This is a genomic window from Dactylosporangium sp. NPDC049525 (assembly GCF_040676755.1).
In the GTDB taxonomy this organism is placed as follows: domain Bacteria; phylum Actinomycetota; class Actinomycetes; order Mycobacteriales; family Micromonosporaceae; genus Dactylosporangium.
In genome coordinates this window covers 57,796-115,466 of sequence record NZ_JBFAPO010000009.1, presented here as the reverse complement: position 1 = coordinate 115,466, position 57,671 = coordinate 57,796, and the positions used below count along the sequence as shown (strand labels likewise).

Here is a 57,671-nt window from a genome sequence, read left to right as displayed (position 1 = left end):
GCGAGATCAAGTTCCTGTGGGAGCGCGGGCTGCTGCAGAACCGGCGGTGCAGCTGCGGCACGCCGCTGCGCTCGTGCGAGTTCTGGGTCGAGGTGCTGCGTGAGGCGTTCGGGCGCATCCCGGACGACGACGAGCTGCGCGAGCTCGACGAGGCGTCCCGCCGGTTCCGCACCAGGCACCTGCCGGGGCTGCTGGTGGGCTCGTCCCGGCCGGCCGCGGCCGAGCTGCGCTGGTATTACGACGCGCTGGCGGTGCTGTACCGGGCGGTGGCGAAGGTCAGCGGCGCAGACGTCGTCGTGGACTCCTCGAAGTTCCCGTCCTACCTGACGGCGCTGCTGCAGGCGCCCGGGCTGGACGTGCGGGTCGCGCACATCGTGCGGGATCCGCGGGCCGTCGCGTACTCGTGGCAGCGGCACAAGGAGGACCCGGACGCCCCGAACGGCGAGCAGATGCCCCGCATGCATCCGGCCTGCACGGCGCTGTACTGGTCGGCGTGGAACCTCGCCACCGAGCGGATCACGCGCCGGGCGGGGCTGCCCTACCTGCGGTTCCGCTACGAGGACCTGATCGCCGAGCCGGACGCGACGCTGCGCGCGGTGACGGAGCTCAGCGGCGTGCCGGCCGCGGCGGTGCGGGTCGGCGACCGGGGTGAGCTGTTCGTCCGCGGCACCCATCAGGTGTCCGGCAACCCGGTCCGGTTCCGCTCCGGCGCGGTCCGGCTGCGCCTGGACGACGAGTGGACGACGGGGATGGCACCCCGCCACCGGCGGCTGACCGGTGCTGTGACGGTCCCGCTGCGCCACCGGTACGGCTACCGCGACTCCTAAGCTGCGCCCCCGCGCCGCCGATCAGGACGGTGGAGACCGGTGACAGGGAGGTGGCGTGGTGTGGCGCGGGCTGCTGGTCACCGTCGTCACCGCGGCGGTGCTCGCCGGCGGCGGCACCGTCGCCTGGCGGCACTACGAGGGCACCGTCGACCAGATGGACCTGCTCGGCGAGGCGGCCCGGGACAGCCCGCCACGGGAGATCACCATCGAGTCCGCGCCGCGGATGTCGCGCGGCCCCGTCGCGCGGCAGGCGGAGGACCCGGCCGCGGAGTCCCAGCCGGGGCGCAACATCCTGCTGGTCGGGATCGACGCGCGGCCCGGCGAGGACCAGGCCGGCGCCCGGGCCGACTCGATCATCGTCGTGCACGTGTCGGCGGGTGGGGACCGGGCGTGGCTGGTGTCCCTGCCGCGGGACACGAAGGTGGAGATCCCCGGGTACGGCACCGACAAGCTCAACGCCGCGTTCTCGGCCGGCTCGAAGGACGGCGGGCGGGCCGGCGGGTTCGCGCTGCTGGCCACGACCGTGCGGCGGCTGACCGGGCTGGTCTTCGACGCCGGTGCGATCATCGACTTCACCGGGCTGAAGCGGGTCGTGGACGCGGTCGGCGGGGTCGACCTGTGCGTGGACGTGGAGACCGTGTCCGTGCACATCGGGTGGGACGCGAAGGGCCGGCAGACCCCGCCGTTCCGGCTGATCCCGCCGACGTTCCGCCCGGAGCGCATCGCGGGTGTCCGGCCGCAGGTGTACCCGGTCGGCTGCCGGCACTTCGCGGGCTGGGAGGCCCTGGACTACGTGCGGCAGCGGGAGCTGCTGCCCGACGGCGACTACGGCCGGCAGCGCCACCAGCAGCAGCTGATCACCGCGCTCGGCGAACGGTTCACCTCGGCGGGGGTGCTGAGCAATCCCCTGGCGCTGAACCGGGCGCTGACCGCGGTCGGCGAGTCGCTCACGTTCGACGGCAACGGCCGGTCCGTCACCGACTGGTTGCTGCTGCTGCGGGGGCTGCGCCCGGACGCGGTGACGATGCTGCGCACCAACGGCGGGAAGTTCAACGCCGCCGTGCGCAACGGCACGGCCTTCGAGCAGTTGGACCCGACGACGTTCGCGCTGTTCGAGTCGGCCCGCGCGGATCGCCTGGACGCTTTCGCCGAGGAGCACCCGGACTGGGTCATCCAACCGTCCTGACTGCAACATTCCTGCAAACGCGAAGCATTGACTCCCGTGTGCGCCGAGTGGCACGTTGACGCTCAGGAATGCGCTTTCCTGCCTTTCTTTGGAGCCGTCAATGCGCAGAACAACCGTCGTGGTCGCCGCTCTCGCCGGCGCGACCCTGCTCGCGGGCGCCGCCGTCAGCGCCTCCGCGGCCGGCACACCCCCGGCCGCCCTCGCCTTAGCCCGCCAGACCCTGCCCGCCGGTGACGGCTGGGCGTCGGACACCACCGGCACCAGCGGCGGTTCCGCCGCCGACGCCGAGCACGTCTTCACCGTCCGTACCCGCGACGAGCTGGCCGCCGCGGTCACCGGCGACACCCCGAAGATCGTCTTCGTGTCCGGCGGCATCGACGCGAACGCGGGGAAGACCTGCGCCGACTACGCCGATCCCGAGTACAGCCTCGAGGCGTTCCTCGCCGCGTACGACCCGGCGGTCTGGGGCCGCGCCACGAAGCCCACGGGGCCGCTCGAGGACGCCCGGGTCCGCTCGGCGAAGAACCAGGGCCTGCGGGTCAACATCAAGGTCGGTGGCAACACCACGATCGTCGGCCTCGGCGGTTCGAAGATCAGCGGCGCCAACCTGCTCATCGACAAGGTCGACAACGTCATCCTGCGCAACCTGCGCTTCGAGGATGCCCACGACTGCTTCCCCGCCTGGGACCCGACCGACGGCGCGCTGGGCAACTGGAACTCCCTCTACGACACCGTGACCGTCACCGGCGCCACGCACGTCTGGGCCGATCACAACAACTTCAGCGACGGCAACAACACCGACGACACGCAGCCGCTGTACTTCGGCCGGCCCTACCAGGTGCACGACGGCGCCCTCGACGTCATCCGGGCCGCGGACCTCGTCACGATCTCCTGGAACAACTTCTTCGACCACGACAAGACGATGCTCATCGGCTCGTCGAACACCGTCGGCGCCGACGTCGGCAAGCTGCGGGTCACGATCCACCACAACCGGTTCGCCAACGTCGGCCAGCGCGTGCCGCGGGTCCGCTTCGGCCAGGTCGACGTGTACGACAACTACTTCTACGCCACCGACGAGGACAGCTACAGCTACTCGTGGGGCGTCGGCGTCTACGCGTCCGTTTACGCCGAGAACAACTTCCTGCTGCGCAGCGCCGACGTCACGCTGGACGCCGTGGTGTATGACTGGCGCGGCACCGCGCCGGGCGCCATCACCGAGGTCGGCTCGGCGACCCGGGTCGGCACCGGCCCGGTGTCGGCGGTGAACTTCGTCGCCGAGTACAACGCCACGCACGAGCCGGACCTGCCGGCCACGACGTGGGTGCCGGCCCTGCGCGCCGCCACCCCCGACCCGGCCACGGCGGTCCCGGCCCTGGTCACCGCGAAGGCCGGAGCCGGCAAGCTCGGCTTCTGACCCGGCTACGGCAGACGCACCACGCCGGGGTCGTCGGCGATGCCGACGGCCCCGGCTACGGAAGATGCACGACGCCGTGGCCGTCGTCGATCGGGAGATCGCCGGTGGTCACGGCCCGCACCTCCATGAACGTGAGCTCCGCGTCGCCGGTCAGGACGCTGGCGAACGCGGTCTCCGCGGCGTCGGCGCCGGTCGCGATGCGGATCAGGCTCTGCCGCGGCGCGAGCCCGGTCGCGTCGACGACCCGCCACTCATCGTCGACGGCGACCTCGACGACGGCGTGGAAGTCCATCGGTGACAGGCCCGGCGCGTAGACCGCGGCGGTGCGCGCCGGGATGTTGAGGGACCTGGCGAGGGCCGCGACCAGGTGGGCGAAGTCACGGCACACGCCGGCGCCGGACAGCAGCGTCTCGGTCGCGTCGGTGGTGCCGGTCGAGGTGCCCGCCTCGTATCGGGTGTGCCGGTGCACGTAGTCGACGATCCCCGCGACGGTGTCGGCGTGCGACGGCGCGAACCGCTGGAACTCCCGCGCCGCGAACCCGGCGAGCCGGTCGGACGGGCAGTACCGGCTGGGGCGGGTCGTGGCGATGCGCTGGCCCAGGTCGAGCCGCTCCGGCGCGCCGCGCCGCACCGTGACCGCGGCGGTGTAGTCGATGTGCAGCAGGCCGGGCGCCGCCGTCAGGTAGTGCCCGCCCGCGGCCGGCCGGACCTCGACCGGGACGCCGTCGAGCCGCACGTCGAACGTCTCGTCGACCGTCACGCCCGGGCGCGGGCAGACGGCGACCATCAGCTGCACCTCAGCCGCTTCCCGGACCTGGAACTCCAGAGTGCTGCCCACACGCGCGTCCACCATGCCACCGTTCATACCCATCGGGGAGCCAGAGCGCATCAGTAGAGCACGCGACTCACGACACATGTGTTCTGCAACGTTCGACGTAGAACTCGGCGCGGAACCGTGCGCATGATGACGCCTGCCATCAATGTCGATGCGGCGGGACGGTCCCATCCTCCAAGACCGAACCGTCCCGCTGCTCCCCGTGAGGAGCCCCTCCATCATGTCCTATGACACGCTGACCCGGTCTGTCGTTTTCGTCGTCGTCCTCGCGGTCCTGCTCGTCGGGCATTCCCTCGGTGATCACGTGGCGCAGACGGACCGGCAGGCCACCGAGAAGGCCGGGCCTGGCGCGGCCGGCTGGCGCGCCCTCGCCGCGCACCTGCTCTCCTACCACGTGACGATCACCGCGGCGCTGCTGCTGACCTGCGCGGTGCTGCGGCTGCCGCTGTCGCTGGCCGGCGTGCTCGCCGGGGTGGCGTTCTCCGCGGTGACGCACGGGCTGCTGGACCGCCGGTGGCCGGTGCGGGCGGTGCTGCGGGCGACCGGCTCGCCGCAGTTCGCCGACACGACCAGCCCGGTCTGCGGCATGTATGTCGCCGACCAGGCCCTGCATCAGGCGTCGCTGCTGATCTCGGCGCTGCTCATCGCAGGGCTGTAGCGGCGGTGCAACACTCCGGCGGGGCTGCGCGTGATACCGGCATGCCAGCCCCACCGGATGACTTCGCGGAGCTGTACCGGACCCGGTTCGCCAGGGTCGCGGTGCAGCTCTACGCGTACCTCGGCGACCACGCCGAGGCGCAGGACCTGACGCAGGAGGCGTTCTGCCGCGCCCTGGAACGATGGCCGGCGGTGTCGCGGTACGCCGACCCGGCCGCGTGGGTGCGGCACGTGGCGTGGAACCTCGCCACCAGCCGGCTGCGCCGGTTGCGCAGCGCGACGCGGTTCCTGCAACGGCAGCGGACCCCGGACCCGGTGCAGGGCCCGACCCCGGACCGTGTCGTGCTGCTGGACGCCCTGGCGAAGCTGCCGGCGGCGCACCGGCGCGCGCTGGTCCTGCGCCATCTCGGGCAGCTGACCGCGGTCGAGATCGCCGAACAGGAGGGCGTCGCCGAGGGCACCGTGCGCTCCTGGCTGAGCCGTGGCCGGGCGGCGCTCGCCGCCGAACTGGACCGGGAGGTGTGGCATGCGTGAATCGCGGGTCGAGGAGGAGTTCGCCCGGTTCGCCGAGCACGCCGCCGGCACGTTCCGGCCGCTGCCGGTGGACGCGCTGCCACGGCGGTCCCGGCGCGGGCGGCTGCGGGTGTGGCTGGCCGGGATCGTGGTCGCGGTGCTCGCCGCCGGCGGCGGCGTGGCCCTGCGCCCCGCCGGGCCGGACGAGCCGGAGGGGTTCCGGGTGACCGAGCGGCCGGTGGTGCTCGCCGGCGTCACGGGCCCGCACCAGGTGCGCTTCGCCGACCGGCGGCACGGCTGGGTGTTCTTCCGCAACTGCGGCGGCGGGAGTCCCTGCGTGCCGTGGCTGGGCCGCACCACCGACGGCGGCCGCACGTGGCAGCGGGTCACGGTGCCGGAGGTGCGCGACGACGACCCCGTCTCCGTCTGGTATCTGGAGGCGCTCGACGCGCGGCACGTCTCCCTGCTCCTGGCGGGGATGCAGAAGGCGTCTTGGACATCCGCCGACGCCGGCGACACCTGGATCCGCCAGGACGAGCCGACCTACGAGGAGGCTTACGCGGATCTTGCGCTCCGGTCACCGGACACGGACCGGTTCAGCGTCGCCGGTGACCGGCTGGTGATCGACGGCGTCGGAGACGTCGGGACCGTGCCGGTGCGCACCGGCATGGTCGTCCGGGACGTCGTGCGACTACCGGACGGGGCGCTGTGGGCGAAGCTGGACATGGCACAGCGCGCGGACGAGACCCTGCTGGTGTTCTCCGCGGACGGCGCGACCTGGCAGGACGTACGACACGCATCGACGTTGGCGCGGCTGTACCCGTCGCCGGCGCGCGACGACGTGTGGTACCGCCCGTTGACGGGCGCCGATACGCCGCTGGAGCTGCTGCTGCCGCCGGGGCGGGGTGGCGCCGCACCGACACAGCCACGCGACACGGACATTGACGGGTCAGTGGTGGCCGTCGGCCGCGGCCGGCTGCTGGTCGCGTCCCCGCGGCGCGGGCTGTACATCTGGTCCCCCACCGGGATCACGCTGCTCCCGGTGCCGATGGGGGGCGCGCCCAGGCTGAAACAGCTGACCGACGGATCGGTGCAGCTGTACCTCCCGAACGACCTCGAGCATCCGGTGGCCGTCGGGACCGCCGACGGCGCCTGGATCGTCTATGTCTGAGACCGGGCACACAATTGAACGCGTTCAAGAACAGGTCTAGCGTGGACCGTAGTTGAACACGTTCAAGAAGGGCCGGTCATGGACCTCAAGCTCGGCACGTACCTGATCTACCTGGCGGTGAGCATCGTGCTCACCATCTGGGTGGCGCGGACGCTGCTCAAGAACGGCCAGGTGTTCCTCGACGACGCGTTCGCCGACGAGCGCCTGGCCAAGTCCGTCAACCACCTGCTCGTCGTCGGCTTCTACCTGCTCAACCTCGGCTACGTCGCGGTCGCGCTGAAGATCAGCCAGCCACTGCTGGACGGCAGCGGCGCGATGGAGGCCCTGGCGTGGAAGCTCGGCCTGGTGCTGCTCGTCCTCGGCGGGGTGCACTTCTTCAACCTGTTCGTGCTGAGCCGGTTCCGGCGCCGGCGGCTGCTCGACCAGCTGCCGCCGCCGGTGCCGCCCGCCCGGATGATCCCCGCCGGCTACCCGCCGTATCCGATGCCGCCGATGCCGCCGCGCGGATATCCGAAGCCGGCCGCCCCCGCCCCGCCGGCCGCCGCGCCACGACCGGCGGACGACGACGAACCCCAGCCGCCGCTGTGATCACCCGGCTCACCGTGCTCTACGACGCGGGCTGCGGACTGTGCCGGACGGCACGGGCGTGGCTCGCGTCGCGGGCACAGCTCGTGCCGCTGGAGTTCGTGGCGGCGGGGTCGGACGAGGCGCGCCGCCGGTATCCGGCGCTCGACGCGGCCGAGACCCTCGCGGACATCACCGTGGTCGCCGACGACGGCGGCGTCTACACCGGTGACAGCGCGTGGATCATCTGCCTGTGGGCGCTGGACGGCTATCGGGGGCTGGCGGCGCGCCTGTCCCGCCCGGACCTGCGCCCGACGGCGCGGCGGGTGGTCGAGGCCGCCGCGGCGCTGCGTCGCGGCCGCCTGGACGCCTACGACCGGATGCGCGAGCAGGGATATGGTTCGGACTGTGGTGGAACCTGCGACGCCTGAGGCCGCGACCGGCGAGTCGACCGCGAAGGGCGAGCAGACCAGGCGGCTGATCGTGGACACCGCGGTCAGGCTCTTCGGGGAGCAGGGCTACGACAAGACCACGATGCGGGCGATCGCCGCCGCGGCCGGGGTGTCGGTCGGCAACGCGTACTACTACTTCCCGTCGAAGAACCACCTGGTCCAGGCGTTCTACACCACCGTGCAGGACGCCCACGCCGAGGCCAGCCGGCCGCTGCTGGCGACACCCGGGCCGTTCGTGGACCGGCTCCGCGCCGCCATGCTCACCGGGGTGGAGACGATGGCGCCCTACCACCACTTCGCCGGGTCGTTCTTCAAGACGGCCGCCGAGCCGGGCTCGCCACTGAGCCCGTTCAGCGCCGACTCCGCACCCGCGCGGGAGCGGTCGGTGCGCATGTTCAGCGCGGTCGTGGACGGCGCCACCACGAAGATCGACCCGGAGCTGCGGGCCGAGCTGCCGGAGCTGCTGTGGCTCGCGCAGATGGGCATCACGCTGTACTGGGTGCACGACACCTCACCCGGTCAGGCGAAGACCCGGCTGCTGGTCGAGCGGTCCGCCCCACTCATCGACCGGCTCGTCGGGATGTCCCGCTTCCGGGTCTTCAAGCCCGTCGTGCGGGAGATGCTCACCCTGTACCGGCTGCTGCGCTGAAAAACAGCAGGTGTGGACGTTCACCCGGCCGGGTATTTCGAAGACTCGTGGCCAGGCAGAGTTCGCCCAGTTCGAACGGGTGTTCGTAATGGATCGGTAATCGTTTGTTCACTGTGAACATTCGCCGACCGCCGGATCCTCAGGTAGCGTCGGCTCGCATGGCGACCTTGCGCATCGACCGCACGGCCGCCGATCCCGATGCGGTGATCTGCGCGATTGAGCAGGCCGAGGGCTATATTGCATCGATCTGCTTCAAAACCGGACCACCGGAAACGGTCGGCGTCGAGCTTGAGTACACCGTCCATGCCAGCGCTGATCCAACGACATACATCGATGCAGATCGGATGTGTCAGGCGCTCGGCGATCACGCACCGCCCACCCTGCGAGCCGGCTCGGCGAACCTGCCGCTGCGGCACGGGTCGGCCGTCACCCTCGAGCCGGGTGGCCAGGTGGAGTTGTCCACCGTCCCGCAGCGGTCCCTGACGGACCTCCATGAGGCCGTCGGCGCGGACCTGGCGGAGCTCACCGAGCGGCTCGCCCGCGTCGGGCTCGAGCTCGGCGGCACCGGCATCGACCCGCACCGCCCACCGCGGCGGATGCTCTCCACTCCCCGCTATGACGCGATGGCGACTGCGTTCGCCCGGCGCAACGACGCCGGGCGCACCATGATGTGCAGCACCGCCGGCCTGCAGGTGTGCCTGGACGCGGGGCCGCCGTCGCGCTGGGCGGCGGTGCACGACCTCGGGCCGCCGCTCATCGCCCTGTTCGCCAACTCCGGCCGGCACGCCGGGCACGACACCGGCTGGGCGTCCGCACGGATGCGCACCTGGCTGGCGATGGACCCGTCCCGGACCCGGCCGGTGCCGCTCGGCGACGACCCGGCGCTCGAGTGGGCCCGGTACGCGCTGGACGCGCAGCTGCTGTGCGTGCGGCGCGGCGACGGCCCGTGGACCGCGCCGGCGGGGGTCACGTTCGCGGACTGGATCGGCGGCGCCCTCGGGCATCAGCCGACGTACGCGGACCTCGACTACCACGTGAGCACCCTGTTCCCGCCGGTACGCCCGCGCGGCTACCTCGAGGTGCGCTACCTCGACACGTTGCTCGGCCCGGACTGGTTCGCCCCGGCGGCGATCCTCACCGCGCTGCTCGCCGACGAGCCGACCATCGACCTGGTGCGTGAGCTGTGCGCGCCGGTCGCCGGGCAGTGGGCCCTCGCCGCCCGGCTCGGCATGGCCGACCCGTCCCTGGCCCGGGCCGCGACCGCGGTCCGCGACCTGGCCCTGAGCCGCCTCGATCTGCCCGCCGCCCTCCTGCAGGAGGTTATCGAAGGGAGCACCCGTCATGAGTTTGAGGGAGCACGTCGCAGCTGAGCTCGAGCGGACCCGCCTGCGCTCCGCCGTCCTCACCGACGCCGTCGACGACACCGACCTCGTGCGGCAGCACTCCCCGCTGATGTCGCCCCTCGTGTGGGACCTGGCGCACATCGGCAACCAGGAGGAGCTGTGGCTGGTCCGGGACGTCGGCGGCCGTGACCCGGTCCGCCAGGACATCGATCACCTCTACGACGCGTTCAAGCACGCCCGCCGGGACCGCCCGCAGCTGCCGCTGCTCGGCCCGGCGGAGGCCCGCGCATACGTGGCGACGGTCCGGGACAAGGCCCTGGACGTCCTGGACCGGCTCGACCCGGCCGGCACGCCCACGTTCACCGCGGGTGGCGCCGGCTCGTCCGGGGTCTCCGCCGACTCGGCCCGCCGGCTCGTCCAGGACGGGTTCGCGTTCGGGATGATCGTGCAGCACGAGCAGCAGCACGACGAGACGATGCTGGCCACCCACCAGCTGCGGGGCGGGCCGCCGGTGCTGTCCGCCGGCCCGCCACCGCCGGCGCGGGTGACGGTCGGCGGCGAGGTCCTCGTCCCGGCCGGCGCGTTCGACATGGGCACCTCGACCGAGCCGTGGGCCCTGGACAACGAACGCCCCGCGCACCGCGTCGACGTCCCCGCGTACTTCATCGACGCCGCACCGGTCACCAACGCCCAGTACGCCGCGTTCATCGACGCCGGCGGCTACGACGACCCCCGCTGGTGGACCGCCGAGGGCTGGCGGCACCGCACCGAGGCGTCCCTGGAGGCGCCGCTGCACTGGATCCGCGACGGCGGCGGGTGGCACGCGAGGACGTTCGGGCGCACCGCGCCGGTCGTGCCGGACGCGCCGGTCGTGCATGTCTGCTTCCACGAGGCGAAGGCCTACGCCACCTGGGCGGGCCGGCGGCTGCCGACCGAGGCGGAGTGGGAGAAGGCGGCGAGGCATGACCCCGCGACGGGCCGTTCCCGCCGGTACCCCTGGGGCGATGACGACCCGACGTCGCTGCGCGCCAACCTCGGCCAGGTGCACCTGTCGCCGGCGCCCGTCGGCGCCTATCCGGACGGCGCGTCGCCGCTCGGCGTCCACCAGCTCATCGGCGACGTCTGGGAGTGGGTGGACAGCGACTTCCTGCCCTACCCCGGGTTCAGTGCGTTCCCCTACCAGGAGTACTCCGAGGTGTTCTTCGGCGGCGACTACAAGATGCTGCGCGGCGGGTCGTTCGGCACCGACCGGGCCGCGTGCCGGGGTACGTTCCGCAACTGGGACCACCCGATCCGCCGGCAGATCTTCAGCGGGTTCCGCACCGCCCGCTCCGCCACCGTCGAAGAGTCCGCCTAGTGTGCCGTCACCTGGCGTACCTGGGTCCGCCGGTCCCGCTGTCGCGGCTGCTGTTCGACCCGCCGCACGGCCTGGCCCACCAGTCGTGGGCGCCCCGTGACATGCGGGGCGGCGGCACCATCAACGCCGACGGCTTCGGCCTGGGCTGGTTCCCTCCGGTGCTTTCGGAGCGCCTGCCCGTGGTGTACCGCTCGGCGCGTCCACTGTGGAGCGACCCGGCCCTGCCCGGGCTGGCGGCGGCGACGTCGTCCGGTGCGGTCCTGGCCGCGGTCCGCTCCGCCACGGTCGGCATGCCCGTCACCGAGTCCGCGGCCGCGCCGTTCCACGACGGGCCCTGGCTGTTCAGCCACAACGGCCGGATCACCGGCTGGCCCGACAGCGTCGTGGACGTCGCCGCCGGCCTGCCGGTCCGCGACCTGATCACCCTGGACGCGCCGACCGACAGCGCGCTGCTGTGGGCACTCGTGCGGGCGCGGCTGCGCGCCGGCGCCACGCTCGGCGACGCGCTGTCCTCGGTCGTCACCTCGGTGGCCGCTGCGGCACCCGGGTCCCGGCTCAACCTGCTGCTCACCGACGGCCAGTCCATCGCCGCTGTCGTGTACGGCCATGCGCTGTCCGTGCTCGCTTCGGAGGGCAGCGTCCTGGTCGCGTCCGAACCCGTCGACGACGACCCGGGCTGGCGGGCCGTCCCTTCACTTTCGCTGCTCGTCGCGGACCCGTCCGCGGTACACATATCGGAAGGTGCCTTCGCATGACACTGCCGGATCCCGACCTCGACGTGTACCTGCTCGACACCGACCTCACCGCCGCGCTGCGGGCCGACGCCCGGGCCGGCCTCACCGCCACCCCGAAGACGCTGCCGCCGAAGTACTTCTACGACGCCCGCGGCAGCGAACTGTTCGAGGAGATCACCCGCCTGCCCGAGTATTACCCGACCCGCGCCGAACGGGAGATCCTCACCGACCAGGCCCCGGTGATCGCGCACATCACCGGCGCGAAGACCCTCGTCGAGCTCGGCTCCGGGTCCTCGGAGAAGACCCGGCTGCTGCTGACCGCGCTGCGCGACGCCGGCACGCTCGGCTCCTTCGCCCCCCTCGACGTGTCCGCCTCCGCCCTGCGCGACGCCGTCGCCACCCTCCGCCTCGACTACCCCGACCTGCACGTGCGCGGCATCGTCGCCGACTTCGTCAACCACCTGGAGGTCCTGCCCGACAACGGCGACCGGCTCGTCGCGTTCCTCGGCGGCACGATCGGCAACTTCACCCCCGCCGAGCGGGCTCCGTTCCTCGCCGCGCTGCGCGACCGCCTCAACCGCGGCGAATGGTTCCTGCTCGGCGCCGACCTGGTGAAGTCACCGGCGGTGCTGGTCCCCGCGTACGACGACGCCGCCGGCGTCACCGCCGAGTTCAACCGCAACGTCCTGCACGTGCTCAACCGCACCCTGTCCGCCGACTTCGACGTGTCCGCGTTCGAGCACGTCGCCCTGTGGGACCCGGCCAACGAGTGGATCGAGATGCGGCTGCGGGCGCTCGGCGCCCAGCGGGTCCACGTCGGCGACCTGGACCTCACCGTCGACTTCGCCGACGGCGAGGAACTACGCACCGAGGTGTCCGCCAAGTTCCGCCAGGACGGGCTGACGGCGGAGCTGTCGGCGGCCGGCTTCGCGCTGCGCCACTGGTGGACGGACCGGGCGGGGCGGTTCGCCCTCGCCCTGGCTGTCGCCGTGTGAGCTGAGCCTCGCGGGGTGCGGTGTCAGTGGCGCGTCAGCGTCAGTGGCGCGTCAGCGTCAGCGTCAGTGGCGCGTCAGCGTCAGTGGCGCGTCAGCGTCGTTTCAGGCTGCCACCGCACCCTGTCGGGCATGACCTCCTCACGGACCGTCTTCGTCGGCACGCCGGCGTTCCTCGGCCGGATCGACGGCGTGACCCGCTGCGCGTTCTGGACCGGCGAACCCGTCGAGCACGGCTTCGACCCGGCCAGGCTGGTCAGCGTCGACCTGGCCCGCACCCCGTCGGCGGCCGCGGCGAAGGAGATCAGCTGGGCGGACGTCGAGGTCGACGACTGCTTCAGCGGCCCGGACGGCGACACCGGCGGCTCGACCCTCGGCCCCGCCTGGCCCGAACTGCACCTCACCGGCGCGGTCTACCTGGCCACTGGGTTCATCGCCGGCCTCCCACCCGCGCTGCGCCCTTCACCCGGCGTCATCGGCTCACCCGGTGTCAACGGCTCAGTCGGTGTCATCGGCGAGGCGTACGAATTCCAGTCCGTCGTCTACTGGCCGGACACCGACGACCCACGCGCCGGCAACCGGTACGCCGGGCACTGCGCCGAGGTCCTCGAGCAGCGGGGCACCCTCGCCCGGGTGGGCGTGTACCCACCGGGGCGCTCCACCGACCCGGCGACGTCGCCGGTCACGATGTGGCTGGACCTCGCCTCACCGGAGCACTGCGACGCCGGCCCGGACAGCCTCACCACGGTCGGCGGGGACGTCACCCGCGGCGCCCTGTTCCTGATCGCCGGCCGCCTCCCCGCTTCCACCTCCTGACAGGAGCCCTGTATGAACATCCACCGTCCGCTGCGGACGACCGTCCCGGTCGGCGCCCTCACCCCGAAGATCCCGCCGTGGGCCGGCCCGGCCCGCGTCACCACGCCCGCCTCTGTACTCACGACGTCGGCATGGTCAGGTTCGCCGACGGGCATCAAGTGGCCGGATGCGCTGGGCGATTGACGATCCCCTCGCTGAACGTCGCCTCCCCCGACTGCGCGGAGACGTTCTTCGCCGGCCGGGTCCCGCGGTGCGTGCCGCTGCACCGCGCGTCCTCCCTGTCCGACCTGCGCGCCGTCCTGACCACGGCCGCCTGGCCGACCGGCCCGGTGTACCTGGACCTGATCGGCCACTCGACCCGCGGCCACCACCTGCTACGGATCGGCCACACCCCGATCGACATGCTCGACCGCCGCGTGGCCGTGTTCTTCGCCGGCCTCGCCACGGACGGAGTCCTGGACCGCCGCGACGTGGTCGCGGTCCGGCTCCTCGGCTGCCAGACCGCAGTGACCGACCCGGCCCGCCGCACGCTGCGGATGCTGTCCAGGACGCTGGGCCTGCCCACGTACGGCACCCTCGTCCCCCTCCTGAAGAGCCACTCCGACGCGTCGGGGCTGTCACCCCGCTTCGCCCACGTGCTCGCCTCAGGCTGACCCACCACCCATGCCGACACGCCTACCTCTTACCGACGGGGAACACCCATGAGCCCACCTCACGCACTGCGCACAACGGCGCTGTTCGCCACCTCAACCCACCTGACTCCCGCCCGCGGCAGCTCTCCCCGATCTGCCCGGCACACCGCACCCTCGTTCCCGCAACCACCTTCACCCGCCACCGCCGCCGCTGACCTGGCGTGCACCGCCGGCTTGGCGGGCGCTGCGGGCCTAGCGGGCAATGCGAGCCTGGCGGGCGCTGCTGGCCTGGCGGGCGCTGCTGGCGCCGCTGGTCTGACGGGCACCGCTGGCCCGGCGGGCAATGCGAGCCTGGCGGGCATCGGCGTGGTAGGGCCGGTGGCGTGCCCGATCAAGTGGCCTGACGCGTTGGGCGACTAATGATCCAGCCGTCATGCCACCCGCGGCGCCCCGGTCTGCACCGCCGCACCTGGTGCCTCCGCGCCCAACTCCACCGCACCTGGCGCCCCCGGACCTGGCTCCGCCGCCCCTGACCGTCGCGGCCTTCACCAGCACCCCGCACTTTCCCAACAACCCGAATGATCCGCGGTGCCCGAACCCCGCCGATCTTTCGGGTTGTTCCATTTTCGCGAGCCGCCGCTCGACGGCCAGACGGGCCGGGGCCGGGGCCTGTCGTACCTTCGCGGTCCGCCGAATCGGCGCGGTCTGCACCTTGCCGAACGCTGTCGCGACTGGCATCCCCTGGCGACCCACTACGCCCTCTCTGCCCGTCGCACTCTTGCGACCCGTCGGACTCCCGCATCCCGCGGGCTCATGAGGATCGCCGTTCGAGTGGCCCGCGGGAAGGCCATGCGCCCATCCCTGCACAGTCGGGGTTACGTCGTCGCCATGCTGGGCGTTCCGGCAGCGGGAGAACCTCCGGCGATCGGTCACCCCACATGCCGATCGTCGGTTAGCCGGCCGTTGTCGCGGTCGCATTGGTTGGTGGTGGGGCGGTGTAGACCAGCCGGATCTCGGTGACGTGATAGCCGGCCCTGGTGAACGCCGCTGCCATCGGCACGTTGGCCGCGTCCGTGGTCGCGGTGATCACCTGCGCCCCGTCGGCGGCGTGGATACGGGTGATCTCGGCGAGGATGGCATCGACGTATCCGCGCCCGCGCATCTCTGGCACGACGCCGAGATAGCCCACATTGCGGTGATACGGCGTCGCTGACGGGACTGCCAGCCCCACGACCGCACCGTCCGGCGTCGTCGCGATCCGCCACCACGAACGCTCCCCCGGGCACCCGAGGTAGAAGTCCATCTCGGCTCGGGCGGTGGCGTCGAGACCCTCCGCGGACAGGCTCCGCCGCGTCTGCGCGTCGAGGCTGCCGACCGCAACCCGGCGGAACACATCGAGGAACTCCTCGTCGCCCGCCTCCTTGAACACCAGGGGCCCGTCCGTGCCGAGCGTCGCCCCGGGCGGCACGACCGACTCCCCCGGCATCGCCGGCGGGGTTGACGCCGCCGGCCCGGTCGGGGCGGGCGTCCACTCGAACCGCAGGCGCTCCACCTCGTCGGTCAGCCCGGCGGCGCGGGCAGCCGCACGCCTCCACCCGACGGCGGCGACCGTCGCGGGATCGTCGCGCCAGCCTCCGGTCACCGACACGTTGAACTGCGGGGCGACCGGCGCGCCGAGCGCCGGCAGGCCCGCGGCGAGCAGCTCGGCCGCGAGTGCCGCGCGGTCCGGCACGGACGGGTCGACGGTGAGGCAGTCGAGCGCGACCGGATACGTGCCGTCGGCCAGGCCCCACCACAAGGCCCGGGCGACGATCCGGCCGCGCTGCTCGGCTATCCACGTCCACTCTGGCCGGTACATCCGCTGGGCGAGGTCGGCACGGAAGCGCTCGGCGTCGATCCAGCCGATCGGCTCGTCGACGACGACCGCCGCCACCCGGTCGACGTCGGCGGGTGTCGCCGCGCGGATCATGCCGTCACCGGTCGTCGATAGGTCATGATCGAGACACCGGTGTCGAACGTTCGTGTATCCGTCAGCCGGAACGGCGTCGGGCGGAGGGGGCCGGCGAACAGCGGTACACCAGAACCGATCGCCATCGGGTTGACCTTGAGGATCAGCTCGTCGATCTCCCCGACCAGCTGCGCGGCGAGCCTGCCGCCGCCGCACAGCCAGATGTCGAGGCCGCCGCGCTGCTTGAGGTCACGGACGAACGCGGCAGGGTCGGAGTCGCCGCCGACGAACCTGACCGTCGGGTCGAGGTCTGCGAGCGTCCTAGAGAAGACAAACTGCTCCATATGTCGATATGGGCTGGTGATTCCCGCGGCGAGCGCCGGCTCATAGGTGCCGCGACCCATCACGACCGTGTCGAACCGGCGGTTGGCGACGCCCTCCAGCCCGAGTGGGTCGCGCAGGTGCGTGGGCAGGGTTTCCGGCCAGCCGGCGACGATCGCCGCCGCCGAGTCGCCTTCGAACCCGAAGAAGTCGACCTGCCCGTCGGGGCCCGCGATGAAGCCGTCCAGCGTGACGGCCACGAGGTAGACCAGGTTTCGCGTTGCCACTCCAGATGATGTACTGTGGATGAAGTGGTTCAAACTTAGTGCTGTGATTGCAGTGGTGTCAACCGAGGCCGCCGGGAAGGAGTGCCATGCGACAGAACCCCACCAGACGGACCGCCCTGCTCGACGCCGCGATCGAGGTCCTCGCCGACGAGGGGTCCCGGGGGTTGACGCTGCGCGCGGTGGACCAGCAGGCAGGAGTGCCGACCGGCACGACGTCCAACTACTTCAGCAACCGCGCCGACCTGCTGGAGCAGCTCATGCTCCGGGTCCGCGAGCGGCTCACGCCCGACCCGTCGGAGCTGGCCGAGACGATGCGCGCCACACCGTCCCGCGACCTGGTCAAGTCCCTCATGCACCAGTTGCTCGACCGGACCCGCCGGGAGCGCAGCAGTCACCTGGCGCTGCTGGAGCTGCGGCTGGAGGCGACCCGCCGGCCCGAGCTCGACACCAGGCTCACCAGCTTCTTCACCGCGGACCTGGACGAGAATGTGGCGTTCCACGTCAACGCGGGCCTGCCCGGCGACCGCGGGTCGGTGCTGCTGCTCTACCTGGGCATGCTCGGGCTGATCGTCGACGACCTCACCGTCCCCGAGGTGCTGCGGCCGCACGGGGTGGACGCGCTCGTCGACAGCCTGGTCGACCGGGTGTTCCCGCCGTCCGGCGAGGGGGTGGTCGACCAGGGGTGAGCAATCACGGAGCAGGTGTCGAGCTCAGCCGGCCGACCCGGCCGCGCGGTGACGGGCGCGGACCGCTGACGGCTGCAACGGGGAAGGATCAGTCGCTGGGGCGAGCGCCATCCGAATCGGGCCCGCGCCGGCACCCGAAGGTGTCCTCGTTGTGTCCTGTTGCGGCGGTACGGACTCCCGCTGCCCCCTGCCCGAACCCTCCGACCACGACGGCTCCAGTGGACGCATCGGAGCCGGCTGCCACGTCGGGGTTTGGGCCCGCTCCGGACCCTGCGGCCCAGGCGTTGAGTGCGACGCAAGGTTCGACGACGAAGGCTGGAGGTGGTGCGCGGGGTACTGCGCGTGCACGGTGACATAGCCGTCCGGCGCGGTGCGCTGCGACGGGACGTTGTGCAGCGGCTGCGGCGCGAATCGCGGCGGTGTCGGGAACGCGGCCGGCGGCGCGATCGCGTGCCCGTGGAACCGCGGCTGCGTGGCGTCCCTCGACGGAGACTGCGTCGGCGTTGCGGCGAAGGCCGCGCCCGGGGCGCCGTGGGTCGCGCTCGGAGCAGTGCGGGCATTGTGGGTCACGCTCGCGGCAGTGCGGGCACTGTGGGTCGCGCTCGGAGCGCTGCGGGCGCCGTAGGTCGTGCTCGGCGCAGTGCGGGCATCGTGGGTCGTGCTCGGCGCGCTGTGGACGCTGCGGGCCGCGCCGGGAGCACTGCGGGTCGCGGCTGGTCCGGTATGGGCTGCCACCGGATCGGTGTGAGCTGCCACCGGCATGGCATAGGCAGATGCCCGCGCGGAGAACGCAGGGCGCGCAGAGGGTGCGGCGTGCGCAGAGGGTGCGGCGTGCGCAGAGGGTGCGGCGTGCGCAGAGGGTGCGGCGTGCGCAGAGGGTGCGGCGTGCGCAGCCACCGGCATAGCGGCGGCGAAGGCCGGGGAGCCATGCGCAAAGGCCGGAGCGGGATGCGCGTGGGCCGGAGCGGCATGCACCGGTGCCGGGGCGGCATGCGCATAGGCCGGGGCGCCATGCGCATAGGTCGGGGCAGCGGCATGGGCTGGCGCGGGACCGGTGGCGAACGCCGGGGCGGGTGGGAACGCCGGCGGTTCGGTGTAGGGCCGGGCGGCGGGGTGAGGGCGGAGCGGGGCAAGGCGTGCGTTCGGGCGCTGCGAACGGTACGCCCGATACGTGCCGATGATCGCGCCCACCGTCAACGTCACGGGCAGCAGCAGGACGGCCGGGCTCAGGATGATCACGCCGCCGACGAGAAGGACCTTTGCCGCCCAGGCGGACAGGCCGAGGCCGAGCACGACGCACAGGATGCGGAACCTCGGTGCGTTGCCGGGCAGGCAGCCGGCGGCGGCAGCGACGAGGCCGCCGATCACGTAGCAGGCGAGGATCAGGGTCCCTGCCGTGCCGTCGAGGTGCAGAACGTTCTGGTGCACAAATTCCTCCGAGCCGTACAAACCCGCCGTCCTTTCACGGTAGGTGATCGGGTGCAGTCCGGTTGTCAGCAGTTCAGCCGGGTGGTGCGGCTGCGGGGGCGACAGGTTGCACGGGTGGGACGGTGGTGATCCTCGCGACGGTAGGGCGGCGGCCCGGTGTGCCGATTGCGTGCTTGGGTGATCGATCGGGTACACCTTTGTGCATGACCGCCGCGCCCGCCCTCGTCGCCGACCGATATCGCCTTTTTGAACCACTTGGGGCGGGCGGGATGGGCAGGGTGTGGCGTGCCCGGGACGAGACGCTCGGGCGTGACGTCGCCGTGAAGCAGATCATCCTGCCGCAGGAGTTGCTCGACAGCGCCCGTGACGTCGCGATGGAGCGGACGTTGCGGGAGGCACGGGCGGCCGCGCGGCTGACCCACCCGAACGTGGTCCGAGTGTATGACGTGCTGGCGTTCGACGGGCAGCCGTGGCTCGTCATGGAGTACGTGCCGTCCCGGTCCCTCGACCAGACCCTGCGCGCCGACGGGCCGCTGCCGCCGCGGCGGGTCGCCGAGATCGGTCTTGCCGTGCTCGCCGCGCTGCAGGCCGCGCACCGGGTCGGGGTCCACCACCGCGACATCAAGCCCGGCAACGTCCTGCTCGGCGACGACGGGCGGGTCGTGCTCACCGACTTCGGCATCGCCCGGATCGAGGGCGACGGTCACGTGACGCGCACCGGCCTCGTCCTCGGCTCCCCGGAGTACATCGCCCCCGAGCGCGCCCGGGACGGCACCGCCGGCGCCGCCGGGGACCTGTGGTCGCTGGGCGCCACGCTGTACGCCGCCGTGGAGGGTCGCTCGCCGTACGGCCGCGGGTCCGCCATGGAGACCCTCATGGCCCTCGCGTCCGACGAGCTTGACACGCCGCAGCGCGCCGGGCCGCTCACGCCGGCGCTGCGCGGGCTGCTGCGCAAGGACCCGCGGGCCCGGGCCGGGTTCGCCGAGACCGAGGAGCGCCTCCGCGCGGTCGTCACCGCACCGCCCGAGCGCCGCCGCCGGTCATGGCTGAGCGGCTGGGGCCGTTCGACCCCGGCACCCGCCGAGGCGACCCCGGCGGCCCCGGCCACGCCGAAAGCCCCGGTCGCGTCGAAACCCCCCGCGCCCCCGGTCGTCCCGGCGCAGCGCCCGGCACCGGCGGAGCCGCCGACGGTCGTGCAGCCCCGCCCACGCCAGGACCCGCCGACGGTGGTCCAGCAACAACTCCCGGTGCCGCCGGTTCTCGCGGTTGAGCCGGCCGCCACGGTACGTCCAGCGCCCACCACCCCACCAGCCGACCTGGACGCGGCAGCGGAAGAGACACCGGCGTTCGAGCAGCCCCCACCGGCCGCCGAAATCGTCGACGCCCCGACCGCGATCACGGAGCCGGAGCCCGAACCCGAGCCGGAGCCGGAACCCGAGCCCGAGCCCGAGCCCGAACCGGAGCCGGAGCCGGAGCCGGAGCCGGAACCCGAGCCCGAGCCCGAGCCCGAGCCCGAGCCGGAACCTGAGCCCGAGCCCGAGCCCGAGCCGGAACCTGAGCCCGAGCCCGAGCCGGAGCCTGAGCCCGAGCCGGAGCCGGAGCCCGAATTCGAGCCCGAGCTGGTTCCTGTTCCGGCGATGGCGGAGGCGTCGGCGTTCGAGCAGGCCGCAACGCCCAAGACCGAGGTCGTCGACCAGCCCGCCCCGGTCACCGAGCCCGAGCCAGTCCCGGTGCCGGACTCCGAGCCCCAACCGGCCCCGGTCCCGGCACGCTCGCCCGCACCCGCGGCGGTGCTGGAGTTCGGGGCGGGTGAGCGTACGCCAGGACGGCCCCAGGCGAAGATCCTCGTCGGCGCCATCGGCGTGCTCGTCGTGGTCGCCGTCATCGCGGTGCTGGCGCTGCGGTCGGGCGGGGACGAGAACAAGACCGCTGCGCCGGCCGTTTCCGCGCAGACGACGACGGCCGCGGCGACCAGCGCGCCGGCCACGTCACCGAGCGCGGCGCCGTCCAGTGAGCCGGCCGGTCCGGGGCCGTCGCCGTCGGTGCAGGCGAGCGCGACGGATCAGCGGCCGCCGCTGCCCGCGGGCTGGATCGACTACCAGGACCCGACCGGGTTCTCGGTGTACGTCCCGGCCGGTTGGCGGCGCTCGAAAGAGGGCTCGATCGTGTACTTCCGCGGCGACGGCCGGGTCCTCGGCATCGACCAGACCGACCAGCCGAAGATGGACCCGGTGAAGGACTGGCAGACGCAGCGCGACGCGCGGCGGGCCAGCGGCGACTTCCCCAACTACGTCGAGATCCACATCCAGCCGGTGCCGTACTTCGTCACGGCCGCAGACTGGGAGTTCACGTTCGGGCGGGGCAACCGCCAGCACGTCAACAACCGTGGGGTGGTCACGTCGCCGAAGCAGGCGTACGGCTTCTACTGGCAGACCACCGACGCCGACTGGGCCGCGGCCCGGCCGGACCTGGACCTGGTGTTCGCCAGTTTCCGCCCGAGGGTCTGAGCCAGTTTCCGCCCGAGGGTCTGAGGAGGGACATGTCGCAGCTGTGGCCGGTCGGCACGCCAGGTCTGCTGACGTTGCCGTCGGGACGCGCGGTCCGCGGGCGGCCGCTGTCCAGGCCGGTGCCGGACGGGGCCACGCCCACCCTCGGCGTCTACCTGCTCGGCCGCGAACCGGCGGCGACGCCGTGGCCGGCGCGCTGGGTACGGTGGCCCGACTTCGGCCTGCCGAAGGACCCGGCGGCGCTGCGGCTCGCGCTCGAGGCGGCGCTGCTGGAGGCGGAGACGGGCCGGGTCGAGTTCGGGTGCGGCGGCGGACGGGGCAGGACCGGGACCGCCCTCGCGTGCCTGGCGGTCCTCGACGGCGTGCCGGCCGGTGCGGCCGTCGCGTACGTCCGGCAGCACTACTCCCGGCACGCCGTCGAGACCCCGTGGCAACGTGGCTTCGTCAAACGCTTCGCCTGACCGTGGGACCACGGTCAGGCGACGGCGCTGATCAGTTGACGGAGGCCGACAGCTTCTCGATGGCGGCGGGGCCGAACGCCTCACCGGCGAACACGGACAGCCGCGACAGCGGCAGGCTGCCCATGAGCGTCAGCATCTCCGGGCTGCTGGCGGTGCGGGCCATCGTGCCCGCCTCGCCGTCGGCGGCCAGGGACGCGAACACCTCGCCGAGCGCCTGGGCGCCCTTCGGGTCGCTGAGCCACTCCGCGATCGTCGACTCGCCGGTCAGCGGCACCCGGACCTCGTCACCGTCGACCGCGGCCGTGGCGGTGACCCGCAGGTCACGTGAGGAGGCGCCGACCTCCACCTGGTACGTGCCGCCCTCGACGACCCAGCGGGACACGCGGGTGTCCCAGTAGGCGAGGTCGTCGCGGGCGATCGGCAGCTCCACCTCGACGGTCGCGCCGGCGGCGATCGCCACGTTCGCGAACGCCTTGAGCTCCCGCGGCGCGCGGCGGACCGCGGAGCCGGGCAGCGACACGTACGCCTGGACGACCTCGCGGCCGTCGCGGTCGCCGGTGTTGGTGACGCTGAGCCGCACGCTGAGGCCGTCGCCGGTGGCGGTGACCGTCGCGGGTCCGTAGGCGAACGTCGTGTAGGACAGGCCGTGGCCGAACGGGTACGCGACCTGCTGGGCGCGGGCGTCGAAGCCGCGGTACCCGACGAAGACGCCCTCGCCGTAGCGCACGTGGCCCGCCTCGCCGGGGAAGTCCAGGTAGGACGGGTGGTCGGCGAGGTGCAGCGGGATCGTCTCGGTGAGCCGGCCCGACGGGTTGACCCGGCCGAAGATGACGTCGGCGAGGGCGCCGCCGCCGGCCTGGCCGAGCAGCCAGCCCTCGACGACCGCGGGCACCGCCGCGTCCCACGGGCCGGTGCGCAGGACGGCGCCGTTGGACAGCACGACGACGGTGCGCGGGTTGACGGCCGCGACCCGTTCGATGAGCTCGACGTGCGCCGCGGGCAGGTCGAGCGACTCGCGGTCGGCGCCCTCGGTCTCGCGGTCGGTGCCGACGAACACGAGCGCGACGGCGGCGTCCCGGGCAAGGGCGACGGCGTCGTCGATGTCGTCGTACCCAGGTGCGAACGTCACGGGTCCGTCGGCCAGTGCGGTGATCTGGTCGAGGGCGTTGTCCAGCCTGGTCGGGTTGATCTGGGAGCTGCCGCCGCCCTGGTAGCGGGGCGTCCGCGCGTACTCCCCCAGCACCGCGACCGGTCCGCAACCGGCTTGCAGCGGCAGCGTGCCGCCCTCGTTCTTGAGCAGGACGATGCCCCGGCCCGCCACCTCACGGGCAAGCGCATGGTGCGCGTCAGCGTCGAAGGTGGCGTCGGTACGGGCGGCGAGCGCTGCCTGTACCAACGCGGCCACCCGGGAAACCGCGGTGTCCAAAGTGGACTCGTCGAGGGTGCCGTCGCGGACCGCCTCGACCAGCCTGCGGTCGCCGTCCGGGTCGGGACCGGGCATGGTGAGGTCGAGCCCGGCACGGACCGCTTCGACCCGGTCGGCGACGGCGCCCCAGTCGGACACGACGAGCCCCTCGTAGCCCCACTCACCGCGCAGCACCTCGGTGAGCAGCCAGTGGTGCTGGGAGGCGAGGACTCCGTTGACGCGGTTGTAGGCGCACATGACCGTCCACGGCTTCGCCTGCGTGACGACCCGCTGGAATGCGCGCAGGTAGAGCTCGCGCAGCGTGCGATCGTCGACGTCGGCGGAGACCCGCATCCGGTCGGTCTCCTGGCTGTTGACGGCGTAGTGCTTCAGGGACGCGCCGACGCCACGGCTCTGCAGGCCCTTGACCCACTCGACCGCCAGGATGCCGGTGAGCAGCGGGTCCTCGGCGAAGTACTCGAAGTTGCGGCCGCCGAGCGGGCTGCGCTTGAGGTTGATGCCGGGGCCGAGCAGCACCTGCACGTCCATCGCCAGGGCCTCGTCGCCGAGGGCCTCACCGACCCTGCGGGCGAGCGCCGGGTCCCAGGTCGAGCCGAGCGCGACGGCGGGTGGGAAGCACGTGGACGGCTCGCTGGCCAGCAGTTCCACCGCGTCGGGCAGCGCCTTGCGCACGCCGTGCGGGCCGTCCGTGAGCATGATGTCCGGCACGCCGGTGACGGCGGTGCTGCGCCAGAAGCTGCTGCCGCTGGTGACGGCAGCCTTCTCCTCGAGGTCCATGGCGGTGTCCCTGTCTACTACTGAGTACTTGTAAAGTATTAGGTACCAGGTACGATAACGCCGCGGCGTGGAACCGACAAGAGCGGAGCGACGAGATGGCACGGCACGACCGGACCCGCCTGCCGGCGGCCGAACGGCGCCGGCAGATCATCACCGCCGCCACCCGGCTCGTCGCCGAACGCGGCTTCTGGGGCCTGTCGATGCAGGACGTCGCCGCCGACTGCGGCCTCACCGTGCCCGGCCTGCTGCACCACGTCGGGTCGAAGGACGGCCTGCTCATCGCGATCCTCGAACACCGCGACGCGGAGGACGTCCGTGCCCTGGACACCCTGCTGGACGGCACCGCACCGACCCTGCCCGAGCTGTGCACCGCGCTGGTGCGGCGCAACGCGGCGCAGCCGGAGATCGTGCGGCTGTTCGCGGTGCTGCAGGCGGAGTCCCTCGCGCCCGACCACCCCGCGCACGACTACTTCGTCGCCCGGCAGCAGCGGATCCTGGAGGAGCTCACGGCACTGGCGGCCCTGTCGAAGGACGCCACCGACGAGCCGGAGACGCTCGCACGGCGGGTCATCGCGCTGATGGACGGCGTGCAGCTGCAGTGGCTGCGCTCCCCCGGCACCGACCTGCCGCAGCTGTGGGCCGCGACCGCCGGCAACCTGCTGCGCTGACCTTGCCTTGCCTTGCTTGCTTGGCCTTGCTTGCTTGGCTTGCCTTGCTTGGCTTGCCGGGCTCGGTGCGGCGGGGTCGGTTTCAGTGCACGCGGCCGGCGGTGCGGATCGGGGTCATGAGTGCGGCGAGCGCCGTGAGCGAGCAGACCGCGCCGGCAACCGCGAGGGTCATCCGGACGCCGACATGCCCGGCGGCGAACGTCAGCACCACGGCGCCCACCGGCGCAAGCGTGAGCTGCAACGTCCAGAACGCCGACGTGACCCGACCCAGCAACGGCCCGGGCGTGACCTCCTGCCGCAACGACATCGACGCGATCCCCGCGACCCCCGTCGTGACCATGACCGCCCCGACGAACACGGCGACCCCCACGGCACCACCGGCGAACCCGACGCCCGCAAGCAGGACGCCGCAGCAGGTGTACGACACGATCCACAACGGCCCGAACCCGAACCTGCGCCGCAACCGGGCGACGAGGGCGGAAGCGAGCATGGAGCCCACCACACCCGCGGTCAGGACCAGCCCGACGACGGTGTCGGAGCGGTGCAGGTCCTCCTTCACGTGGTAGACGACGACGTCGTCGAGCGCGGTGGTGCAGCAGATCAGGAACGTGAGCAGCACGGTCAACGGCCACAGCAGCGGATGCCCCCGCAGGAACCGCACCCCTTCGGCGAACCCCCGCCACGCCGACACCTCCGCGTCGCCCTTTGCCTCTTCCCCCTGCGGGGCGGCCGTGTCCTCAGCTTGCGGGCCGGCCGCGTCTTCGGCCTGCGGGGCGGGTGTGTCTTCGGACTTCGGGGCGGGCGGCCGGAGACGGACGAAGGACAGGCCTGCCGCCGACAGCAGGAACGTGACGGAGTCGACGGCGAGCGCGGCCGGCGGCCCGAGCCAGCCGGACAGCAGCCCGGCGAGGGCCGGCCCGGCGAGGTAGGCGGCGGAGAACGCGCCGTACAGGATGCCGTTCGCCTCGGTGATCCGGTCGGCGGGGACGAGACGGGGCACCACCGTCACGTACGTCACCTGGAACACCATCGAACAGAACCCGGCGATCGGCAGCACCACGAACAGCAGCCACGCCTGCGGCTGGAGGAGCCACATGAGGGGGATGCTGCCGTACAGGGCGAAGCGGGCCAGATCACAGACCCTCAGGACGGTGAGGCGCCGCGCCGCGAACCGGTCGGCGATCACCCCGGCGGCGAGCCCACCGACGATCGCGGCGACCGCGTCGAGACCCTTCACAGCGCCCATGGCCGTGGCAGAGCGGGTGGCGTCCAGGACCAGCATCGGCACCGCCGTGAACGAGAACGCGTCGCCGAACGCGGACAGCGTCTGTACCCCGAGGAAAGCGACGAACCCTCGGTCGCGGAACAGACTCATCCCGCGATCTTGCAACAACCCGGTCGATCGGTGTGCCCCAGGGAACGCCGATCAACCGGGTTGCAGTGATCGCCGGATTGCCCGGGCGGGGTCACGTCAACGCCTGGACCAGGGCGGCAATCGCGTACCGGGGCAGGTCGAGCAGCCGGGCGTCGTGCCACGACGGCGGCGCCAGCTCCGCGACCCTGGCACGGGCCTCGTTCTTCGTCAACCCGTGCTCCCTGACCAGGCCCTCACGCAATACGTTGCCGAGCTTCCCGTGCGCGTGCGCCAGCAGCCACCCGACCGCCGTCCGCGTCCCGTCCTGCACGGCCGTCGCCTCCACGATCGCCAGCTTCGGCGAGGGCGTGCTGCGGCGGTACCGTAACGTGTACTTCGCCGCGACGACGGAGCGTAGCGCCGCCTGACTCTTCGCATCGATGAGGTCCGGGGATTTGTTGGGGACCTGTAAGCTCAGGGAAGACGAATTGAGCGCGAGCAGCACCCGCAACAGCCAGGATCCGGGATCGCCGGCGAGGTCGATCTGGTCCGGCACCGACCGCACCGGCGCCGCCAGCAGCTCCGCAGGCCCGCGCCCGACCGCCTCGCCCTCCAGCGAGTGCTCACCGTGGGTGTACATGTTGACGGCCGCCCCGCTCAGCCGCTTCTCCAGCACCTGCCAGGTCCGCGACGTCGGCCTGCACACGTAGAGGTCGCTGGCGGACCCGACCGCCTGCGCGCCGTGGTAGCGGTTGAACGCCGGTAGGATCGCCTCGACGGCCAGGTCCAGGTCGAGCACCGCCCGCTGCACCTTGACCCCGAGCGCCGGCGTCAGCGGGCTGAAGCCGTAGGCCATGACCAGCCGCCCGTTGACCCGGTCCCGCAGCGCCTGCGCCCCACGGCCGAGGAACAGCTGGACGCCCTCCGGCGTGTAGGGCGGGTCGGTGAAGACGAGGTCCGCGGACTCGGCGACCACCGGCGGCAACCCGAACCGCAGGTCGGCGTGCCAGCAGTCGACGGCGTGCCCCCGCTGCGCCGCCCGCTGCGCGATGAACTCCAGCAGCCGCTCGTCGACGTCCACGACGGTGACCCGCAGGTCGGGCCGGATCGTGAGGACCGCGAGGGAGGTCAGGTCGTGGTCGCCGACGCAGACGAGGTGCGCGCCGGCCAGGTCGAACGTCTCGTCCAGCCAGCGCGCGCGCCGGGCCGCGGTCTGGGCGGTCGCGGAGACGTGGTCGAGGGCGCGGTCGGTCGGGACCTCCGCGATGAGCCGTGCCATGTCGGCGACCAGGTCGTCGGCCGAGGCACCAGCGGAGGCACCGGCCGCGTCGCCAGCCGACGTGTTGGCCGGGTTGTTGGCCGGGTTGTTGGCCGGGTTGTTGGCCGGGTTGTTGGCCGGGTTGTTGGCCGGGTTGTTGGCCGGGTTGTTGGCCGCGGGACCGATCGCGGCGCCGGCCGTGGGGCGAGCTGAGGCACCCATTGCGGCGCCAGCCCAGGCGCCGATCACCGCACCGACCACGGCGCCGGCGGCGGCACCGGTCGACGTGCTGGTGGGTGGCTGAGGGGGCGGCGAACCGGCGGGGGCGCTGAAGCGGGTGCGGTACGCGCCGGGCAGGCGCAGGCTGCCGTCGCGGGCGGTGTGCAGGTCTGGGCCTGCGGCGCGGAGGAGTTGTTCGACCGTCCGGCGGGGCAGGGCGTGCTCGCGGATGAGGTCGTCGAGGGTCGTCGGGGTGGTCGCCAGCTGCGTCAAGGCCTGGCGCAGGCGTCGGCCGGCGATCCCTGCGGCCGCAACCACCTCGGCCACCGCATCGAGCGGTGTCGCCGCCGTGCCAGGCTGCGCCCCCGTCCCGGCCTGCGCCGCCCCAGACTGCGCCGCCGCGCCAGACTCCGCTGCCGCACCAGACTCCGCTGCCGCACCAGACTCCGGTGCCGCATCGGACTGCTGCGCTCCGCCGGCCTGCATCACCGGGTCGCCGGACGCGTCGGGAGCCGGGGCGGGTGCGGGTGTGGCGTCAGGGGACGCTGTGGCGGGTGGGGATGGCGGAACGGATGATGCCGGGTCGTGGGACTTCGTGATCATGTATTGGGACCGCGGGGCGGGTGGCGGTGGGGCGTCCGTGGGTTCGGGCTCGGTTGGCGGCGTCATCGCCGTCCACCTTACGGGGCTGGGCGATCCGGGCGAGACCGGTAAAGGTCATCGATGAGTTAAAAGTTAATGACCTGCAGTTATTCAGCGACGGGCGCGTGAATTCAGTTAAACCGTTTCGGTGGTGTTTCGCAGGTCGACGGTCGTCGAAGTACAGGGTGGCGGCAAGGGTGGGCGAAGGGTATGAAGTCTTGTCCGGATGATTCCGGCTGTGTGATCGTCCTGAAATCGCCATGAGTCGATGAAGCATGCGGTTGGTCGATCGGCGCGCGCACGCCGGCCGCTTGCACCTGGATTCGACTCTCGCGTGTCTCGATTGGTTCCGGCGCACACCCGAAATGTACGTACCCCCGGTACCGTGCGCCGCCCTGGAAAGAAGGCACCCTTGAAGCTGTCCCCACGGTTCGCTACAGCGGCCGGAGTGCTCGCGGTCGGGCTGGTAACAGCCGGCACCGCCGCAGCCGTGCAAGCCTCGCCCCCGCTGCCGGCGCCCACAGGCGTCGAGGCAGCCAACGCCGTCGCGGCAAAGTCCGCGGCGACGTTCGTGTCCCAGCGTCCGAGTGTGCTGCAGCCGAGCACCGACGACGCGTACGTGCAGAAGTCGCTGGTCGCCTCGGGCAGCGCGAAGTACATCGCGTACGAGCGGACCTGGAAGGGTCTGCCCGTCGTCGGTGGTGACTTCGTGGTCGTCACCGACGCGGCGGGCGCGGCGAAGTACACGTCGGTGGCGCAGACCCAGGCGATCGGGAACCTGTCCACCGCGGCGAAGATCAGCTCCGCGGACGCCGAGGCGGCCGCTCGCAAGCTGCTGACGAGCGTCAACGCCGTCGAGGGCACCCGCCTCGTCGTCTACACCCTGGACGGCGCGGCGAAGCTCGCGTACGAGACGACCCTCAACGGCACCGGCGCGGAGGGCGCGAGCCGCCTCACCGTCACGACCGACGCCACGAGCGGCGCGCTGCTCAACAAGCGTGAGCGGGTCATGCACGGCACCGGCACCGGCTGGATCGTCGGCAACGTCACGATCAACACGACGCTGTCCGGCAGCACGTACAGCATGAAGGACCCGAACTACACGAACATCAGCTGCCAGAACGCGACGGGCAACGCCACGTTCACCGGCTCCGACGACGTGTGGGGCACCGGGGTCGGCACCGACCGCGAGACCGGTTGCGTCGACGCCCTGTACGCGGCGCAGAAGGAGGCCGCGATGCTCTCGTCGTGGCTGGGCCGCAACGGCTTCAACGGCAGCGGCGGCGGCTGGCCGATCCGCGTCGGTCTGAACGACCAGAACGCGTACTACGACGGCTCCCAGATCCAGATCGGCAAGAACACCGCCGGCAAGTGGATCAGCTCGCTCGACGTCCTGGGCCACGAGGTCGGCCACGGCATCGACGACACCACCCCGGGCGGCATCTCGGGCAACGGCACCCAGGAGTTCGTGGGTGACGTGTTCGGTGCGGCCACCGAGGCGTTCGCCGCCAACCCGAACGACCCGGCCGACTACCAGGTCGGCGAGGAAGTCAACCTCGTCGGCAGCGGCCCGATCCGCTACATGTACAACCCGTCGCTCGCCGGCGACGACAACTGCTACTCCAGCAGCACCCCGTCGCAGGAGGTCCACGCGGCCGCCGGCCCCGGCAACCACTGGTTCTACCTGCTCGCCGAGGGCACCAACCCGACGAACGGGCAGCCGAGCAGCACCACGTGCAACGGCAGCACCGGCCTCGTCGGCATCGGCATCCAGAAGGCCACCAAGATCTTCTACAACGCGATGCTGATGAAGACCTCGTCCTCGTCGTACCTGAAGTACCGCACCTGGACGCTGACCGCGGCCAAGAACCTGTACCCGGGCTCCTGCACCGAGTTCAACGCGGTCAAGAACGCCTGGACCGCCGTCAGCGTGCCGGCCCAGTCCGGCGACCCGACGTGCACCGGTGGCACCACCCCGCCGCCCACCACGACGAACCCGCCGACGTCGAACCCGCCGACCGGCAACTGCTCCGGCCAGAAGCTGCTCAACCCGGGCTTCGAGTCGGGCGCGACCTCGTGGAGCGGCACCACCGGCTCCATCGGCCAGTGGGCCAGCCAGGGCCAGGCCGCCCGCACCGGCACCTACAGCTCGTGGCTCGACGGGTACGGCTCGACGCACACCGAGGCGATCCAGCAGTCGGTGACCATCCCAGCCGGTTGCAAGGCCACACTCACGGCCTACGTGCACATCGACTCGGCTGAGACGACCACGACCGTCCAGTACGACAAGCTGACCATCACGGCCGGCTCGACCACGCTCGGCACCCTGTCGAACCTGAACAAGGCGTCGGGTTACCAGCTCAAGACGTACAGCCTGAACGCGCTCGCCGGCCAGACCGTGGTGATCAAGTTCAGCGGTACGGAGGACTCGTCCCTGCAGACGTCGTTCGTCCTCGACGACCTCGCAGTGACGCTCAGCAACTAGCACTACCGCACAAGGCAACGAGCACTACCGCTGGAAGGGCCCGGGTCGCGCGCCGACCCGGGCTCTTTCGTGCCCGGGGAGTTCCACCCGGCCTCCACCCGTGGGTGGCGGCGCTCCACCCGGTGCCGCGCCTAGCGTCAGCGGCATGAACCTCACCACCGCGCTGTTGATCGCCGCCGCCGTCCTGTACCTCCTGGTCCGCCGCTTCACCGGGGAGCCGTTGCAGGCTCGGCGGCTGGTGCTGCCGCCGGTGCTGCTGGTCGCGTGGGGCGGGTATGCCGTGTCGCAGGCGTTCACCGCCGGGACCTTGGCGCATGCCGTGCTCGACGGTGCGGTGCTCGGCGCCGGTGCGGTGCTCGGCGTCGCCGGCGGGCTCGTGCGGGGCCTGACGGTGCGGGTGTTCGTCCGCGACGGGCATCTCTGGTACCGGTACACCGCGCTGACCCTGCTCGTGTGGATCGTGCTCATCGGGGCGCGGTTCGCCGAGAACGCAGCGGGCCGGGCGCTCGGGGCGGACGCCGCCGTGCTCGCCGCCGCGCTGCCGTTCATGCTCGGCCTCAGCCTGCTCGCCGAGGCCGCCGTCACCGGCCGCCGCGCGATCGCCACCGGCGTCCCCTTCGCACCCCGGGAAACCCGACGCGGAGGACACCGCGAAGCCCGCCGGGAAGCCCGCCGCGAAGGACAGCGCGAAGCCCGCCGGGAAGGGCACCGTGCAGCCCGCCAGGAAGCCCGCCGGGGTGGCCTGATCAACCGGTGAGCGGCACGGCAGCGGAGACTGGACCGGTGTTCACGGTCACCGACACCGCCGTCGCCAGGTGGCGGCAGGCGAGAAGCCTGATCTTCCTGGCCCTGCTGAGCGCCGCGATGCTGTCCACCGAACCCCGCCCGGTCCCCACCGGCCGGGGTTTGGCGGTCCTCGCCCTCGTCGCGGTCGCCGCCGCCGCGTGGCTGGTGATGTCGCTGTGGACCGGCCGCACCCAGGCCGTCGCCGTCGCCGGGTGCGCGGCCGCGGGGCTGGCGTTGTGCGTGCTCGACACCCGCGGGTTCGCCCCGTGCTACCTCATCGCCGCCATCACCGTCGCCGCGGGCGTGCTGCCGCTCATCGCCGCCGCCGCGGCCACGGCGCTGAGCGCGGGCGGGCTCACCGCGGTGCTGTGGGCGCAGGGCAAGGGCTGGCCGGAGCTGCTGATCTGGGCCGGGTCGCTGAGCCTGGTGCTGCTGCTCGGCGTGGTACGGCGGCAACGCGAGGAACAGGCCCGGCAGGCGAGATCCATGGCGGCCCTGGACGAGCGGGCCAGGGTCGCCCGGGAGATCCACGACGTGCTTGCACACTCGCTGTCGGCGCTGTCGGTGCAGCTGGAGACCGCGGCGGCGCTCCTGGAGAAGGACCGGGCCGCGGACGCCGCCGTGCTCGTCGAACGGGCCGGGCGACTCGCCCGCGACGGGCTCACCGAGACCCGGCGGGCGGTGAGCGCGCTGCGGGGCGACCCGGTGCCGCTCGGCGAGCTCGTCGGGGCGCTCGCCGACGGGTACCGCACCGACCTCGACGCGACGGCCGCGGTGACCGTGTCGGGGACCCCGCGGCCCCTGGCCGCCGAACCGGGGCTGGCGTTGTTCCGCACGGCGCAGGAGGCGCTGACGAACGTGCGCAAGCACGCGCCCGGCAGTGCTGTCGCCGTACACCTCGAATATCAGGCGGACGCGGTGCGGCTCACGGTCCGCGACGACGGCGCCGGCGGTGCCGCTGCCACGCTGCCGGCCGGCGGGCACGGCCTGGCTGGGCTCCGGGAACGGGTCGGGCTGGCCGGCGGCACGGTGACGGCCGCGCCGGACGGCGCCGGGTGGCGGGTCGATGCGAGGATCCCCGGATGATCACGGTGGTGGTGGCCGACGACCAGACGGTGGTCCGGGAAGGTCTCGAGGTGCTGCTCGGGCTGCTCGACGACGTCGAGGTCGTCGGCACCGCCGGCGACGGCGACGAGGCGCTGCGGCTGGTCGCCGCGCACGCCCCCGACGTGGTGCTGATGGACCTGCGGATGCCGCGCTGCGACGGGGTCACCGCGACGGCCCGGATCCGCGACGGGCACCCCGGGACGCGGGTGGTGGTGCTGACGACGTACGCCGACGACGCCGACATCCTCGCCGCGATGCGGGCCGGGGCGCTCGGCTACCTGACGAAGGACGCCGGGCGGGTGCAGATCGCGCAGGCGGTGCGGGCGGCGGCGGCCGGTCAGTCCGTCCTCGACCCGGTCGTCCAGCAACGCCTCGTCGCCGCGGCCACCCAGACGCCCCCGAAAGCCGGCGCGCCGGCACCGCAGGCCGGACCGCAGGCGCCGCAAACGCTGCCGGACGGGTTGACGGCGCGGGAGGCCGAGGTGCTCGGCCTGATCGCGGCGGGGCTGTCCAACCGGGAGATCGCCAAGCGGCTGTTCGTGACCGAGGTGACCGTCAAGTCGCACGTGAACCGGCTCTTCGCCAAGGCCGGGGTCCGCGACCGGGCGCAGGCGGTGCGGTACGCGTACGAGCACGGCCTCACCGCCTGAGCTGTCCCACGCCGGTGGCACCCAAGAGATAGACTGGCGTGAACGCCAGGGGGTGCGCCGCCCGCATGACCGACGATGGGGACAACGACGGCCGTCGTTCGGCTCGGCCGCTCGTGTCGTTGCTGGTGGTCATCTCCGGCGGGCTCGGGATCTCGCTGCAGCAGCTGTCGACCGGCACGCCCGCCTCCACGGGGCGCTGGGCGATGCTCATCATCGGCTCCTGCATCGGCGGCGCCGCCAGCATCCTCGCCACCGGACTGTTCGAGCGGCTGCTGACCTGGGCGGGGTTCGGCTGGGCGTTCCTGCGGCGGCGGACCAGGCTGCGCACCGTCGTTGCCGGTGTCACCGCCTGCGCGCTCGCCGTCGCCGCCGGCCTGGTCATCCCCGTCGCGTATGAGGCGCTGCACCGGCGCCTGTACGGCTGCCCGCAGCCGGCCGCGGTGCGGGTCATGACGTCCGTCGAGCAGCTCGGCGCGGCCCGGCGCATCGCCGACGCCTACGAGACCGCCACCGCCGAACGGCACCACGGCTGCCCGGCCGCCGACCTGTACGTCTACGGTGCCGGACCCACCGAGGCGCGGGCCGCGGTCGCCAGCGGCTGGCTCAACGACGCGCTGCAGCGCATCGGGCCGCGCGCCGACGTGTGGCTGCCCGACTCGACCCTCGACGTGGCCGCCGCCGTCGCCGCGTCGGCCAGGTTCGGCGTCGCGGTCCCGATCGCCGAGCAGCGCAGCATCGGCTACTCCCCCGTCGTCCTCGCCGCGCCCGCTTCGCCCTCGACGGGGTTGCCCGCCGACGCCGGCTGGCGGCAGCTGTGGACGGAGACCGGGCGGCTCGGCTGGGACGTCGTGCGACCCGACCCCGCCGTCTCCTCCGCCGGGGTGCTCGCCACGGCGGCGCTGTACGCGGGCCTCGGCGCGACCCCGGTGACCGCCCGCGGCGTCGAGCAGCGCCTGGAGGCGTCCCTGGACCGCGGCCGGTATCCGCTCGGCACCAGCCAGGACCTGCTGTGCCACGGCGGCACGGGCCAGGTCCCGGTGGCGGTCATCACCACCGAACAGGCGGCGGTCCGCTACAACCAGGGCCTCGGCTGCCCCGGCGGGGGCGGGCCGCCGGAGCGGCCGCTGCTCGTGCAGTACCCGAACGACACCATCAGCGAGGACCACCCGTTCGTCCGGCTCGCCTGGGACGGGGTCGCCGCCGCCACCACGGCCGCCGCGACCGGCTTCGGCGCGTGGCTCGGCGGCGACGACGGCCGCCGGGAACTGGTGCGGGCCGGGCTGCGGCCACCGGGGCTGTTCGCCGTCGGCGACCCGCTGACCGAGCAGTTCGGCGCGCACGCGGGGGCGGTCTTCGACCGGCGGGCACCGGCGGCCTCGACGGTCGGCGACGCGCTGCGACTGTACGAGGGGGCGCACCGCCCCGGCCGGGTCCTGCTCGCGCTCGACGCGTCCGGTTCGATGCTCGCGGGGGTGGACCGGACCGGCACCACCCGGTTCCAGCTCGCGTCCCGCGGCGTGACCGGCGCCCTGAACCTGATGAGCGACCGCGACGAGTTCGGGCTGCGGATCTTCCCCGCCGACGGCCGCGGCGCCGGTACCCGGGAGCTCCTGCCGATCGGGCGGGCCGCGGGCCGCGCGCAGGCCGCCGCCGACGCGATGGCCGCGGTCCGGCCCGCCGGTAACACGCCGCTGCTGCAGACCATTGTGGACGGTGTCCGGGACGTCGCCGCCGGCCCCGGTGACGGCGTCGCGAGTCTGGTCGTGCTCACCGACGGCAACGACACCAGCGGCCAGTCACCGTCCGAAGTGGACATCCAGGTGCGGGGCAAGGGGGTGCGGGTGTTCGTCGTCGCGATCGGCGAGGCCAGCTGCGGCACCCTGACCCTGCGCGACGTCACCGCGCACACCGGCGGCGGCTGCTACGACGCCGGCCTCGACACCCTCGACGACGTGCTGGTCACCCTGTTCGGCCTGCTCTGGGGAGGATGAACCGGACCATGACGACCCCACCACCCCCGCCAGGAGACGACGACCCGCCACCGCCCGCGGACGACGACCCACCGCCGCCCGCGGACGACGACCCGCCACCGCCCGCGGACGACGACCCGCCACCGCCTGCGGACGACGACCCGCCACCGCCCGGGGACGACGACCCGGACGGTGGGGACCGGCCCGGGCTCCTGCGGCGGGTCGCGGACCGGATCCGGCGGGCGCCCGGCCGGACCGGCCTCATCGCCGGGTTCGCCGCCGGTGCCGCCGTCGCCGCGCTCGTCGCCGTGTACGTGGTGCCGGTCCTGGACCGCGACCCCGGCCTCGAACGCGGCGACCTCGTCATCCTCAGCGGCCGCGACGACGGCGACGGCAACCAGCGGCAGGCGCTCGTCGACCAGTGGAACACCCTGCACCCGGAGAACCCGGCCAGGATCGAGGAGATCGCCGCCGACGCCGACGCGCAGCACAGCGAAATGGTCGCCCGGGCGCAGGCCGGCGGCGCCGGCGTCGACATCTTCAACCTCGACGTCACCTGGACCGCCGAGTTCGCGTCCAGCGACTACATCCGGCCGTTGCCGGACGAGCAGGACGTCGCCGGGTTCCTGCCCGCGCCCCTCGCCACCTGCCGGTACCAGGGGAAGCTGTGGGGGTTGCCGTTCAACACCGACGCGGGCCTGCTCTACTACCGCACGAAACTCGTCACGACCGCGCCCGCGAACTGGTCGCAGCTGGTCAACACCGTCCAGGACGTCCTGGAACGGCCCGCCGCCACCGGGCCGCAGCCGGTCGCCGGGTGGGCAGGGCAGCTGCGCGACTACGAAGGGCTCACCGTCAACGCCCTGGAGGCGATCTGGGGTGCCGGCGGTGAGGTCGTCGACGGCCACGGCGAGGTCGTCATCGACTCCCCCGAGGCGCAGACCGGGCTCACCCGGCTCGCGACGGGCCTGCGGCCCGGTGCGCCGCAGGTGATCCTGCCGGACTCGGTGCGCTTCGACGAGACCGCGACGACGCAGGCGTTCGCCGGCGGGAAGCTCGTGTTCATGCGCAACTGGCCGGTCGCGCACCGCGCCCTGGACCCCGCCGGCGGTGCCGACAGCGCCGCCGCGGTCGAGTTCGGCGTCGCGAAACTGCCCGGCCCGAGCGTCCTCGGCGGGCAGAACCTGGCCGTGGCGAAGGACAGCCGGCACCCCCGGGCGGCGCGGGCGCTCATCGGGTTCCTCACCGGCGAACGCAGCCAGCAGCTGCTGTTCGAACGCGGCGGGTTCGCCGCCACCCGCGAGATCGTGTACCGCGACGCGGCGGTCGTGAAACTGTACCGGTACGCGCCGACCCTGCTCGACGCGATCCGGTCCGCGCACAGCCGGCCGGTGACCGCGCACTACGCACAGTTCTCCGAGACGTTCCGGCAGGTGGTGCTCGAAGCCCTCGGCGACGGCGGGCGCCTGCCCGCCGACGCGAAACCCCGCCTGCAACGGGCCTTGCAAGGCTACAAATGAGCGCGGAAGAAGAGCATCGGGTTGTCCGTCGCGGCGGCGTGCACGGGGGCGGCGAGGCGCAGCTTGCGTTTCAGGCCGACGAGCCGGTCGTGGGTGTCGGGGTCGGCGGCGGGTGACGCGGTCAGGTGACCGATGCCGTGGCGGCGCAGCCAGTCCAGCACGACGGCGCCCTCGCTGACCGGCCACGGGCGGCGGCCGTGGAAGACGTCGTGGACGGCGACGGCCGCACCCGGGCGGAGCCGTTCGAAGAGCGCGGTGGTGTACCAGCGGGCGAACCGCGCCGTGTGCGCCGCGTCGACGAGCACGAACCCGGGGTCGTCGGGGAGCGTGCCGCGGCGCACATCGCCCCGGGTGAAGCGCCACCGGTCGGCGGCGAGCAGCGGCGGGACCGTCCGCACGGCGTCGTCAGTGAGGTCGAACGTGTGCAGGACCCCGCCGCCGTCGTTGTCGAGCAGGGCGCGCAGCAGCCACGTCGTCGACCAGCCCCGGGCGGAGCCGACCTCCAGGACGGTGTGGGGGCGCAACGCCCGGATCGTCAGGTAGCTGATCTCGGCCTCGAGGTCGTCGAGGCGCGGGCGCATCGGGCGCTGCGCGAGGAGCTCACGCTGCTCGTCGCGGGCGGCCCGCAGGTCGTCGGCGTACGTGCGGTACCAGCTAATGATCGTGTCGAGCGGCAGCATCGAGGTCTCCGATCGCGATGGCGGCGAGGGCGTCGAGGGACTCGGTGCCGGGCACGAAGTAGCCGTCGTGGCCGGTGACCCCGCCGACGGGCAGTGGCAGCGCCCCGAACGCCGGGTCCGTCGGGTGGGTGCCGTGGCCGGCGCCGAGGAGGCGCCCGCCGGGCAGGCGGCGGGTCCAGTCGGCGGCGGCGGTGCCGGCCCAGACCCGGGCGGTGGTGTGCAGGTCGGCGGCGCGGCCGGCGCCCATGCCGGGGCTGCCGAGCGCGACGACGTCGGTGACCCGGCCGCCGAGGCCGGCGTCGAGGCGGGCGGCGGCGCGGCCGATGACGGTGGAGCCGTAGCTGTGCCCGACGAGGACGATCCTGGGGGCGGGCACGTCACGCAGGAACCGCAGCAGCGCGGCGGCGCCGGTGGCCGCGGCGTCCTCCCGGACGGCGGCGAGCCGGATGCCGTGCGGCGGGTGGTAGCCGAGCCACGCGACGACCGCGACGGACCCCGCGCCCGGCGGCGCGAGCGCGGCGGCGCGGCCGGCGAGCTGCCTGGCCTGCCACGCGGGAGCACGGCGCTGGACGCCGCCGAGGCCGCGGTCGAAGTTGGCGGCGGTGGTGTCGACGCCGGGGACGAGCACGACGACGGTGGCCGCGGTCGACGGGTCGCCGACGACCTCGACCGCGAGACCGCCGGCGTAGCGCGCGCTGTGCACGGCGAGGGCCGGCACCGCGGCGACCTGGGCCGGGCCGAACACCGACCAGAGCACCGCGATCAGCGGGAGGGCGAACAGCCTGCGAAGCATGAGGCTGAAGGTAGGTGCGGGGCAGCACCCGGATCGTCACTCCGCAGGACCATGTGTGCGCTACCCCAGCGGTACTACGTCCCGGCGCTGACGACCCCGGTCTCATACGCGAAGACGACGGCCTGGGCGCGGTCGCGCAGGTCGAGCTTCGTCAGGACCCGGCTCACGTGGGTCTTCACCGTCTGCTCCGCCACGACGAGGTCGTCGGCGATCTCCGCGTTGGACCGGCCGCGGGCGATGAGCCGCAGCACCTCCGTCTCGCGGGGGGTGAGGGCGGCGAGGCGGGCCGGCTGGTGGTCGGCGGCCTTCGGGCGGGCCGCGAACTGTTCGATGAGCCGCCGCGTCACCGACGGCGCGAGGAGGCCGTCGCCGGCGGCGACGACCCGGACGGCGGTGACGAGCTCGGCGGCGGGGGCGTCCTTGAGCAGGAACCCGGACGCGCCGGCGCGCAACGCCTCGAACACGTAGTCGTCGAGGTCGAACGTGGTGAGGATGACGACCTTCGGCCGGTGCAGGCCGGGGGCGACGTCGAGGATCCGCCGGGTCGCCTGGATGCCGTCGAGGACCGGCATGCGCACGTCCATGAGGACGACGTCGGGGGCGTGCTCGCGGGCCATGGTGACGCCCTGGGCGCCGTCGGCGGCGTCCCCGACGACGAGGAGGTCGGGCTGCGCGGCGAGGAGCGCGGCGAAACCCTGCCGGACCATGGCCTGGTCGTCGACGATCAGGACCCGGATCACGCGGCGACCTCCAGCGGGAGGGTGGCGTGCACGGTGTACCCGCCGTCGGGGTCGGGGCCGGCGGCGAGGGTGCCGCCGATCGCGGTGGCCCGTTCCCGCATGCCGAGCAGGCCGTGCCGCTCACCGCCGGTCGGCTCGCCGGTGAGGGCGTTCAGCGTGTTGCGCACGTACAGCTCCAATGTGGACGGTCCTAGGCTGAGGGTGATGCGCACGGGTGCGCCCGCGGCGTGCCGGCGGGCGTTGCTCAGCGCCTCCTGCACGATGCGGAACGCCGCCAGCCCGACGGCCGGTGGCACCCTCGTGCCGGGCAGCGGGTCGAAGGTGACGTCGACGCCGGCCTCGCGGGCGTCGCGGACGAGCCCGGCGAGGTCGTCGAGGACCGGCTGCGGCTCGAAGAGGGCCGTCTCGGTGCTGCGCAGCACCCCGAGGAGGCGGCGCATCTCGACGAGCGCCTCCCGGGACGTGCCGGCGATCGCGGCGAGCTCCTCGGCGACGGCCGGTGGCACGCCGTCGATGCGGTACACGGCGGTCTCGGCCCGCACGGCGATGAGCGACATGTGGTGCGCGACGACGTCGTGCATCTCGCGGGCGATCCGGTTGCGTTCCTCGGCGATGGCGCGGCGGGCCTGGGCGAGCTCGGTGCGCTCCTCCTCCTCGGCGAGGGCGGCCTGGACCTCGCGGCGGCGGCGGACCTGGTCACCGATGACGAGGATCGCGGTGACGGCGAACAGCAGCCCGGCGAGGTTGCCGGGGTTGACGAAGATGACGAGCAACAGCGTCGCGGACAGCCCGACCCAGACGAGGACGCCGCGGCGGTGCCGGACCGCGACGACGGCGAGCAGCAGCGGGAACATCAGCATCTGCACCGGCGTCCACGGCCACGGCGTGCCCTGCTGGATCGGCACGGTCGCGCCGGTGAACCCGGCGACGAGGAACGCCATCCGCCACGCGAGCAGCGGCCGGGTCGCGACCAGCCCGAGCGGCGCGGCGATGAGCACGGCGTCGATGACGAGGAAGCCGACGGCGACCGACGGTCCGTTGCCGCGCAGGTATTCGAAGCTGATGAGCCCGCACACCAGCGCGGCGATGGCGCCGATCGTCGGCAGGGCCCGGCCGAGGCGGGTCCGGGCGCGCACCGGCGGGTCCGGGCCGACGAGGAACCCGCGCAGGTCCCGCAGCCCGACCCTCAGCACGCTCTGCACTCTGGAACCGTAACAGCGCGACCTCCGCGCGCCACGTCGCTCCCGGCGACCCGGCGACCCCGGCCGGGGTGCCCGGGTCACGTTCGGGGTCCGCCGGCGGGTGCCGCGCCCGGGCGGGACGGGCGACCCGCGTCGCGGTCGGCCGGTGGTCGCCGCCGCGCCCCGACCGGGTTACCCGGGTCGTGGTCCGTCACTCGGCGGATCGGCGCGGCGCCGGCGCACCGTTACCGTTCCCCGCAGCATGGACCTCTTGAAGCTGCTGCCGCACGGACGCGGCGCCTGGCGGCGAGCCACCTGTCGCGCCCTCGTCGGCCTCGTCCTCGCCACCATCGCCGCCGACGCCGCCCTCGAGGGGTGGATCGCCTCCGTGGACCTGCCGGACGCGCCGCTGCGACCCCAGGCGTCGGTGCTCTACCACCGCGACGGGCACACCGTCCTGGCCCGCGTCGGCGTCACCGACCACAACGACGTGCCGCTCGCCGCGGTCCCCGACGGGGTCCGCCGGGCCGTCATCGCCGCCGAGGACCGCGACTTCTACCGCCACTGGGGGGTGTCGGTGCGTGGCGTGCTGCGCGCGGCCGTCGCCGACGCCGGTGGCGCCCGGCAGGGCGCGTCCACCATCACGCAGCAGTACGTGCGCAACGCGTACCTGACCGCGCAGGTGACCGCCGGGCGCAAGGCCCGCGAGTTCGCGCTCGCCGTCAAGCTCGAACGCACCGTGTCCAAGGACGAGATCCTCGCCCGGTACCTCAACACCATCTACTACGGTCGCGGTGCCTACGGCATCGCCGCCGCCGCGCACGCCTACTTCGGGGTCCCGCCGGAGCGGCTCGACGCCGCGCAGGGTGCCGTGCTCGCCGCGCTCATCAAGGACCCGTCGTACTTCGACCCGGCGGTCAACCCCGCGGAGGCCCGCGACCGGTGGCAGTGGGTCGTCGCCGGGACGGGCGCCACCGGCAAGCTGGCGTATCCGGCGGTGCTGCCGGTGTCCAGCGGCACCGCTGGCAACGGTCTCGTCGTCGACCAGATCGAGCGGGAACTCGCCCGGCACGGCATCACCTCGCAGCAGCTGCACACCGGCGGCCTCTCGGTCGTCACCACCCTCGACGCGGCCGCGCAGGGCGCCGCCCTCGACCTCGTCGGCGCGGCGCTGCGGGACCAGCCGGACGGGCTGCGGGCCGCGCTCGTCGCCGTCGACCCGGCCAGCGGCGCCGTCCGCGCCTACTACGGCGGTGACCAGGGGCGCGGCTACTTCGACGACGCGGCCGCGCCGCACCCGCCGGCGGCGACGTTCAAGCCGGTCGCGCTCGCCGCCGGGCTCCGCGAGGGCATCGGCTACCTGTCCCGGTGGGACGGCCGCTCACCGCGGCTGTTCGCCGACCGGGGCGGCGCGCCGCTCGTCAACCACGACGACGTCCAGTGCCCCGAGTGCACCCTCGAAGAGGCGATGGTCCGGGCCCTGAACACCCCGATCTACGCGTTGACGCAGCGCATCGGCGCCGACAAGGTGCGCGCCACGGCACTGGACCTCGGGGTCGCACCCGCGTACGGCGGCCAGCCGTCGCTGGTGGACGCCAAGGGCGACCCGCGGCCCGGGCGGACCCGCGCCGACATCGCCATCGGCCGCTACCCGGTCTCGGTCGCCGACGCGGCCACCGTGTACGCGACGTTCGCCGCCGCCGGCACCCGCAGCGAACGGCATTTCGTCGCGTCGGTGACGACCGCGTCCGGCGCGACCGCGTGGACCGCCGCGCCGGCCCGCACCCAGGTCATCGACCCGCGGGTGGCCGCCGACGTCACCGCCGTCCTGCGCGCCGTCGTCGACGGCCGCGGCATGGCGCCTGGGCGGCCCGCCGCCGGTGTCACCGGCAGCCAGCAGTGGGGCGGCACCGCCGACAACCAGGACGCCTGGATGAGCGGCTACACGCCGCAGCTCGCCGTGGCCGTCTGGATGGGGCGGCTCGTGCCCGGCCCGATCCGTGACGCCGCCGGCCGGCCCATCGAGGGTGACACGCTCCCGGCGAAGCTGTGGCAGGACTTCCTGCGCGCCGCGCTGCACGGCACGACGGCGACCGCGTTCCCCGCCGCGGCGCACGTCGGGCGCACCGACACCGGCGACGCCGGGCACACCGACAGCCCCGACGACCTCGCCGGCGGCCGCGCACCCGCCGCCGCGGTCGGCGCCCGGCCCGTCGTGCGCACCGCCCACGGGGGCCGGACCCTCGCGCTGACGTTCGATGACGGGCCGTCGCAGTACACGTCGGCGATGCTGGACCTGCTCGCGCAGTACCACATCACCGGGACGTTCTGCGTCGTCGGCGAGTCCGTCGCGGCCAACCCCGCGCAGCTGCGCCGCATCGTCGCGGACGGGCACGCCCTGTGCAACCACTCGACCCACCACGACGAGCTCGGGCACGCCACGGCCGAACGGGTCCGCGACGACATCGTCACCACCGACGCCGCGATCGCCGCCGCCGCGCCGGGCTCGACCGTCACCTACTTCCGCGCGCCGTACGGCGACTGGGGCGTCTCGGCGAAGGTCGCCGTCGACCTGCGGCACACCCCGATCGGCTGGACCGTCGACCCCGACGACTGGACGATGCCGGGCGTCGAGGCGATCGTGTCCCGCATCGAAGGCCAGCTCAGCCCGGGCGCGATCGTCCTGGTCCACGACGGCGGCGGCGACCGCCACCAGACCGTCGAGGCGATGCGGGTGCTGATCCCCCGCCTCCTCGCGGCCGGCTGGACGTTCGACCTGCCCGCGGTGACGGTCCAGGCGGTGGCCGCGGAGCTCCCGTCGGCGGCGGCGGCGTCGCAGAGCCCGGCGCCCGACACGGAGTCCGGGCAGCTGCCGACGCCGCTGCCCGCCGACCCCGTGCCGCCGTCGGAGACCCCCGTCCCGACCCCCGAACCGTCCCAGACCTAGCGGCTCAGGCGGCGTCGAGGGTCTCGAGGGTGGCCGGGTCGGCCGCGAACCGCCGCGCGACGATCACGTGCACGGCGAACAGCAGGTACCCGACGAGCAGCGGCGCCGTGACGGGGATGAGGGCGCCGATCACGGCGGCGATGGATGACACCCCGGCCACCATCGCCGCCGTGAGCGGTTGCCGCCACACCGCGCCCGCCGCCCAGCGCAACGCACCGGGCCACGAGTGGTGATGGGCCAGGTGCACGACGCCGAACGCGCAGGCGGCGAGCAGTGCGGCGGCGACGGCACCGGTGCCGACGAGCACGGGCAACCCGCCCGGGACCCGGCCTGAGGCGACGGCGCCGAGATTGAACAGCAGGAGCCACGCGGCGGTGGCGGTCGCGAGGGTGGCGGCGGCGCCGGGCAGCAGCGAACGCCGGAACACCCGCCACAACACCGAAGGCCGCACGGCGGAGCCGTCGATGATGTCGCGCACGGCGACGGAGCCGGCGTGCACAGCCGCGCCGGCGGTGAGCACCGGCAGGCTGCACACGGTGACGGCGATGCCGACGAGGGCGACGTCGGCGCCCACCGTGACGGTGTCCTTCCAGTCGCGACGCGCCACGGTGGTCACCCCTTCAGGCCGGAGGTGTTGATGCCTTCGACGAGCATCTTCTGGAAGGCGAGGAAGAACAGGAACACGGGCAGCAGCGACAGCACCGACATCGCGAACATCGGGCCGATCTCGGACTGGCCCTGCGAGTCGATGAACAGCCGCAGCGCGACCGGCACCGTGTACTTGGACAGGTCCGACACGTACACGAGCTGGCGGAAGAAGTCGTTCCAGGTCCAGATGAACGAGAAGATCGCGGTCGTGACGAGGGCCGGGCGGCTCAGCGGCAGGATGATCGTGCGGAAGACGCCGAACGTGCTGCAGCCGTCGATCTTCGCGGCCTCGTCGAGCTCGCGTGGGATGCCGCGCATGAACTGGACCATGAGGAAGACGAAGAACGCCTCGGTGGCCAGGAAGTGCGGCAGGATCAGCGGCAGGTACGGGAACTCGCCGCCGACCAGGTCGAGCTGCCGGAACACGATGAACTGCGGGACGATGAGCACGTGCCCGGGCAGCAGCAGCGTGCCGACCATGATGGCGAACCAGGCGGCCCGCCCGCGGAACCGCAGCCGGGCGAAGGCGTAGGCGGCGAGCAGGCAGGACAGCGCGTTGCCGACGACGACGAGCAGCGAGACGATCGTGCTGTTGACGAAGAACCGGCCGAAGGTCGTGTCGAGGTGCGACCAGCCGTCGGGGTAGTTGCCGGGGGTGAAGACCTCCGGTAGGACCCCGTGGTTGCTGAGCATCTCCGGCTGGCTCTTGAGCGAGCTGCCGAGCACCCAGAACAGTGGGTAGAGGATGATCCCGAGCAGTCCGAGGATCACCACCGTGCGCAGGATCGACTTCATCGCTCATCCCCGTAGTGCACCCAGAACCGGCCCGTGCTGAACAGCACGACGGTGAGCAGGCCGACGGCGAGCAGGAACACCCAGGCGAGCGCGGAGGCGTAGCCCATCTCGTAGTCGGTGAAGCCCTTGATGTACAGGTAGAGCGTGTACATCAGGGTCGAGTCGACGGGACCGCCGGTGCCGCCGCTGATGACGAACGCGGACGTGAAGCCCTGGAAGCCGTGGATCGTCTCCAGCACCAGGTTGAAGAAGATGACCGGCGACAGGATCGGCAGCGTGATCGACCGGAACTTGCGCAAGGCGCCCGCGCCGTCGACGGAGGCGGCTTCGTACAGCTCGACCGGGACCTGCTTGAGCCCGGCCAGGAAGATGACCATCGGCGCGCCGAACTGCCAGATCGCGAGCAGGATCAGGGTGCTCAGCGCGTAGTCGGGGTCGTTGACCCAGCCGGGGCCGGAGATGCCGAACAGCGCCAGGAACGCGTTGAACGAGCCGTCCCGGCTGAACATCGACACCCAGACGATGGCGAGGGCCACGCTGCCGCCGAGCAGCGACGGCAGGTAGAACAGGCTGCGGAACAGCCCGACGCCGCGGATGGCCTTGTTGAGCAGCAGCGCCACGCCGAGCGCGGCGGCGAGCTTCAGCGGCGTCGCGATGACCGCGAACAGCACCGTGACCTGCACGGCGTGCCAGAACGTCGGGTCTTCGGTGAACATCCGCTGGTAGTTGTCGAACCCGACCCAGTTCAGCTCGGACCAGTCCGACAGGATGTCGTAGTCGGTGAAGCTCAGCACCAGCGACATGAGCATCGGGATGGCCGTGATGGTGGCCAGCCCGATGAGCCACGGTGTCAGGAAGAGATAGCCGGCGAGCCCCTCGCGACGGGGGCCCCGCGGTTCGACGCGGGGCCCCTTCACCGCTCGGTGCAAGGGTGCCGGCGCGGTGGTCAGCGCCACTGGAGGAGCCTCACTTCGAGATTGCGGACTTCGCGGCCGTGATGAAGGCCTCGGCGGCCTGCGCGGGGGTGGCCTTGCCGGCCTGTACCGACTCGGCGGCCTTGATGAGCTCGGAACGCAGCGTGCTGTGTCCCTTCAGCGGGACCTGCGGTGCGGGCCCGAACGTCTTGCCGATGGTGTTCTCGACCTCGATGGAGGTCTTCATGGAGGCGTCGGTGACGCTGCTCTGCACCGCGGTGCGGATGTCGAGGTTCGACGGCAGGCCGCGGTCGGTGCCGAGGACCTTGCCGACCTCCGGGTCGTTGGCGAGGAAGTTGATGACGTCGACCGCCACGTCCTTCCTGTCGCTGCCGCGGTAGACGGAGAAGTACAGCGCGGCGCGGGCCCACTGCGCCTTCGGGTCGCCGGGGTACGCCACGACGCCGAGCTCGTCCTTGGTGTTCTTCTGCAGCTCGGGCAGCTGGTTCACCCACACCCAGGAGGTAAGCGCTTTCCCGGTCACGACGAGCTGCTTGGTGATGTCGGTGGCGTTGCCCTCGCGGATCACGTCGGCGGTCGGGGTCGCCTTGCGGTCCCGGGCGCCCTTCCACAGGTCGAACCAGGCGGTCACGTCCTGCGCGGTGAAGCCGAGCTCCTTGTCCTTGTACAGGTCCTTGTTCTGCTGGCGCAGCCAGATCCAGAACGCCTTGTAGTCCGCGCTCGGGTCCTGCGTGCCGGGGACCTTCGTGGCCGTGGTCGCCGCCTCGGCCCAGCTGATGAACGCCTCCCACGTCATGCCGGTGGTCGGCAGCGGCTGGTTGGCCGCGGTGAGCTTGGTCTTGTTGTACACCAGGCCCTGGGTGTTCTCGCCGAAGGCGACGCCGGCGAGCTTGCCGTCCACGACGCCGTACTTCCACAGGCTCTCGGGGAACTTCGTCGTGTCGAGCTTGCCCGACTTCTGGTACGACGTCAGGTCCAGCGTGACGTTGCGCGACGCGTACTCCGTGAGGAAGTTGTCGTCGATCTGGAAGATGTCAGGCGCGTCGTTGCCCGCGGTGAGGGTCGCGAGCTTGTCGAAATACCCCTGGTTGGCCTGCCACGTCTTCTTGAACGTGACGTTGGGGTGCTTCTTCGTGTAGAGCGCGAGGGCTTCCTCGGTGAGCTTGGCACGGGCGTCGCCGCCCCACCAGAAGATGCTCAGCTCGACGGGCTTGGTTGAGTCGACCGCTGGCGCCTCGCCGCCGTCGTCGCCGCAGGCGGCGAGCGGAGCGAGCAGCACTGCGGCGAGGGCGGTTGCCAGAAGTCTACGGCGGGGTGTTCCGGACATGGCGTGTCACTCCCTGGCAGGGGATCAATGTGGGTTGGGCCCGGTGGAGTCGCGCACGATCAGCTCCGTCTGGAGCGTCACCAGCGCGTTCGTGCGGCGTTCGTCGTCGTGCTGCAGCAGCATGTCGACGGCCGCCCGCCCGGCGGCCGCGGTCGGGGTGGAGACCGTGGTGAGCTTGGGGCGGATCAAACGGCTGAGCATGATGTCGTCGATCCCGACGACGCTGAGCTCGCCCGGGACGCTGACGCCCCGGTCGTGCAGTGCTTCGAGCAGGCCGATCGCCATGAGGTCGTTGTAGGCCAGCACGGCGGTCGCCCCGGTGGCGCGCACGGCGTCGCACGCGCCGGCCCCGGCGGCCTCGGTCGGTTGGTGGGGTCCGAGCACGGTCAGGTTCGCGCCGGCGGCCTTCGCCGCGGCCGTCGCGGACCGCCGGATCTCCCGGTTGGTCCACGAGCCCCGCGGCCCGCCGAGCAGGGCGAGGTCGTGGTGGCCGAGACCGACGAGGTGCTCGATCGCGGCCCTGGCACCGTTCGCGACGTCCATGACCACCGCGGGGAGCCCGTCCACGGCCCGGTTGACCACGACGAGCGGCACCTCGCGGCGCAGCTTCTCGATCAGGTCGTTGCTCATGCGCGGGCTGCACAGCAGCACGCCGTCGACCTGTTTCGCCATGGCCTGGACGAGCTGCTCCTCCATGATCGGGTCTTCGTTGGTGTCGGCGACGAAGAGGTGGTAGTCCCGCTGGCGGGCCTGCGACTCCGCCGCCTTGATCAGCGGTGGGAAGAACGGGTTGGCGATGTCGGCGACGATCAGGCCGATGTTGTGGGTCCGCCCGGTGATGAGCGCGCGGGCCGCACGGTTGGGCCGGTAACCGAGGCTCTCCGCGGTGGATAGCACCCGGCTCCGGGTGTCGGGGTTGACCAGATGGGGCGCTGAGAACGTGCGCGACACGGTGGAGACATGGACGCCGGAGGCGCGGGCTACATCTCGAATAGTGGCGGGCACGGAGTCATTAATGCAAACGGTTGCTGTCATGTCAACGCCTATGGATGCGGAAATCCAGGGGTATTGACCCGAAGTGTGGCAGTGGAGCACAGTGTCGCTGCAACCCTTTGCAGTCCCAAGGGAGCGACAACCGATGCACACCCGCTACGCGATCGTCGGCACCGGATCGCGCGCTGAGATGTTCACGCGCGCACTCACCGGACCGCATCGCGACACCTGCGCGCTCGTCGCGCTCGCCGACCCAGAACCGCACCGCCTCGCCGTGCACAACGCGCGGCTGCCGGCGCCGGTCCCCACCTACCCCGCCACCGAGTTCCGCCGCATGCTGCACGAGGAGAAGGTCGACGTCGCGATCGTGACCACCGTCGACCGGGTCCACGACGAGTACATCGTCGCCGCCCTTGAGGCCGGCTGCGACGTGCTCACCGAGAAGCCGATGACCGTCGACGCGGCCCGCTGCGCCCGGATCATGGACGCGGTGCAGCGTACGGGGCACCGGGTGCGGGTCACTTTCAACTACCGGTACAACCCGCTGCATGAAACTTTCAAGGCGATCGTCGCGAGCGGCGAGATCGGCACGGTCGGATCCGTGCATTTCGAGTGGCTGCTCGACGTGCGGCACGGCGCCGACTACTTCCGCCGCTGGCACCGCGACAAGGCCAACTCCGGCGGCCTGCTGGTGCACAAGTCCGGGCACCACTTCGACCTGGTCAACTGGTGGCTCGACGACGAGCCCGCCGAGGTCTACGCGCAGGGCCGGCTGTTCTTCTACGGCGCGCAGGGTGCCGGCGCCACCGCCCCCAGGGACCGGTTCACGCTGGGACAGGACCCGCACCGCGACGTGCTGTACACCGGCACCAGCGACGGCTACCGGCGCGACCAGGACGTCTTCTCCCCCGGCATCACCATCGAGGACGACCTCGCCGTCCTCGTCCGCTACGCCCGCGGCGCCACGATGACCTATCACCTGACCGCCTACGCCCCCTGGGAGGGCTACCGGGTGATGTTCAACGGCAGCAAGGGCCGCCTCGAGCTGGAGGTGGTCGAGACCGACCACGTGGCTCCCGGCGCCACCGGTCTCGTCAAGGGCGACGAGCCGGGCCGGGCCACGCTCCGCGTCCATCCACATTGGAGCGAACCGCGCGAGATCCCCATCCCCTACGAGCGGGAGGGCCACGGCGGCGGCGACGCCCGCATGCTGGCCGACCTGCTCGGCGCCGGACCGCCGAGCGGCGTCGCCGCCGCGGAGGCCGCCGACGGCGCCCGCGCGCTGCGCATCGGCCTGGCCGCCAACGAGTCCATCGCCCTCGGACTGCCCGTCAGGATCCCCAGATGATGCAAACCCTGCACGAGGACCAGCTGCTGCCCGCCGAACCCGGACTCCGGGCGATCGCGCGGGAGCTGTACCAGCATGCCAGGGACCTCCCGCTGATCAGCCCGCACGGCCACGTCGACCCCGCGATCCTCGCCGACGACCGGCCGTTCCCCGACCCGGCCAGGCTCATCGTCGTGCCCGACCACTACGTCACCCGGATGCTCGCCAGCCAGGGCATCGCCCCGCACGAGCTCGGCGTGCCGACCGTCGACGGCAGCCCCACCCAGACCGACGGCCGCACCATCTGGCGGCTCCTCGCCGCCAACTGGCACCTGTTCCGCGGCACCCCGTCGCGGCTGTGGACCGAGCGGGTCCTCGCCGACGTCTTCGGCGTCACCGTGCCGCTGCGCGTCGACACCGCCGACCTCGTCTACGACCTGCTGTCCGAGCGGCTCGACGACCCGGCGTTCCGCCCGCGGGCGCTGTTCGAACGCTTCAACCTCGAGGTCCTCGCCACCACCGAGTCGCCGCTGTCGGACCTGACCGCGCACGCCAAGCTCGAGGCCGACGGCTGGGGCGGGCCCGGCGGGCGGGTCATCACCACGTTCCGCCCCGACGACGTCGTCGACTTCGAGTGGCCCGGCTGGGCCGGGCGGATCGAGCAGCTCGGCGTGACCTCGTTCCCACAGTTCCTGGAGCGCCTGCGGGAGCGGCGGCAGGCGTTCATCGCGGCCGGCGCCACGTCCAGCGACCACGGGCACCCGACCGCCGCGACCCTCGCCCTGTCCGGCGCGCACGCCGCCGCGCTGTTCAACAAAGCACTCACCGGCAAGGCCGACAGCCGCGACGCGGAACGGTTCCGGGCGCACATGCTGGTCGAGTTCGCCCGCATGTCGGTCGACGACGGCCTGGTCATGCAGCTGCACCCGGGTGCCGTGCGCAACCACAACACCGCCCTGTTCGCCCGGCACGGCCGCGACGTCGGCGGCGACATCCCATCGCCGACGGAATACGTGCGCTCGCTCAGGCCGCTGCTGGACGCGTTCGGCACCGACCAGCGGTTCCGCATCGTGCTCTACACCCTCGACGAGACCGTGTTCACCCGGGAGCTGGCGCCCCTCGCCGGCGGCTACCCGGCGGTGTTCCTCGGCGCGCCCTGGTGGTTCCTGGACAGCCCCGAAGGGCTGCGCCGCTTCCGGGAGACCGTCACCGAGACCGCCGGGTTCGCCAACACCGCCGGCTTCGTCGACGACACCCGCGCGTTCTGCTCCATCCCGGTCCGGCACGACGTCGCCCGCCGCGTCGACGCCGGGTTCCTGGCCCGCCTCGTCGCCGAACACCGCCTACCGTTGGACGAGGCCGCCGAGACCATCGCCGACCTCGCCTACCACCTGCCCAAACGCGTCTACGCGCGCACCGTCGCGACGCGCACCGTCGCAGCGAGCGCCTCTGAAGGAGCACGATGATCACCGGGTTGACCGTCCACGACGTCCGGTTCCCCACCGCCGCCGCGGGTGACGGGTCCGACGCGATCAACCGCGGCGACTACTCCGCCACCTACGTCGAGCTGACCGGCGACGACGGTGTCACCGGCACCGGCCTCACGTTCACCAACGGCCGCGGCAACGAGATCACCTGCGCCGCGGTGCGGGCCCTGGCGCACCACGTCGTCGGGCACACCGTCGAGGAACTGTGCACTGTGGAGGGTTCCCGGACCCTCACCGCCGACGTGCAGCTGCGCTGGCTCGGGCCGGAGAAGGGCGTCATCGCCCTCGCCGCCGGCGCGATCCTCAACGCCGTCTGGGACCTGCGGGCCCGCCGCGCCGGCAAGCCCATGTGGCAGCTCCTCGCCGAGCTGCCGACCGCGGACCTGCTGGCCGCCGTGGACTTCCAGCACATCAGCGACGCGCTCACCCGCGACGAGGCCGCCGCCATCCTCGACAAGGGGCTGCCGGAGTACGAGGAACGCCTCGCCCACGCACGCGGCGCCGGGCTGCCGTCGTACACCACCTCCGTCGGCTGGCTCGGCTACCCCGACGACAAGGTCCGGGCCCTCACCAGGCAGGCCGTCGCCGACGGTTGGACCGCGGTGAAGATGAAGGTGGGCGGCGCCATCGACGACGACGTGCGCCGGGCCCGCATCATCCGCGCCGAGATCGGCCCCGACGCACTGCTCATGCTCGACGCCAACCAGGTGTGGGACGTCGACGAGGCGATCGCCAACCTCGGCCGGCTCGCCGAGGTCGACCCGTACTGGATGGAGGAGCCGACCCACGCCGACGACGTCCTCGGCCACGCCCGCATCCAGCAGGCCCTGGACACGATCACCGGCGGCCGGTGCCGGGTCGCGACCGGTGAGGTCGCCGCGAACCGGGTCATCTTCAAGCAGCTGCTGCAGGCCGACGCGATCCGCGTCATGCAGATCGACGCGTGCCGGGTCGCCGGCGTCGGCGAGGTCCTCGCCGAGCTGCTCATGGCCGCGAAGTTCGGCGTGCCGGTCTGCCCGCACGCCGGCGGCGTCGGCCTCTGCGAATACGTGCAGCACCTCGCGTTCTTCGACTACCTGCGCATCACCGGCAGCATGGACGGGCGGATGGTGGAGTACGTCGACCACCTGCACGAGCACTTCACCGACCCGGTCACCGTCGTGGACGGCCGCTACCGGCTGCCCACGAAGCCCGGCTACAGCGTCGAGCTGCACGCCGCGTCGATCGCCGAGTTCTCCTTCCCGGACGGGCCGGCATGGCGCGGCTGAGCCGGTCGGCGCCCCTGAAGGTCGAGCCGCTGGTCCGCCCCGGTGACGTGGGCGCCGGCATCCTCCACTTCGGACTCGGCGCGTTCCACCGGGCGCACCAGGCTGTCTACATCGAGGAGGCGATCGCCAAGGGCGGCGGCGACTGGGGGATCGTCGGCGTCGCGCCCAGCTCCCGCGACGTCCTGGAGGCCCTGCGCGCGCAGGACATGCTGTACAGCGTGCTCACCGTCGACGGGACGGACGCCGACGCCCAGGTCGTCGGCGCGTTCGACAGCGTCCTGCACGCCAGGTCCGAGGCGGGGGCGGTGCTGCGCCGCATCGCCGACCCCGCGATCAAGGTCGTCACGTTCACCGTCACCGAGAAGGCCTACGCGCCCGGATCCGCCGTGCTCGACCTGCTGGTGCGCGGGCTGCGGCTGCGGGAGACCCCGCTCGCGCTCGTCAGCTGCGACAACCTCAACGGCAACGGCGAGCTGCTGCGCCGGCTGGTCGGGGACGCGTTGCAGGACCCTGACGTCATGGGGCTGCTGAGCTTCCCGGGCACGATGGTCGACCGGATCGTGCCGGCCAGCACACCCGAGGCCCTGGCAACGGTGGAGTCCCTCATCGGCGCCAGGGACGAGGCCGCCGTCGCCGGCGAACCGTTCCGGGAGTGGGTCGTGCAGGACGACTTCCCGGGCGGGCGGCCCGCATGGGACCTCGTCGGCGTCACCCTCACCACCGACACCGCCCCCTACGAGCTGCGCAAGCTCCGGGCGCTGAACGGTGTGCACTCCGCCCTGGCCTACCTGGGCGCCCTCGCCGGCGCGCGCACCATCGACACCGCCCTCACGCTGCCCGGCTACCGTGCGGCGATGGAGGCGTTCATCGAGTCCGACATCGCACCGACGCTGGAACTGCCCGCGATCCCCTACGGGCATCAGGTCCTGCAGCGCTTCGCCAACAGCGCGCTGGGCTACCGCACGCTGCAGGTCGCCAGGGACGGCAGTCAGAAGCTCCCGCAGCGGCTGCTCGGCACCGTCGCCGACCGGCGGGCCGCGGGCGAGGTGCCGGTCTACGGCGCGCTCGTGCTCGCCGCCTGGATCCGGTTCGTCGGCGGCCGCGCCGACGACGGCACCGAGCTGCCCCTCGACGACCCCCTCGCCGACCGGCTGCGGGGCGCGTCCACGGCGCAGCTGCTCACCGCGCTGTCCCCCGGGCTCGCCGACGACGCGCCGCTGCGCGCGGAGATCGACCGGTGGCTGCGGGACCTGGAGCGGCACGGCGCCGCGGCCACCCTGGCGGCACTGTGAGCGGCCAGCGAAGCGGCTCGGGCCGCTCACCATCGGCGCAGGGTGGCTCAGGCCGGCACCGGAGCGCAGCGGAGGTGGCGGCGTGAGCGGCACCCCCACGATCGCGCTCATCGGGGCGTCCGGGCACGGGCGGCGGCACCGGCAGAACATCGCCGACCTCGGCGACCGGGTCCGCCTCATCGCCCTCGGCGACATCCAGCCGATACCGGGCGAGGAACTGCCGGTGTACGCGGACCACCGGCAGCTGCTCGCCGAGCACAAGCCGGACTACGTCGTCATCTGCACGCCACCGCACACGCACCTGCCGATCGCCCTGGACGCCGTGCACGCCGGCGCGGACCTGCTGCTGGAGAAGCCGCCGGTGCTCGACCTCGACGCGCACGAGCAGCTGTCCGCCGCGCTCGCCGCGACCGGCCGGCGCTGCCAGGTCGGTTTCCAGGCGCTCGGCTCGCCGACCCTGCCCGCCCTCGCCGCGCTGGACCTCGGCGCGCTGACGCACATCGCGGTCGCCGGCGCGTGGTGGCGGCCCACGACGTACTGGAGCCGGTCGCCGTGGTCGGGCCGGCGCGCGGTCGACGGGGCTCTCGTCAACCCGTTCGCGCACGCTCTCATGCAGGCCCTCGCCATCGGCGGCGTCCGTCCACCGTGGACCCTGGAGCTGGAACGCTTCCGCACCAGGGACATCGAGGTCGAGGACACCGCCGCGCTGCGTCTCACCCCTGTGGACGGTCCCGTCATCACGGTCGCGGTCACCCTCGCCTCGACGGAGTTCATCGCCGGCGACATCACCGTCACCGGCACCCGCGGCACCGCGCAGCTGGTGTACCCGGAGGACCGCCTCGACGGCGTCGTGCTGCCGGGCAGGGTGAGCCTGCTGGAGAACCTGCTCTCCGGCGACCCGCTGCTCGCGCCGCTGTCCCGGACCGCGCCGTTCACCGCCCTCGCCGCCCAGATCATGGCGGCACCGGACCCCGTGCCGTTGACCGGCGTCGCCCATGAGGACGGCGTCGCCATCCCCGGCATCGCCGACCTCGTGCGGGCCGCCGCGCGGAAACACGCACTGCTCAGTGAAGTGGGAGACCTGCCATGCGCAAGCTGACCGTCGCCGACCTGCCCGACGGCGGCACCCCCGCCACCCTCGCCGCGCTCGGCGCCGGCTGGGGACCCGTCATCCGCGGCGGCATCAGCCGCTACGACGACGCCGGGCACCGCACCCACGACGAGTCGAACCCGCACACCCACGACGTGCCCGAAATTTTCACGATCGTGCAGGGCAGCGGGTACGTCGAGATCGCCGGCGCGCAGGCGGACAGGTTCCGCGCCGGCGACCTGCTCATCATCCCGCCCGGCGAGGACCACCACCTCGTCAGCGACGGCGACGTCCCCCTCGTCTTCACCTGGATGCACCTCGGACCGCTTGACCGTTCATAGGCATCGGTCTACGTTGTCCATAGGAATGCGCTTTCCTGAGCGCTTCCCGAGCGCGCAACCCGGCTGACCCGCCCAGTCCGCCAGAGCCGTACACCCCGTGCACGCGACGCCCCCACATCTCCGTCCTGGAGGCACACGCATGGCACTCCCCCGCCTCGCGCGGCGCTACCGATGGCCGATCCTGGCCGCCGGTGTCGCCGCCTTCACCGCGGCCGCCGCGATCACCACCCAGGTCGCGTTCGCGGCGACCCTGTTCAGCGACACGTTCGAAGACGGCGACACCAGCGGCTGGTCCAAGTCCGGTGGCACCTGGTCCGTCGTCACCGACGGCTCCAAGGCGCTGCAGCAGAGCAACGCCGGCAGCGAGAACGCCCGCGACTTCGCCGGCACCTCGTCCTGGACCAACTACACCGTCTCCGCCCGGGTCAAGCCGATCTCGTTGTCCTCCAACGGGTTCGTCGGCCTGCTCGCCCGCGCGAAGAGCTCCACCACGTTCTACCGCCTGGCGTTGCTGCCCGGGAACACCGTGCAGCTGCAGGCCGTCAACAGCGGCTCCGTCACCGTCCTCGGTTCGGTCAGCCGCACGGTGAGCACCGGCAGCTGGTACACCCTCGGCATCACGGTGTCCGGCACCAGCATCACCGGCAAGGTCGACGGCGCCACGGTCGGCTCCGGCACCAGCTCGGTCGCCTCGACCGGCCGGATCGGCGTGCAGACCGGCTACGCGTCGGCGTCCTTCGACGACGTGACGGTGTCCGACGCCGCCGGGCCCGGCCCGACGACGCCCGGCCCGACCGGCTCCAGCACCCCGCCGACCTCCACCTCACCCACCCCGTCGTCCCCGCCGCCGAGCACGACGTGGCCGACGAAGACCGGTGACGCCCCCGTCAACAACGGCACCATCCAGGTGTCGGGCACCCTCGACGGCGGGATGAAGCGCTACTGCTGCATCGGCGACGGCGGCCAGGGCGAGAGCCAGGACCCGGTCTTCGAGCTGGCTAACGGCGCCACCATCAAGAACGTCATCATCGGCGCGCCCGCCGGTGACGGCATCCACTGCCTCGGCACGTGCACGATCCAGAACGTGTGGTGGGAGGACGTGGGCGAGGACGCTGCGACGTTCCTCGGCACCAGCGGCGGCACCAGCTACGTCATCGGCGGCGGCGCGAAGGCGGCCAGTGACAAGGTGTTCCAGCACAACGGCAACGGCACGGTGAACATCTCCGGCTTCTACGTCGAGAACGCCGGGAAGCTGTACCGCGCCTGCGGCAACTGCACGAACTCCTACGAGCGGCACGTGGTGGTCGACAACATCCGCGTCAAGTCGCTGAAGGTCGTCGCCGGCATCAACACCAACTGGGGCGACACCGCCCGCTTCACCCGCGTCACCGTCATCGGCGACAGCTCGCATAGCACGATCATCTGCGACAAGTACAAGGGCGTGCCGAAGGGCAGCGAGCCGAGCCACATCGGCAGCGGCCCGGACAGCACCAACTGCTTCTACAACCCGAACACGGACGTCATCTGGGCGTGAGCCCTGAAGCAGTGAAGGGCCCGGCGCCTTGCTGCGCCGGGCCCTTCCACTCGTTCAGACCGTCACGCGCTCCGGCGCCGTCACGGCCACCGGTGCCGGGGCGGCGGGCTTGCGGCCCAGCCACAGCACCCGGGCCACGATGCCCGGCGCGAACAGGCTCGGCGGCGCCTGCATCAGATTCGCCACCTCCAGGAAGCGCCGGCCGACCGCCGCGCTGCGGGTCGCGGCGACCTGCACCTTTGCCACGTACGCGTTGAGGAAGCGGGTCTTGCCGGTCCGCTCGCCCTGGATCTCAGGGTTGGCGAGGTCGGCGCCGACGGCGATGTCCCACGGCACGTCGACGACCTTCGCCGCCTTCGCGTAGAACCGGCGCGGCAGCCCGGCCCGGCCGGCCCGCAGCGCGTCGCGCAGCTCGATGGCCTCCGCCGCCGCGACCGTCATGCCCTGGCCGTAGGCGGGGTTGAAGCTGCAGATCGCGTCGCCGATCGAGACCAGGCCGTCCGGCAGGCGCTCCATCCGTTCGTACCGGCGCCGCACGCTCGCCGGCAGCCGCATCCGCAGCGGCGGCCCGAGCGGCTCGGCGGTGCGCAGCAGGGTGTGCAGCCGGCCGTCGGGCAGCTTCGCGGTGAAGTCCGCGTAGGTGTCCGCGTCGTTCGGCGGTGCCTGGCCCGCGCCCACGCCGAGCAGCGTCACCATCCACCGGTCGCCCTCGGCGGCGATGGCGACCGCGCCGGACGGGCGGGCCGGATTCGGCGAGGTGATGATCGCGGCGAAGTCTTCCTGGCCCGGCACCCGCCGGTAGTCGCGGGACACGTAGACGGTGAGCGGGTCGACGCGCTCCTCGGCGGGCCGTTCGAAGCCGATCGCGGCGAGCCACGTCGGGCCCCGGTTGCCGCGCCCGGTCGCGTCGACGACGAGGTCCGCGGCGACGTCGTGCTCGGTGCCGCCGGCCGGCAGCACCTTCGCGCCGGTGACCCGGGTGCCATCGAACAGCAGGCCGGTCGCCTCGTGCCCGTCGAGCACGACGACGTTCGGCAGCGCGAGGACCCGCCGGCGGACCTCGGCCTCGATGGCGGGGCGGCTGACGCACAGGCCGGCCAGGCCGGACGCAACCCGCGGCATCGGCCGGTCGCCCTGGATCCAGATGCAGTCGCGCATGATGTCGACGGGGATCCCGCCCTGGGCGGTCAGCTCGTCGACCAGGCCGGGGAAGAGCTCTTCAAGGACCTGCCGGCCCCGGGCGAGCAGGCCGTGGGAGTGTTCGCCCTGCGGCACGCCCTTGCGGTTGGCGGCGCCGGCGGGCAGGGTGTCGCGGTCGAAGATGGTGACGTTCGCAAAGGTCTCGCTCAGGACACGCGCGGCGAGGAGCCCGGCCATACTGGCACCGAGCACGACGGCATGACCGGATTTATCCTTGGGTGACAAGGGAATCCTCCGTTTGGGGTGGCTGGCTGTGCGAAAACCGTAGCCATGCCGAATCCATGTACGGAAGTCTCCGTCACCGTCCGCTACGGGACAGTAATGTCCCCGACGCAGACGTATCCGGGTGCCGGGGGGCGTGGCGGGAACGGTTCCCGCCCCGCCCCGCGGTGAGGAAACGCGCCGCCCCGCGGGGGGGTGGGCCGGCGGCAGGCCGCCCTCGAGGGGGGCC

The 57,671-nt window shown here is 72.7% G+C and carries 51 protein-coding genes (1 of these 51 running past the window's edge); 34 read left to right on the top strand and 17 right to left on the bottom strand.

Going from position 1 to position 57,671, the window contains the following annotated elements; all coding sequences use genetic code 11:
• The 3 genes from AB0K00_RS16285 to AB0K00_RS16275 all read left to right on the top strand — a co-directional run.
• Positions 1-827: the 3' portion of a sulfotransferase gene (locus AB0K00_RS16285; RefSeq protein ID WP_363521266.1), read on the top strand. It extends 115 nt beyond the left edge of the window; 827 of the gene's 942 nt are visible here — the last part of the coding sequence; its start codon lies beyond the left edge, outside the window; it ends in the stop codon at positions 825-827.
• Between the two features lie 55 nt (positions 828-882).
• The gene (locus AB0K00_RS16280) at positions 883-2,013 is read left to right on the top strand and encodes an LCP family protein (RefSeq protein ID WP_363521263.1); all 1,131 of its coding nucleotides are present in this window, start codon (positions 883-885) and stop codon (positions 2,011-2,013) included.
• Positions 2,014-2,113: 100 nt separating this feature from the next.
• Positions 2,114-3,427, top strand: coding sequence for a pectate lyase (locus tag AB0K00_RS16275; RefSeq protein WP_363521261.1), 1,314 nt, complete (start codon positions 2,114-2,116; stop codon positions 3,425-3,427).
• Between the two features lie 55 nt (positions 3,428-3,482).
• Here the strand turns inward: AB0K00_RS16275 and AB0K00_RS16270 are convergent, their stop codons facing one another.
• Positions 3,483-4,280, bottom strand: a complete 798-nt coding sequence (locus tag AB0K00_RS16270; RefSeq protein WP_363521259.1) for a transglutaminase-like domain-containing protein — start codon at positions 4,278-4,280, stop codon at positions 3,483-3,485.
• A gap of 202 nt (positions 4,281-4,482) precedes the next feature.
• On the opposite strand from AB0K00_RS16270, the gene AB0K00_RS16265 reads away from it, so the two are divergent.
• The 13 genes from AB0K00_RS16265 (at position 4,483) to AB0K00_RS16205 (ending at position 14,163) form a co-directional block, all read left to right on the top strand.
• Positions 4,483-4,920 (top strand): DUF3307 domain-containing protein, encoded by a 438-nt coding sequence (locus AB0K00_RS16265; RefSeq protein WP_363521258.1) that lies wholly within the window; start codon positions 4,483-4,485, stop codon positions 4,918-4,920.
• Between the two features lie 41 nt (positions 4,921-4,961).
• Complete coding sequence (locus AB0K00_RS16260) at positions 4,962-5,453, top strand: sigma-70 family RNA polymerase sigma factor (protein ID WP_363521256.1); 492 nt, start codon at positions 4,962-4,964, stop codon at positions 5,451-5,453.
• A complete protein-coding gene (locus AB0K00_RS16255) occupies positions 5,446-6,603 on the top strand; it encodes a hypothetical protein (protein ID WP_363521254.1) in 1,158 nt (385 codons plus the stop codon). Before AB0K00_RS16260 ends, AB0K00_RS16255 begins: the two co-directional genes overlap by 8 nt.
• Before the next feature lie 78 nt (positions 6,604-6,681).
• A complete protein-coding gene (locus tag AB0K00_RS16250; protein WP_363521252.1) occupies positions 6,682-7,191 on the top strand; it encodes a hypothetical protein in 510 nt (169 codons plus the stop codon).
• Entirely contained in the window at positions 7,188-7,598 is a 411-nt protein-coding gene (locus AB0K00_RS16245; RefSeq protein WP_363521249.1) for a DUF393 domain-containing protein, read from the top strand. The genes AB0K00_RS16250 and AB0K00_RS16245 overlap by 4 nt, the downstream gene beginning before the upstream one ends.
• The gene (locus AB0K00_RS16240; protein WP_363521246.1) at positions 7,576-8,268 is read left to right on the top strand and encodes a TetR family transcriptional regulator; all 693 of its coding nucleotides are present in this window, start codon (positions 7,576-7,578) and stop codon (positions 8,266-8,268) included. Before AB0K00_RS16245 ends, AB0K00_RS16240 begins: the two co-directional genes overlap by 23 nt.
• Before the next feature lie 344 nt (positions 8,269-8,612).
• Positions 8,613-9,638, top strand: coding sequence for a glutamate-cysteine ligase family protein (locus AB0K00_RS16235; protein ID WP_363521243.1), 1,026 nt, complete (start codon positions 8,613-8,615; stop codon positions 9,636-9,638).
• Positions 9,610-10,968 carry an ergothioneine biosynthesis protein EgtB gene (egtB, locus tag AB0K00_RS16230; RefSeq protein ID WP_363521240.1) on the top strand — a complete coding sequence of 453 codons (1,359 nt, stop codon included), beginning with the start codon at positions 9,610-9,612 and terminating at the stop codon, positions 10,966-10,968. Before AB0K00_RS16235 ends, egtB begins: the two co-directional genes overlap by 29 nt.
• Entirely contained in the window at positions 10,968-11,723 is a 756-nt protein-coding gene (gene egtC, locus AB0K00_RS16225; protein WP_363521237.1) for an ergothioneine biosynthesis protein EgtC, read from the top strand. Before egtB ends, egtC begins: the two co-directional genes overlap by 1 nt.
• Positions 11,720-12,697 carry an L-histidine N(alpha)-methyltransferase gene (gene egtD / locus AB0K00_RS16220; protein ID WP_363521234.1) on the top strand — a complete coding sequence of 326 codons (978 nt, stop codon included), beginning with the start codon at positions 11,720-11,722 and terminating at the stop codon, positions 12,695-12,697. The genes egtC and egtD overlap by 4 nt, the downstream gene beginning before the upstream one ends.
• A 129-nt stretch (positions 12,698-12,826) precedes the next feature.
• The gene (locus AB0K00_RS16215; RefSeq protein WP_363521231.1) at positions 12,827-13,510 is read left to right on the top strand and encodes a hypothetical protein; all 684 of its coding nucleotides are present in this window, start codon (positions 12,827-12,829) and stop codon (positions 13,508-13,510) included.
• A 12-nt stretch (positions 13,511-13,522) separates the two neighbouring features.
• Entirely contained in the window at positions 13,523-13,693 is a 171-nt protein-coding gene (locus tag AB0K00_RS16210; protein WP_363521228.1) for a hypothetical protein, read from the top strand.
• Complete coding sequence (locus AB0K00_RS16205) at positions 13,690-14,163, top strand: hypothetical protein (protein ID WP_363521225.1); 474 nt, start codon at positions 13,690-13,692, stop codon at positions 14,161-14,163. Before AB0K00_RS16210 ends, AB0K00_RS16205 begins: the two co-directional genes overlap by 4 nt.
• Positions 14,164-15,094: 931 nt before the next feature.
• On the opposite strand, the gene AB0K00_RS16200 is transcribed toward AB0K00_RS16205, so the two are convergent.
• On the bottom strand, positions 15,095-16,111 hold the full coding sequence (locus AB0K00_RS16200) for a GNAT family N-acetyltransferase (RefSeq protein ID WP_363521223.1): 1,017 nt from the start codon (positions 16,109-16,111) through the stop codon (positions 15,095-15,097).
• Complete coding sequence (locus tag AB0K00_RS16195) at positions 16,108-16,698, bottom strand: dihydrofolate reductase family protein (RefSeq protein ID WP_363521221.1); 591 nt, start codon at positions 16,696-16,698, stop codon at positions 16,108-16,110. Before AB0K00_RS16195 ends, AB0K00_RS16200 begins: the two co-directional genes overlap by 4 nt.
• An 86-nt stretch (positions 16,699-16,784) precedes the next feature.
• On the opposite strand from AB0K00_RS16195, the gene AB0K00_RS16190 reads away from it, so the two are divergent.
• The gene (locus AB0K00_RS16190; RefSeq protein WP_363521218.1) at positions 16,785-17,384 is read left to right on the top strand and encodes a TetR family transcriptional regulator; all 600 of its coding nucleotides are present in this window, start codon (positions 16,785-16,787) and stop codon (positions 17,382-17,384) included.
• Positions 17,385-17,408: 24 nt separating this feature from the next.
• On the opposite strand, the gene AB0K00_RS16185 is transcribed toward AB0K00_RS16190, so the two are convergent.
• Positions 17,409-18,833, bottom strand: coding sequence for a hypothetical protein (locus AB0K00_RS16185; protein WP_363521217.1), 1,425 nt, complete (start codon positions 18,831-18,833; stop codon positions 17,409-17,411).
• 182 nt (positions 18,834-19,015) lie between these two features.
• On the opposite strand from AB0K00_RS16185, the gene AB0K00_RS16180 reads away from it, so the two are divergent.
• Both AB0K00_RS16180 and AB0K00_RS16175 read left to right on the top strand, forming a co-directional pair.
• On the top strand, positions 19,016-21,319 hold the full coding sequence (locus AB0K00_RS16180; RefSeq protein WP_363521216.1) for a protein kinase: 2,304 nt from the start codon (positions 19,016-19,018) through the stop codon (positions 21,317-21,319).
• Positions 21,320-21,351: 32 nt separating this feature from the next.
• Positions 21,352-21,780 carry a protein phosphatase gene (locus AB0K00_RS16175; protein WP_363521214.1) on the top strand — a complete coding sequence of 143 codons (429 nt, stop codon included), beginning with the start codon at positions 21,352-21,354 and terminating at the stop codon, positions 21,778-21,780.
• Between the two features lie 31 nt (positions 21,781-21,811).
• On the opposite strand, the gene AB0K00_RS16170 is transcribed toward AB0K00_RS16175, so the two are convergent.
• On the bottom strand, positions 21,812-23,983 hold the full coding sequence (locus AB0K00_RS16170) for a glycoside hydrolase family 3 C-terminal domain-containing protein (RefSeq protein ID WP_363521212.1): 2,172 nt from the start codon (positions 23,981-23,983) through the stop codon (positions 21,812-21,814).
• A gap of 95 nt (positions 23,984-24,078) precedes the next feature.
• On the opposite strand from AB0K00_RS16170, the gene AB0K00_RS16165 reads away from it, so the two are divergent.
• Positions 24,079-24,651, top strand: coding sequence for a TetR/AcrR family transcriptional regulator (locus tag AB0K00_RS16165; RefSeq protein ID WP_363521210.1), 573 nt, complete (start codon positions 24,079-24,081; stop codon positions 24,649-24,651).
• A gap of 82 nt (positions 24,652-24,733) precedes the next feature.
• Here the strand turns inward: AB0K00_RS16165 and AB0K00_RS16160 are convergent, their stop codons facing one another.
• Both AB0K00_RS16160 and AB0K00_RS16155 read right to left on the bottom strand, forming a co-directional pair.
• Positions 24,734-26,026 carry an MFS transporter gene (locus AB0K00_RS16160; protein ID WP_363521207.1) on the bottom strand — a complete coding sequence of 431 codons (1,293 nt, stop codon included), beginning with the start codon at positions 26,024-26,026 and terminating at the stop codon, positions 24,734-24,736.
• A gap of 91 nt (positions 26,027-26,117) precedes the next feature.
• Positions 26,118-27,809, bottom strand: coding sequence for a bis-aminopropyl spermidine synthase family protein (locus AB0K00_RS16155; protein ID WP_363521206.1), 1,692 nt, complete (start codon positions 27,807-27,809; stop codon positions 26,118-26,120).
• 805 nt (positions 27,810-28,614) lie between these two features.
• On the opposite strand from AB0K00_RS16155, the gene AB0K00_RS16150 reads away from it, so the two are divergent.
• From AB0K00_RS16150 to AB0K00_RS16125, 6 genes are all read left to right on the top strand, one after another.
• Positions 28,615-30,609, top strand: a complete 1,995-nt coding sequence (locus tag AB0K00_RS16150; RefSeq protein ID WP_363521203.1) for a M4 family metallopeptidase — start codon at positions 28,615-28,617, stop codon at positions 30,607-30,609.
• 145 nt (positions 30,610-30,754) lie between these two features.
• Entirely contained in the window at positions 30,755-31,366 is a 612-nt protein-coding gene (locus AB0K00_RS16145) for a hypothetical protein (RefSeq protein ID WP_363521200.1), read from the top strand.
• Positions 31,367-31,392: 26 nt separating this feature from the next.
• On the top strand, positions 31,393-32,481 hold the full coding sequence (locus AB0K00_RS16140) for a sensor histidine kinase (RefSeq protein ID WP_363521197.1): 1,089 nt from the start codon (positions 31,393-31,395) through the stop codon (positions 32,479-32,481).
• The gene (locus tag AB0K00_RS16135) at positions 32,478-33,152 is read left to right on the top strand and encodes a response regulator transcription factor (RefSeq protein WP_363521194.1); all 675 of its coding nucleotides are present in this window, start codon (positions 32,478-32,480) and stop codon (positions 33,150-33,152) included. Before AB0K00_RS16140 ends, AB0K00_RS16135 begins: the two co-directional genes overlap by 4 nt.
• Before the next feature lie 65 nt (positions 33,153-33,217).
• Entirely contained in the window at positions 33,218-35,143 is a 1,926-nt protein-coding gene (locus AB0K00_RS16130; RefSeq protein WP_363521192.1) for a substrate-binding domain-containing protein, read from the top strand.
• Positions 35,144-35,151: 8 nt separating this feature from the next.
• Positions 35,152-36,642 (top strand): extracellular solute-binding protein, encoded by a 1,491-nt coding sequence (locus tag AB0K00_RS16125; RefSeq protein ID WP_363521189.1) that lies wholly within the window; start codon positions 35,152-35,154, stop codon positions 36,640-36,642.
• Here the strand turns inward: AB0K00_RS16125 and AB0K00_RS16120 are convergent.
• From AB0K00_RS16120 to AB0K00_RS16105, 4 genes are all read right to left on the bottom strand, one after another.
• The gene (locus AB0K00_RS16120; protein ID WP_363521185.1) at positions 36,633-37,322 is read right to left on the bottom strand and encodes a class I SAM-dependent methyltransferase; all 690 of its coding nucleotides are present in this window, start codon (positions 37,320-37,322) and stop codon (positions 36,633-36,635) included. The genes AB0K00_RS16125 and AB0K00_RS16120 overlap by 10 nt on opposite strands.
• The gene (locus AB0K00_RS16115) at positions 37,297-38,115 is read right to left on the bottom strand and encodes an alpha/beta hydrolase (RefSeq protein ID WP_363521182.1); all 819 of its coding nucleotides are present in this window, start codon (positions 38,113-38,115) and stop codon (positions 37,297-37,299) included. Before AB0K00_RS16115 ends, AB0K00_RS16120 begins: the two co-directional genes overlap by 26 nt.
• Positions 38,116-38,189: 74 nt before the next feature.
• On the bottom strand, positions 38,190-38,855 hold the full coding sequence (locus AB0K00_RS16110) for a response regulator transcription factor (RefSeq protein WP_363521180.1): 666 nt from the start codon (positions 38,853-38,855) through the stop codon (positions 38,190-38,192).
• Positions 38,852-40,057 (bottom strand): sensor histidine kinase, encoded by a 1,206-nt coding sequence (locus AB0K00_RS16105; RefSeq protein ID WP_363521177.1) that lies wholly within the window; start codon positions 40,055-40,057, stop codon positions 38,852-38,854. Before AB0K00_RS16105 ends, AB0K00_RS16110 begins: the two co-directional genes overlap by 4 nt.
• Before the next feature lie 241 nt (positions 40,058-40,298).
• On the opposite strand from AB0K00_RS16105, the gene AB0K00_RS16100 reads away from it, so the two are divergent.
• Entirely contained in the window at positions 40,299-42,983 is a 2,685-nt protein-coding gene (locus tag AB0K00_RS16100; RefSeq protein ID WP_363521174.1) for a transglycosylase domain-containing protein, read from the top strand.
• A gap of 4 nt (positions 42,984-42,987) precedes the next feature.
• Here AB0K00_RS16100 and AB0K00_RS16095 read toward each other — a convergent pair whose 3' ends face one another.
• From AB0K00_RS16095 to AB0K00_RS16075, 5 genes are read right to left on the bottom strand one after another with little or no spacing between them, the layout of a single operon-like run.
• Positions 42,988-43,590, bottom strand: coding sequence for a hypothetical protein (locus tag AB0K00_RS16095; RefSeq protein ID WP_363521171.1), 603 nt, complete (start codon positions 43,588-43,590; stop codon positions 42,988-42,990).
• Positions 43,591-43,595: 5 nt separating this feature from the next.
• A complete protein-coding gene (locus AB0K00_RS16090; RefSeq protein ID WP_363521168.1) occupies positions 43,596-44,426 on the bottom strand; it encodes a carbohydrate ABC transporter permease in 831 nt (276 codons plus the stop codon).
• Positions 44,423-45,355, bottom strand: coding sequence for a sugar ABC transporter permease (locus AB0K00_RS16085; protein ID WP_363521621.1), 933 nt, complete (start codon positions 45,353-45,355; stop codon positions 44,423-44,425). Before AB0K00_RS16085 ends, AB0K00_RS16090 begins: the two co-directional genes overlap by 4 nt.
• A gap of 37 nt (positions 45,356-45,392) precedes the next feature.
• Positions 45,393-46,688 carry an extracellular solute-binding protein gene (locus AB0K00_RS16080; RefSeq protein WP_363521165.1) on the bottom strand — a complete coding sequence of 432 codons (1,296 nt, stop codon included), beginning with the start codon at positions 46,686-46,688 and terminating at the stop codon, positions 45,393-45,395.
• A 24-nt stretch (positions 46,689-46,712) separates the two neighbouring features.
• Entirely contained in the window at positions 46,713-47,693 is a 981-nt protein-coding gene (locus AB0K00_RS16075; protein WP_363521162.1) for a LacI family DNA-binding transcriptional regulator, read from the bottom strand.
• 133 nt (positions 47,694-47,826) lie between these two features.
• Between AB0K00_RS16075 and AB0K00_RS16070 the strand changes: the two genes are divergently transcribed.
• The 7 genes from AB0K00_RS16070 (at position 47,827) to AB0K00_RS16040 (ending at position 56,020) form a co-directional block, all read left to right on the top strand.
• Positions 47,827-49,029 carry a Gfo/Idh/MocA family oxidoreductase gene (locus AB0K00_RS16070; protein WP_363521159.1) on the top strand — a complete coding sequence of 401 codons (1,203 nt, stop codon included), beginning with the start codon at positions 47,827-47,829 and terminating at the stop codon, positions 49,027-49,029.
• Entirely contained in the window at positions 49,026-50,474 is a 1,449-nt protein-coding gene (gene uxaC, locus AB0K00_RS16065) for a glucuronate isomerase (RefSeq protein WP_363521156.1), read from the top strand. Before AB0K00_RS16070 ends, uxaC begins: the two co-directional genes overlap by 4 nt.
• Positions 50,471-51,763, top strand: a complete 1,293-nt coding sequence (locus tag AB0K00_RS16060) for an enolase C-terminal domain-like protein (RefSeq protein ID WP_363521153.1) — start codon at positions 50,471-50,473, stop codon at positions 51,761-51,763. The genes uxaC and AB0K00_RS16060 overlap by 4 nt, the downstream gene beginning before the upstream one ends.
• The gene (locus AB0K00_RS16055; protein ID WP_363521150.1) at positions 51,751-53,055 is read left to right on the top strand and encodes a mannitol dehydrogenase family protein; all 1,305 of its coding nucleotides are present in this window, start codon (positions 51,751-51,753) and stop codon (positions 53,053-53,055) included. The genes AB0K00_RS16060 and AB0K00_RS16055 overlap by 13 nt, the downstream gene beginning before the upstream one ends.
• An 82-nt stretch (positions 53,056-53,137) precedes the next feature.
• Positions 53,138-54,154, top strand: a complete 1,017-nt coding sequence (locus AB0K00_RS16050) for a Gfo/Idh/MocA family oxidoreductase (RefSeq protein WP_363521148.1) — start codon at positions 53,138-53,140, stop codon at positions 54,152-54,154.
• On the top strand, positions 54,142-54,486 hold the full coding sequence (locus tag AB0K00_RS16045; protein ID WP_363521146.1) for a cupin domain-containing protein: 345 nt from the start codon (positions 54,142-54,144) through the stop codon (positions 54,484-54,486). Before AB0K00_RS16050 ends, AB0K00_RS16045 begins: the two co-directional genes overlap by 13 nt.
• A gap of 139 nt (positions 54,487-54,625) precedes the next feature.
• Positions 54,626-56,020 carry a pectate lyase gene (locus AB0K00_RS16040; RefSeq protein WP_363521143.1) on the top strand — a complete coding sequence of 465 codons (1,395 nt, stop codon included), beginning with the start codon at positions 54,626-54,628 and terminating at the stop codon, positions 56,018-56,020.
• A gap of 54 nt (positions 56,021-56,074) precedes the next feature.
• On the opposite strand, the gene AB0K00_RS16035 is transcribed toward AB0K00_RS16040, so the two are convergent.
• Entirely contained in the window at positions 56,075-57,412 is a 1,338-nt protein-coding gene (locus tag AB0K00_RS16035; protein WP_363521140.1) for an FAD-dependent monooxygenase, read from the bottom strand.
• Positions 57,413-57,671: the final 259 nt, after the last annotated feature.

Bases quoted from the DNA above. Each gene is read 5' to 3' on its own strand.
- AB0K00_RS16275 (WP_363521261.1), top strand. From the start codon at position 2,114: ATGCGCAGAACAACCGTCGTGGTCGCCGCTCTCGCCGGCGCGACCCTG.
- AB0K00_RS16270 (WP_363521259.1), bottom strand. From the start codon at position 4,280: ATGGTGGACGCGCGTGTGGGCAGCACTCTGGAGTTCCAGGTCCGGGAA.
- AB0K00_RS16265 (WP_363521258.1), top strand. From the start codon at position 4,483: ATGTCCTATGACACGCTGACCCGGTCTGTCGTTTTCGTCGTCGTCCTC.
- AB0K00_RS16260 (WP_363521256.1), top strand. From the start codon at position 4,962: ATGCCAGCCCCACCGGATGACTTCGCGGAGCTGTACCGGACCCGGTTC.
- AB0K00_RS16255 (WP_363521254.1), top strand. From the start codon at position 5,446: ATGCGTGAATCGCGGGTCGAGGAGGAGTTCGCCCGGTTCGCCGAGCAC.
- AB0K00_RS16250 (WP_363521252.1), top strand. From the start codon at position 6,682: ATGGACCTCAAGCTCGGCACGTACCTGATCTACCTGGCGGTGAGCATC.
- AB0K00_RS16235 (WP_363521243.1), top strand. From the start codon at position 8,613: ATGTGTCAGGCGCTCGGCGATCACGCACCGCCCACCCTGCGAGCCGGC.
- egtB (WP_363521240.1), top strand. From the start codon at position 9,610: ATGAGTTTGAGGGAGCACGTCGCAGCTGAGCTCGAGCGGACCCGCCTG.
- egtD (WP_363521234.1), top strand. From the start codon at position 11,720: ATGACACTGCCGGATCCCGACCTCGACGTGTACCTGCTCGACACCGAC.
- AB0K00_RS16215 (WP_363521231.1), top strand. From the start codon at position 12,827: ATGACCTCCTCACGGACCGTCTTCGTCGGCACGCCGGCGTTCCTCGGC.
- AB0K00_RS16210 (WP_363521228.1), top strand. From the start codon at position 13,523: ATGAACATCCACCGTCCGCTGCGGACGACCGTCCCGGTCGGCGCCCTC.
- AB0K00_RS16200 (WP_363521223.1), bottom strand. From the start codon at position 16,111: ATGATCCGCGCGGCGACACCCGCCGACGTCGACCGGGTGGCGGCGGTC.
- AB0K00_RS16190 (WP_363521218.1), top strand. From the start codon at position 16,785: ATGCGACAGAACCCCACCAGACGGACCGCCCTGCTCGACGCCGCGATC.
- AB0K00_RS16180 (WP_363521216.1), top strand. From the start codon at position 19,016: ATGACCGCCGCGCCCGCCCTCGTCGCCGACCGATATCGCCTTTTTGAA.
- AB0K00_RS16175 (WP_363521214.1), top strand. From the start codon at position 21,352: ATGTCGCAGCTGTGGCCGGTCGGCACGCCAGGTCTGCTGACGTTGCCG.
- AB0K00_RS16170 (WP_363521212.1), bottom strand. From the start codon at position 23,983: ATGGACCTCGAGGAGAAGGCTGCCGTCACCAGCGGCAGCAGCTTCTGG.
- AB0K00_RS16165 (WP_363521210.1), top strand. From the start codon at position 24,079: ATGGCACGGCACGACCGGACCCGCCTGCCGGCGGCCGAACGGCGCCGG.
- AB0K00_RS16160 (WP_363521207.1), bottom strand. From the start codon at position 26,026: ATGAGTCTGTTCCGCGACCGAGGGTTCGTCGCTTTCCTCGGGGTACAG.
- AB0K00_RS16145 (WP_363521200.1), top strand. From the start codon at position 30,755: ATGAACCTCACCACCGCGCTGTTGATCGCCGCCGCCGTCCTGTACCTC.
- AB0K00_RS16135 (WP_363521194.1), top strand. From the start codon at position 32,478: ATGATCACGGTGGTGGTGGCCGACGACCAGACGGTGGTCCGGGAAGGT.
- AB0K00_RS16130 (WP_363521192.1), top strand. From the start codon at position 33,218: ATGACCGACGATGGGGACAACGACGGCCGTCGTTCGGCTCGGCCGCTC.
- AB0K00_RS16125 (WP_363521189.1), top strand. From the start codon at position 35,152: ATGACGACCCCACCACCCCCGCCAGGAGACGACGACCCGCCACCGCCC.
- AB0K00_RS16120 (WP_363521185.1), bottom strand. From the start codon at position 37,322: ATGCTGCCGCTCGACACGATCATTAGCTGGTACCGCACGTACGCCGAC.
- AB0K00_RS16115 (WP_363521182.1), bottom strand. From the start codon at position 38,115: ATGCTTCGCAGGCTGTTCGCCCTCCCGCTGATCGCGGTGCTCTGGTCG.
- AB0K00_RS16100 (WP_363521174.1), top strand. From the start codon at position 40,299: ATGGACCTCTTGAAGCTGCTGCCGCACGGACGCGGCGCCTGGCGGCGA.
- AB0K00_RS16090 (WP_363521168.1), bottom strand. From the start codon at position 44,426: ATGAAGTCGATCCTGCGCACGGTGGTGATCCTCGGACTGCTCGGGATC.
- AB0K00_RS16080 (WP_363521165.1), bottom strand. From the start codon at position 46,688: ATGTCCGGAACACCCCGCCGTAGACTTCTGGCAACCGCCCTCGCCGCA.
- AB0K00_RS16070 (WP_363521159.1), top strand. From the start codon at position 47,827: ATGCACACCCGCTACGCGATCGTCGGCACCGGATCGCGCGCTGAGATG.
- uxaC (WP_363521156.1), top strand. From the start codon at position 49,026: ATGATGCAAACCCTGCACGAGGACCAGCTGCTGCCCGCCGAACCCGGA.
- AB0K00_RS16060 (WP_363521153.1), top strand. From the start codon at position 50,471: ATGATCACCGGGTTGACCGTCCACGACGTCCGGTTCCCCACCGCCGCC.
- AB0K00_RS16055 (WP_363521150.1), top strand. From the start codon at position 51,751: ATGGCGCGGCTGAGCCGGTCGGCGCCCCTGAAGGTCGAGCCGCTGGTC.
- AB0K00_RS16045 (WP_363521146.1), top strand. From the start codon at position 54,142: ATGCGCAAGCTGACCGTCGCCGACCTGCCCGACGGCGGCACCCCCGCC.
- AB0K00_RS16040 (WP_363521143.1), top strand. From the start codon at position 54,626: ATGGCACTCCCCCGCCTCGCGCGGCGCTACCGATGGCCGATCCTGGCC.